This is a genomic window from Paramagnetospirillum sp. (genome assembly GCF_058402745.1).
Map to the genome: position 1 here is coordinate 394499 of NZ_JBZVFI010000018.1, position 54214 is coordinate 448712.

The window sequence follows — 54214 nt, forward strand, 5'->3', positions numbered from 1 at the left end:
GAAGAGAACAGGGCTTTGTCGCGGCCGCGAACACGGGGTAGAGTGCTGGGACCTCAATATCTTGTGGTTCCCGATGCCCAGCCCCGACAGATTGATCCCTTCATGAGCACCTCCTGGGTATCCGGCTTCAAGGCCTATGCCGAGCCCCGGGTGGTGATGGTGCTGCTGCTGGGGTTTTCCAGCGGGCTACCCTTGCTGCTGACCTTCTCGACCCTGTCGGCCTGGCTGAAGGGCGAGGGCATCTCGCGCACCGCCATCGGCATCTTCGCCCTGGTGGGCACGCCCTACGCGCTGAAATTCCTGTGGTCGCCGCTCATCGACCGGCTGCCGCTACCGGTTCTCACCGACTGGCTGGGGCGGCGGCGGTCGTGGGGGCTGGTGATCCAGAGCCTGCTGATCGTCTTCATCCTGGGCCTGGGCGCCACCGATCCGGTGAAGCAGCTTTGGCTCACCGCCACCCTGTCGGTGGTGGTGGCGTTTCTCTCGGCCAGTCAGGACATCGTCATCGACGCCTATCGCGTCGAAATCCTGGAGGATCGCCAGCAGGGTCCGGGGGCGGGCGCGGTGCAGGCCGGCTATCGCCTGGCCATGCTGGCCGCCGGGGCGGGCGCCCTGCTGGTGGCCGAGCATTTCGGCTGGTTCGCCGCCTACGCCACCATGGCGGTGCTGCTGGGCGTGGGGATGGCGGTATTCCTGCTTGGACCGGAGCCCGAGGTGAAGACCTCGGCGGCGACGCTGGAGCGCGAGCGGCGCGCCGCGGAATACCTGGCGGCGCGGCCCCAGTTGCGGGGCACGCCCGCCAAGGTGGCGGCCTGGCTCTACGGCGCGGTGATCTGCCCCTTCGCCGATTTCATGGCGCGGCCCGCCTGGTGGGCGGTGCTGCTGTTCATCATCGGCTACAAGATGGGCGAGGCCATGGCGGGGGCCATGGCCAACACGCTCTATATCGAGATGGGCTTCGCCCTGTCCGAGATCGCCTATGTCAGCAAGGTGTTCGGCTTCGGCGCCACGGTGGCCGGCACGGTGATCGGCGGGGCGCTGATCGCCCGCCTCGGCGTGATGCGGGCGTTGCTGATCTTCGGGGTGCTGCAGTCGCTGGGCAATCTGTTCTACGTGGTGCAGGCCATGGCCGGCCACAATGTCTGGGTGCTGGCCCTTTGCGTCGCCGCCGAGAACCTCACCGCCGGGATGGCCGGCTCGGCCATGGTCGCCTACCTCTCGGGCCTGTGCAATCTGGCCTATACGGCGACCCAATACGCCCTGCTGTCGTCGCTCACCGCCGTGGGCCGCACCCTGTTCGCCTCGGCCAGCGGCAAGCTGGCCGACATGTACGGCTGGGTGGATTTCTTCCTGCTGACCACCGTGGTGACCCTGCCCGCCTTGCTGATTCTGCCCTGGTTGATGAAGCAGCAGGGCCGGGTTGCGTCCAAGCCCGGTTGAAAGTGGACGCCCAAGGCCTCATTGTCAGGTTTTAGGAACGGTTCCAAGAGTCGGGGGCGGAATGCGCGTCGGCGTTCCCAGGGAGATCAAGAGTCACGAATACCGGGTGGGGCTGACGCCCGGCTCGGTGCGTGAGCTCGTCCACCACGGTCACAAGGTGATGGTGGAGACCCAGGCGGGCGCCGGCATCGGCTGCGCCGACGCCGCCTATCGCGCCGCCGGGGCCGAGATCGCCGCCACGCCCGCCGAGGTGTTCGGCTTCGCCGATCTGGTGGTCAAGGTCAAGGAGCCGCAGGCGGTGGAATTTCCCCTGCTGCGGCCGGGGCAGATTCTCTTCACCTATCTCCATCTCGCCCCCGATCCGGTCCAGACCCGGGCGCTGGTGGAATCCGGCGTCTCGGCCATCGCCTACGAGACGGTGACCGACGCCAACGGCCGCCTGCCCCTGCTGGCGCCCATGTCCGAGGTGGCGGGACGCATGTCCATCCAGGTGGGCGCCCATTGCCTGGAAAAGGAACAGGGCGGCTCGGGCGTGCTGCTGGGCGGGGTGCCCGGGGTGGCCCCGGCCAAGGTGGTGGTGCTGGGCGGCGGCGTGGTCGGCTCCAACGCCACCCGCATGGCGGTGGGCCTGGGCGCCCGCGTGGTGGTTCTCGACCGCTCGCTCTCCCGTCTGGCCCAGATCGACGAATTGCTGCTCAACACGGTGGAGACCGCCTACGCCACCATGGACAACATCGAGCACCACGTGCTGGAGGCCGATCTGCTGATCGGCGCCGTGCTGGTGCCGGGCGCCGCCGCGCCGCGCCTGGTCGGCCGCGAACTGGTGGCCGCCATGCGTCCCGGCTCGGTGGTGGTGGACGTGGCCATCGACCAGGGCGGCTGCATCGCCACCGCGCGGCCCACCACCCATGCCGCCCCCACCTTCGTCGAGGAAGGTGTGGTACATTACTGCGTCACCAACATGCCGGGGGCGGTGGCGCGCACCTCGGCCTTCGCGTTGAACAACGCAACGCTGCCGTTCGTCCTGGCCCTGGCCGACAAGGGCCTGGTCCAGGCGCTTTCCACCGATCCGCATTTCCGCGCGGGTCTCAACGTTCACCAGGGCAGCGTCACCCACGCCGCCGTGGCCCGGGACCTCGGTTACGTCCATGTGGCGCCCGAGACAGCCCTTTCCTCTCCTTAAGGGAAACAAAGCACAAATGGACCTCAAGAAGATCCCCATCGGCAAGAACCCGCCCCGCGACGTCAACGTCATCATCGAGATTCCGCTGCGCGGCGATCCGGTGAAGTACGAGATCTGCAAGGAATCGGGAGCCATGTACGTGGACCGCTTCCTCAACACCGCCATGTATTATCCGGTGAATTACGGCTTCGTGCCCCACACCCTGTCGGCCGACGGCGATCCGGTGGACGTCATGGTGGTGGGCCGCATTCCGGTGGCGGTGGGTTCGGTGATGCGCTCGCGTCCCATCGGCGTGCTGCTGATGGAAGACGAGGCCGGCATGGACGAGAAGATCCTGGCCGTGCCCCATTCCAAGCTGCATCCCTTCTATGACGGCGTGAACACCTACGAGGACCTGCCCAAGATCCTGGTGCAGCAGATCGAGCACTTCTTCGTCCACTACAAGGACCTGGAAGTGGGCAAGTGGGTTCAGCTGAAGGGATGGGGCGGACCGGAACGGGCCGGCCAGATCATCCAGGAATCCATCGACCGCGCCGTCGCCGACAAGGCGAAGAAGAAGAAGTAGGCCGGCTTTCCAGGCCATGACTGACGCGCCGCCGTCCCCGCCATCGGGGGCGGCGGCGGCATTTCGCTCAGCCGTGATCGGCCATGTCGTCGGCGCACTGGCTGGGGAAGACCATCTCGGTGGCCATGGCCGGATCGAGATGGGCGTGGACCTCCACGTCGGCGATGGTCCGGGCGATGAACCGCCCCAATTCCATCAGGTAATCCGGACCGTTGACGGTCAAGGGAGCATAGTTGGCCTGGCGGCTGAGTCCCAGATCGACGACGAGCATGACGGCCTCCTCATTGCCCACCATGGCAGGATAGAGCGGCGTGCGTTTAATCTGAAACATACCCGGCTTCCCTGAGGTAGTTCCAGCATTCGTCTGGGGTGTAGAGATCGCAGATATTGCCGACGGCCTTCCAGAGGTCGTCGATGGTGCGCGCGCCGATCCGTCGGAGATGAGCCTTGAGTTTGGCAAAGGCCATCTCGATTGGGTTTAGGTCTGGGCTGTATGGGGGTAGGAACAGGAACCAGGCGCCTCTCTCCTTGAGGATGGCCTTGGCCTTCTCGCTTTTATGGCTGGAGAGGTTGTCGAGGATGACGACGTCGCCCGGCTGGAGCGTCGGGGCCAGTTGGGTCTCGACGTAGACCTCGAAGGTTTGTCGGTTCATGGGGCCGTTTATGATCCAGGGTGCCGTCAGACCGTCACAGCGCAAGGCGGCGATGAAGGTTTGGGTTCCCCAGTGGCCGAATGGCGCGCGGGCCTTGAACCGTTGCCCTCGCGGTGCCCGTCCCCGCAACCGGGTCATCTTGGTGGTGGTGGCGGTCTCGTCGATGAACGCCAGCCGGTGAGGCTCCTGGCACATCCGGGGCTGGCGGTGGCTCAGCCAGGTCCGGCGCTCCGCCACCACATCATCGCGACCGGCTTCGGTGGCCAGCAGCGTTTTTTTTGACGCTGAAGCCTTGCCCGATCAGAAACCGCGAGAGTGACGCCGGGTGGGCCGTGACGCCGCATTCGGCCTTCAGCTTGGCCGCCAGTTCCGGCATCGTGATGTCGCCTTGCGCCTCCACCCAGCCGGTCAGAAGAGCGGCAAAGGCCGCCAGCTTACCACCGCCCGGCGGACGGCCTTGCCGCAAGGGCTCCAACGAACCCGTCGCCGCCATCCGTTGTGCAAGACGGACGCTGGTCGCGGCGCTCACTCCAAAATGCCGAGCCGCCGCTCGCCGCGATTCGCCGTGTTCGATCTTACCGTAAACACGGACCCGAAGATCTGATGATAGCCATTTGCCCATGATCCACCTCCAATGAGGTTGAATCACTTTTTCGCCTACAAGGGAATCCCCTGCGATTCAGATTTCAGGTCCGATGCTCTAGACCGTCCTTGAAAGTACAGGGTGCGGGAATCCTGAAGGCGAGCCCTGCGCCTGCAGTATAGTTTTCAAATTGCCGACAATTTTATGAATTTTTATTTGGCGGCACGCCCTATGCCGTGGCCGTCGCCTTGCGGCCGATGCGGTCGTAGGCCTGCCCCACCCGCATCAGGCAGATGGAGCGGTCGGCCTGCTCGCCGTTGATGGTGGCCAGCACCAGCTTGGCGATGGCGGCATAGGTGGCGACCTCGGGATCGGCGGCGAAGACCATGGGGAAGGCGGAGATCACCGCGCGGGCCTCGTCCAGCTCGGCTCCGAACAGGGTGCGGCCCATCACCTTGTAGCAGTCCAGCAGGCGCTCGGCCGAGCCGAGCACCGCGTCCATGTGCAGGCGGCGGCGCAGCGCCTCGCGCAGCTGCACCGCCAGCTCATGGGGGCGGCGCGCCAGTTCGGCGGGAATGAAGGGACGCTTGGCCAGCATGGCGCTCTTGTCGCGGGCCGAGCCGACACAGACGGCATGGAACTGGGCGAGGCGGAAGCTGGTGTCGCCGCAGCGGGTGAACATCATCATCACCAGCACGTCGGTGAGATAATTGGTGAAGGACTTGTCGGCGGCCTTCAGGCGCTCGGCCAGGAAGCCGCTGGTGGTGTCCTCGTGCGCCGCCAGGCCGATCAGCTCGTCCCGGCTCTGGGCGAACAGGCGGGTGTTGAAGTTCAGCAGCGTGCGCAGGAACTGGAAATCGGCGGCATCGGGCAGGTTGAGGCCGGCCTGGGCGGCGCCGTTGCGGAACTCGCCGATCAGGTCCAGGGCCTCGATCTCGGCGGGCTCCAGCTTGTAGGGGGGCGGAACCTTGACCTTGACCCGCTTGGTGGTGGTGACCTTGCCGAGCGCGAATTCGACGCCGAGAAGGTTGTAGGTGCGCGGCCGGGTGACCGGCATCTCCACCATCTTGAAGCCTTCGTTGCCTTCGTTGCCGGTCCGCGCGATGGCCGCCTGCTTGGCCTCGGCCGCCTTGAGGTGGGTGGCCAGCTTGGTGAGCGACTCGTCGACGACCTTCAGCACCAGTTCGCGCACCTCCTCCCAGAAGGCGGCCTGGCGGTCGGGCCGGGTCAGCACGTCGTGATCGACGCGGGCCAGCACCCGCTTTTCCAGCCCGTCGCGGCAGCGGCGCAGGATGGGGCCGGTCAGGAAGGCCCGCGCGATGCTGGCGAAGCCCGGCACGAACAGGAAGAACGGCTGGTCCAGGCACCAGGCCACCGAGGGAATGGCCGGCAGCGGCACCCGCATCAGGGCCAGTCGCTTTTCCAGCGCGTCGCCCAGCTGGGCGGCGACGAAGGCTTCGGCGTGGGTGAAGGCGTAATCGTCGGCGCCCTGGGGCAGGGGTGGCGGCATCTCCATGGGCAGGTCGGCGGCCCGGCGCAGCGGCGGGGCGGCGGGGGCGGCGGCCGGGGCCTGCCGTGGGGGAATGCCGTGGATCTTCTGCCAGGCCAGCGCGATCTCGGGCCGCTTGGTGATCACCACCTGGATCACCTCGGCGGCCAGTTCCTTCTGCTCGGCGAAGGTCAGGCCGGGAAGACCGGCGGCGAAGGCGTCCTGAATCACCGTCAGGAACTGGGCGTCGCCCTGGCGGCGCAGCAGGGTCCGCAGCATCTCCGCCATGAAACGCAGCAGCTCGGGGGATCCCTCCACCTTGCGCAGCCGCGACAGGATGTCATCCAGCAGCAGTTTCTGGTCGGCGGGGAGGGATTGCGTCATCAGGGCGTCCAGTTCTTCTCGATGGCGACCGCCGACACCGAGTTCTTGGGCGAGCCGTCGATGATCTTGTCGCTGTAGACCAGATAGACCAGCACGTTGCGCTTCCGATCGTGGAAGCGCACCACCTGCAGGGTCTTGAACAGCAGCGAGGTGTCCTTCTTGAACACCACCTCGCCGTCCTTCAGCGTCCCCTCGATGCGGATCGGCCCCACCTGACGGCAGGCGATGGCGGCGTCGGAGGTGTCCTCGGCCAGGCCGACGCCCCCCTTGATGCCGCCGGTCTTGGCCCGGGACAGATAGCAGGTGACGCCCGCCACCCTGGGATCGTCGAACGCCTCGACCACGATCTTGTCATTGGGACCCAGCGCCTTGAACACCGTCGAGACGCTGCCGATCTCCTCGGCGGCGGCGGGGGCGGTGGACAGCAGGGCGGCAAGGAAGGCAAGGCTGCGGATGGGAGAGGTCATGGTATCGGCCGATAAGCTCCAGGTGGCGGACGGATTACCTTAGCGTCAAGCATAGGCGCGGAATCATGAGGAAACTGTGAACGTGTTTACACAAGAGACATATTTCCCCGCCTGACCAAGCTCAAGGACCGTGCCCGGCGGGGACGGGCACAGTGCGCTGCCCCCGCCGTATCAGGATGCCGCCATGCCGTTCCCCGCCTTCTTCGCCGACGCCCCCGCCATCACCTTGCATGATCCCCTGGCGACCTTTCTGGGCGCTCCCGCCGACGGGATGATCACCTACCGCTACGAGGACGCGGTGCGTCTGGCCGGTCACTCCTGCCCCACCGTTGCCGGGGCCTGGCTGATGACCATCCGGGCGCTGCGTGCCCTGTGGCCCGACGGCATGCCCGAGCGCGGTGCCGTCCAGGTGCTGATGGACGATGCCCAGGACGAAGGCGTCACCGGGGTGATGGCCGCGGTCGCCGGCCTGGTGACCGGTGCCGCCGGCCCCGGCGGATTCAAGGGGATCGCCGGCCGCTTCGGCCGTAACGACCTGCAGCTCTTTTCCGCCAATATCGGCGCCGAGCTGACGCTGCGCCGTCTGGACGACGGCCAGACGGCGGTGGCCTATTACCATCCCGAGCTGGTGCCCGCCGACCCCGAGATGCGCGACCGCCTGCAGCGCGTGTTGGCCGGCAGCCGGGATAGCGAGGATCACGCCCGTTTCGCCGCGCTGTGGCAGGACCGGGTCAAGCGCATCCTGGTGGATTACGCCGATCTGCCCGGCCTGGTCAGGATCGAGATGCGCTGAACCCGCAAATCTGCTAAGACCGGCACGGTTTCCGGCTAGCTGAAGGTTTGCCATGTCCGTTCTGGTGCCCCAGTCCTGGGGCGAGATCATCGACAAGATCACCATTCTCGAGATCAAGGCCGAGCGTCTGACCGACGCCGCCAAGATCGCCAACGTCACCAAGGAGCTGGACGAGCTGGTATTGGTGCGCGAGCGGGAATTCCCCAAGCATGCCGCTCTCGCCGCCCTGTCGGCCGAGCTGAAGGCCATCAACGAGAAGCTGTGGGTGATCGAGGACGACATCCGCGATTGCGAGCGCGCCAAGGATTTCGGCCCCAAATTCGTCGAACTGGCCCGTGCCGTCTACTTCACCAACGACGAGCGGGCGGCGGCCAAGCGCAAGGTCAACGACCTGCTGGGCTCGGCGCTGATCGAGGAAAAGTCCTACGCTCCCTATTGAGGAGGCGTCGCCGTGAAGCTCGGCCGCCTGATCTCCGACGCGCTCCGCCGCCTGGCGCCCCGGCCGTCCCGGCCGGGCACGGCCTCGGGCGTGCTGCTGCTGTCGGCGGGTGGCCTGGGCGACACGGTGCTGTTCTCCCTGGTGCTGCCCCGCTTCATGGCGCTGGCGCGGCCGGGGGAGGCGGTGACCGTGCTGCTGCGCGCCGACGGGGCGAAGATGGCCTTCCTCTTTCCCCCGGATGTCCGGGTGGTGAAGGTGGATTTCGGCCGTCTGGGCAAGGATGCGGCCTATCGCGGCGAAGTCTTCGACGACCTTTACGCCGCTCACTACCGCCTGGTGGTCTCCACCGACTACAAGCGCCATCCCGACCTGGACGAGGCCCTGGCCTTCGCCTGCGAGGCGCCGGAAAGCGCCGCCATGCGCGCCCGGCCCTGGGCCAAGTACCAGGCCCGTCTCGACGCCCATGAAAGACGCTGGGGCCGCATGGTCGATTCGGGGGCGGCGCTGCAGGACAAGATGGTTCGCTGGTCCCGTTTCGCTTCCGAACTGACCGGCGCCATGCAACCGCCGCCCCGGGTGGAGCTGCCGTCCGAGCGCATGCCGGCCCGCGTCGAGCTGCCCGGCCCCACGGTGATCGTCCAGCCGTTCTCGGCGGTGCGGGAGAAGCAGAGCCCGCCCGATCTCTATGCCCGCATCGCCGCCGCGCTGCCCATGGGCTGGAGCATGCGCATCGCCGGCCATCCCGGCGATCTGGAGAAGAATCCCGATTACCGCCCGCTGCTGGAGCGTCCCAACGTCTCGTTCGAGCCCGCCCCGTTTGACCAGCTGGCGGGCATCCTGCGCGGCGCCCGGCTGGTGGTCTCGGTGGATACCGCCTGCATGCATCTGGCCGCCGCGCTGGGGGTTCCCACCCTGTGCCTGGCCTCGGCCGGCTTCGTCGGCGAGATCGTGCCCTATGCCGACGAGGTCATGCCCGACAACCTCCGCGTTATATACCAGCCCATGGAATGCGCCGGTTGCCTGGGCGATTGCCGTCTTTCTCCAGTGAATTCCATGTTCCCCTGCGTCGCGGCTCTCGACTCCGACGCGATTTTGGCGGACATTGCCAGGATGGTGGAGGGAGGTTCATGAAGATCGCCGCCCTGCTTGACCCGGTCCTGAGGCTCCTGCTCCGGTGGAAGAAGCGCCGGAAGCGGGCCGAGGGCGTGCTGCTGGTCAGCTCGCGCGGGCCGGCCGAGATGGTGTTCCTGTCCGCCGTGCTGCCCCGCTTCATGCGCCTGGCCAAGCTGGACGAGAGCGTCACCCTGCTGTGCCGCGCCGACGCCGCCGGCATGTCCTTCCTGTTTCCCCGCACGTTGAAGCTGCGCAAGGTGGATTTCCGCCGTCTGGACGAGGTGGAATATCGCTGGAGCACCTTCACCGACCTGTTTTCCCAGCATTACCGGCTGATCGTTTCGCTGGATTACGTGCGCGAGCACGACCAGGACGAGGCGCTGATCATCACCGCCGATCCGGCCGAGACGGCGGGCATGGTGCCGCCGCCCTTCAAGCGCAACTTCCACCAGCGCCTGGAGGAGAGCGAGAAGGTCTTCGACCTGCTGTTCGATTCCGGACCCGTACGCCAGGACAAGATCGTCCGCTGGTCGCGCTTCGCCGACGAGGTGCTGGACGACCGCCAGCCGCCGGTCCTGGCCCTGCTGGAAGACAGCCAGCTGCCCAACGCCGAGGCGCTGTCGGCCCCCACCATCGTGCTGCTGCCCTTCTCGGGCGTGAAGCAGCGCATGCTGCCCGCCGAAATCTGGCGGCAGCTGGCCGATCTGGTGCCGCCCAACTGGCAGGTTCTGGTGGCCGGGCACAAGAACGATTTCGACAAGCACCCCGATTACATGGCGCTGCTGACCCAGCCCAACGTCAGGATGGAGACCTCGGGCTTCGAGCGGCTGGCTTCCACCTTGCTGGGCGCCAAGCTGGCCATCGGCGTCGATACCGCCGGCCTGCATCTGGCCGTGCTGCTGGGCGTTCCCACCCTGTGCCTGGCCAGCGCCGCCTATGTGGGGGCGGGCGTGCCCTATGACGAGCGGGTGGTGCCCGGCAACGTACAGTTCGTCTACGTGCCCATGGAATGCCAGGGCTGCCTGGGACGCTGCAAGTTCCCCCTGGAAGACGGCATGTACAAATGCGTCAACGCCATCGACACCGACCAGGTGCTGGCCTTCGTCCGTGATTCGGTGTCGCGGGGCGTGTTTTAAACCTCCAATGATTCACCACGAAGGCACGAAGGCGCGAAGAGGAAGGAACAAGGGGTTTCCCCATTTCCTTCGTTCCTTCGTGCCTTCGTGGTGAAAACCATCGTCGATGAGATCGATGCCGGTTGCCGAAAGGGAAAGCCATCTTTCATGAGCCTGCTTTCGATCCTTTTTCCGCGCGGCATGCGGCGCCGTTGGTGGATGTTCCGTCCCATCGACGCCATCGTCGCCCTGTGGCCCGGTCCGAGAACCCGCAAGGGTGCCGTGGTGGTGCGCATGGACGGCATCGGCGACATGGTGATGTTCCGTGCCGCGCTGGAGCATTACCCGGACGTCCTGGGCCTTCCGAAATCCGAGATCACCGTGCTGGGCTGCCATTCGTGGAAGGCGGTCATTGACGAGGTGTTCGCCGGCTTCCGGGTGGTGACCATCGACGAGCACGCCTTCGAGAAGAAGTGGTTCTACCGCCTGAAGATCGCGCTGTGGATTCGCCGCCAGGGCTTTCGGACCGCGCTGTGCGACATGTTCATGAGGAAGACGCTGACCGCCGACACCCTGGTGTGGGCCAGCCGGGCGACGGAGCGCATCGTCTGCGCCCCCTTCGTCACCGAGCGCACAAGGGCGGAATACGCCTGGTATCTGGCCCGGGCCACCCGGGTGATCGACACCGGCCCCTATCCCACCCACGAGGGCCTCCGGCATTTCACCTTCCTGCAGGCCCTGTCCGGCACGCGCATGAGGCCCGAGCCGCCATCCATTCCCTGGCCGGACCGTGCCCCGGCGCTGCCCGACGGCGCGCCTTACGTGGTGATGTTCATCGGCTCCAACGAGCCGGGGCGGCGCTGGCCCCTGGACAATTTCATTGCCGTAGCGAAACAGGCCCTGGATTCGGGGTTGCGGGTGGTGTTCGTCGGCGGGCCGCAGGAGGCCCATGCCAAGCCCGCCCTGGCCCAATTGGGCCATCCCGGCCTGATCGACGCCATCGGCAGCCTCAAGCTGGGGCAGACGGTGGACGTCATGAAGCACGCGGCTTGCGTGGTCGGCAATGATTCCGGCCCCGGCCATCTGGCCATCGGCGTGGGCGCGCCCACCGTGCTGCTGGCCGGTGGCGGTCATTTCGGCTGCTTCGTGCCCTATCCCGAGGAAATCCGCCCGGCCAAGGCCCGCTTCCTCAACGCGCCCATGGAGTGCTACCACTGCCTGTGGCGCTGCCCCAAGAGGGCGAGCAACCAGGACGCCTTCCCCTGCGTCGCCGAAATCACGCCGGACGCGGTGTGGGCGACGGTGCGGGAACTGGCGGGGGTGTCGGAGTCCGGTTGAAAGGGCCCGTGCGGGCAGGATGCCCGCGCCCCGAGGAGAGGCAGGCGGGCAGGATGCCCGCGCTTCGGGGAAAGGCGGCATTCTTGGAGCGCGGCCGTCCCGGCCGCATTCCGGAAAGGTGCTACTCCGCCGCCTTGGTCCCGTCGGCGGTCTTGGCGTCGGTCCTGGTCGCCGGGTCCTCCAGGGCGGCCAGCAGGGCGGCCTTGATCTGGTCGAGCTTGCGGCCGTGCTCGATCTTATGGCCGAACACGTCCTTGACGTAGAACACGTCCACCACCCGCTCGCCATAGGTGGAGATGTGGGCCGACGAGATCTGCAGCCCCACATTGGTCATGGCGTTGGTGATGTCGTAGAGCAGGCCCGGCCGGTCGCGGCCGTTGACCTCGACCACGGTGTGGGATCTGGACGGCTTGTTGTCCACCAGCACCCGGGGCGGCACCTTGAAGACGTGGGCGCGGCTGGGCAGCTTGCCCTTCCTGGCCGCCAGTTCGCGGTCGAGGCGGGTGCGCCCCGACAGCACCTGCTCGACGCAGGTGGCCAGCTTGGCCAGCTTGGCCGGGCTGTCGAAGGCGCCGCCGTCGGAATCCTGGATGCAGAAGGTGTCGAGCGCCATGCCGTTGGCCAGGGTGATGATCTTGGCATCGACGATGTTGGCCCCCGACACCGCCATGGCGCCGGCGATCTGCGAGAACAGGCCGGGGTGGTCGCCGGTATAGACGATGATCTCGGTGACGGCGCGGTGGCTGTCCACCCGGGGCTCGACGGTGAGCGGGGCGCGCACCGCCTCGGCCTCGCGCACCAGCCGGGCGTGGCGCAGGTGGATGGGGGTGTCGAAGGTGGTCCAATAGGTGGAATAGCCGCGCGCGATATGGGCCTCGATCTCCTCGGGCGGCCAGGACAGCTTGAACAGCTCGGAGCGGAGCGCGTCCTGGGCGGCCTTGACCCGGGCGGCGCGGGCGGTGCCCGACAGGCCGCCGGTCATCACTTCCATGGCGCGGGAATACAGCTCGCGCAGCAATCCGGCCTTCCAGGCGTTCCACACGGTGGGGCCCACGGCGCGGATGTCGGCGACGGTGAGACAGAGCAGCAGGCGCAGGCGCTCGGGCGACTGGACCAGGGCGACGAAGTCGGAAATGGTCTTGGGGTCGTCGATGTCGCGCTTGAAGGCGATACGGCTCATGGACAGGTGTTCGCGCACCAGCCAGGCGGCGGATTCCGTTTCCTCGTCGGTGAGCCCCAGGCGCGGGCCCAGCTTCATCACCACCTCGGCGCCCAGGGTGGAATGGTCGCCGCCCCTGCCCTTGGCGATGTCGTGGCAGAACACCGCCACGAACAGGGCGCGGCGCGACACCACCTGATGGATGACCTCGGAGGAGGTGGGCGCCTCGGCCTTCAGGTCGCCGCGCTCGAGGGCATGCAGCACGCCCAGGGCCTGCACCGTGTGCTCGTCCACGGTGTAGACGTGGTACATGTCGTACTGCATCTGGGCGACGACGCGGCCGAAATCGGGGATGAAGCGGCCCAGGACGCCGGATTCGTTCATGTGGCGGAGCGCCACTTCCGGGTTCTTGCGGCTGGTGAGCATCTCGACGAACAGCCGGTTGGCGGTGGCGTCGTTGCGCAGGCTCGCATCGATGCGCTTCAGGTTGCGGTGGACCATGTCCAGCGCGTGGGGATGGATGTCCACGTCCTGGTCCAGCGCGGTGTGGAACAGGCGGATCATGGCCGCCGGGTCCTTCTCGAACTGGTCGGGGGCGCCGACGTCGAGGCGCCCGCCCTCGAGGGAGAAGCCGGCCACGGTGGTGCGGCGGGAGAACAGGCGGCCCAGTTGCAGCCGCCGGGGCTTGCTCTTGAAGGTTTCCTCGGTGAGCGCGCAGAACAGGCGGGTGAGGTCGCCCACGTCCTTGGCGATCAGGAAGTAATGCTTCATGAAGCGCTCGACTCCGCGCGAACAGGCGCGGTCGGCGTAATGCATGCGCACGGCGATCTCGGGCTGGACGTCGAAGGTCAGCCGGTCCTCGGGCCGGTCGGTCAGGTAGTGCAGGTGGCAGCGTACCGCCCACAGGAAGGCCTGGGCCTTGGCGAAGCGCCGGGCCGCCGGGCGCGAGATGATGCCCTTCTCCGCCAGCTCGGCCACGTCCTCGACCCGATAGACGTACTTGGCGATCCAATAGAGCGTGTGCAGGTCCCTCAGGCCGCCCTTGCCCTCCTTGACGTTGGGCTCCAGCACGTAGCGGGAATCGCCCATGTTGGAATGGCGGGAATCGCGCTCGGCCAGCTTGGATTCCACGAAGGCCTCGGCGGTGCCGGTCATCACCTCGGCGGAATATCGGGCCCACAGATCGTCGAACAGCGCCCGGTCGCCCCACAGCCAGCGCATTTCCAGCAAAGCGGTGCGGATGGTCAGGTCAGCCTTGGCGTTCCTCACGCAATCCTCGGCCGAGCGGGTGGAATGGCCGACCTTGAGCCCCATGTCCCACAGCATGTAGAGGATGAACTCCACCACCTGCTCGTGATAGGGCATGCGCTTGTAGGGCAGCAGGAACAACAGGTCGATGTCGGAATGGGGCGACAGTTCGCCGCGCCCGTAGCCGCCCACCGCCACCAGGCTCATGGACTCGCCCGCCGTGCGCACGCCTTGGGGAAACTCGCGGTCGCAGGCGTAGTCGTGGACCAGGCGGACCAGCTGATCGATCAGGAAGCAGTTCTCGCGCACCGTGGCCGTGCCGTCGCCATGGGAATCGAAGCGGGCGCGCACCTCGGCACGCCCCGAGGCCAGCACCTGCTTGAAGATTTCCAGTGCCCGCATCCGCCGCTTGTTCTTGGGCAGGTCCTCGGCCATCAGCCCGTCGAGGCGCCCAAGGATTTCCTTGCGGTTGATGATGGCGCGCTGGCCTTTGATCTTGCTCATGGTCGGGTGCCGTCACCGCGGAAGGAACGAAAGAGCGATTATAGGGGCCTGACGCCGCCAGCCGCCAGCCCCTTCGGACGCGGATTGGGCATGCGGCGGCCATTGCCCGACATTTGGGCAGGGCCATGCGGGCAAGATGCCCGCGCTCCGAACGGATGCGGCGCTGTCGCGGAGCGCGGCCGTCCCGGCCGCATCCCCGGCAACCGCTAGAACTCCACCCCCGCCTGGGCCTTGATGCCGTCCTTGAAGGGGTGTTTCACCATGGTCATCTCGGTGACCAGATCGGCGGCCTCGATCACCGGGGGCAGGGCGTTGCGCCCCGTGAGCACCGCGTGCTGGCCCTCGGGCCGCGCCCGGATGGCGGCCAGCACCGTCTCCAGGTCCAGGTATTCGTAGCGCAGCGCCACGTTGATCTCGTCCAGGATCACCATCTTGTAGCCGGGATCGGCCAGCATGGCGGCGGCCAGCTCCCAGGCCCGGGCGGCGGCGGCCATGTCGCGGGCGCGGTCCTGGGTCTCCCAGGTGAAGCCCTCGCCCATGGCGCGGAAGGTGACCAGATCGCCGAAGCCCTCCATCACCCGGCGCTCGGCGGTGTCCCAGGCGCCCTTGATGAACTGGACGATGCCCACCTTCATGCCGTGGCCGACGCACCGGATGGCCATGCCGAAGGCGGCGGTGGACTTGCCCTTGCCCGCCCCGGTATGGACGATCATCACGCCGCGCGCCCCGGTCTTCCTGGCCATCAGCTTGTCGCGGGACGCCTTCTTCTTGGCCATTTTCTCGCGGTGGCGCTGCTCGTTGTCCTCGGTCATGGTCTCTCCGGCGGAAAAAGGGGCGTCCGCCATAGATGGCGGCCGGTCGGCCGGGGTCAAGACTGAAACAAATCCTTCACGTTTTTCTCGCCCGGTCCGGCGGTATAAGCCCAGCGGGTCCCGGGATGGGACGTGGAAGTCGAGACGCATGGTAGAACAACCGGCCCAACCCAAAATGACCGCCCGCCAGCTTGGCGTCCATTACGGCGGCAAGCCCGCCCTGAAGGGCGTCGATCTGGATATCGCCGAGGGCGAGGTCACCGCCCTGATCGGCCCGTCGGGCTGCGGCAAGTCCACCTTCCTGCGCTGCCTCAACCGCATGAACGACACCATTCCGGCCGCCCGGGTCAGCGGAAGCGCCACCCTGGACGGCGAGGAAATCTATGGCGGGGCCGGCATGGACCCGGTGCTGCTGCGCGCCCGGGTCGGCATGGTGTTCCAGCGGCCTAATCCGTTCCCTAAATCCATCTACGACAACGTGGCCTTCGGCCCGCGCCTGCACGGCCTGGCGGCCGAGGGTGACGAGATGGACACCCTGGTCCGTTCCAGCCTCGAGCGGGCGGGCCTGTGGAAGGAGGTCAAGGACGTGCTGGACCAGATGGGCACCGGCCTGTCGGGCGGCCAGCAACAGCGCCTGTGCATCGCCCGCGCCATCGCGGTGGCGCCCGAGGTGATCCTGATGGACGAGCCGTGCTCGGCGCTCGACCCCATCGCCACGGCGCGCATCGAGGAGCTGATCGACGAACTGCGCCAGGCCTTCACCATCGTCATCGTCACCCATTCCATGCAGCAGGCGGCCCGCGTGTCGCAGACCACCGCCTTTTTCCACCTGGGAGAGATCATCGAGGTGGGCGCCACCGAGCAGATTTTCACGGCGCCCGTCAATGCGCTGACCCAGGGCTACATCACCGGCCGCTTCGGCTGAGGGAGTTCATCGAGATGACCACCATCGGCGAACCGCATATCGTCAAATCCTACGATTCCGAACTGGCCCGGCTGGACGATTCCCTGGCCCGCATGGGCGGGCTGGCCGAGGCCCAGCTGGCTTCGGCCCTGGACGCGCTCGAACGGCGCGACAGCGATCTCGCCGCCCGGGTGATGGAAAGCGATCCTCAGGTGGACGCCGTCGAGGCCTTCGTCAACGAGCAGACCGTGCGCGTGCTGGCGCTGCGCGCCCCCGTGGCCGACGATCTGCGCACCGTGGTGGCGGCCTTGAAGATCGCCGGCGAGATCGAGCGCATCGCCGATCTGGCCGCCAACGCCGCCAAGCGCTCGCTGGTGCTGAACCGCCTGCCGCCGGTGGAGCCCATGCGCTCGCTGCTGCGCCTCGGCCGCCTGGCGCTGGCCCTGGTCAAGGAGGTGATGGACGCCCATCTCGGCCACGACGCCGCCCGGGCGGTGGCGGCGCGGGATCGCGACCAGGAGATCGACGACGTCTATTCCTCGCTGTTCCGCGAGATCCTCACCTACATGATGGAGGACCCCAGGAACATCACGCCCTGCTCGCACCTGATGTTCATCGCCAAGAATTTCGAGCGTATCGGCGACCATGCCACCAACATCGCCGAACTGGCCCATTTCCGTATTCTCGGCCGGGCGGCGCTGCAGGAGCGGCCCAAGAAGGACGACTCGTCCTTCGTGGGCGCCGATCCGGAGTAAGGGGGACGTGTCATGCCGGGGCTTCGCCTCGGGATGACGGGTCAGGCGGCTTACCAGAAGTAGGTCGACAGCCAGTAGAACAGCGCGCCGATGGAGCCCGAGGCCGGGATGGTGATCACCCAGGCCACCACGATGTTGCCGGCCACGTGCCAGCGCACCGCGGACAGCTTGCGTGCCGCGCCGACACCGATGATGGCGCCGGTGATGGTGTGGGTGGTGGACACCGGAATGCCCAGCCAGGTGGCGGTGAACAGGGTGATGGCCCCGCCGGTCTCGGCGCAGAAGCCCTGGACGGGGCGCAGATCGGTGATCTTGGAGCCCATGGTCTTGACGATGCGCCAGCCGCCGAACAGGGTGCCCAGGCCCATGGCCAGCTGACAGGTGATGGCCACCCACAGCGGCACGTGGAAGGTGTCGCCCAGCATGCCCTGGCTGAACAGCAGGACGGTGATGATGCCCATGGTCTTCTGGGCGTCGTTGCCGCCGTGACCCAGGGAGTACATGGCGGCGGAAAAGAACTGCAGCACCCGGAAACGCTGGTCCACCGCGAACGGGGTGGTGCGGCGGCAGACCCACGACACCACCAGCACCAGCAGCATGGCCAGCAGCAGGCCGACCAGCGGCGACAGGATGATCGCCGATCCGGTCTTGATGAAGCCCGACGCCACCAGGGCGGCAAGGCCGCCCTTGGCGATGCCGGCGCCGGCGATGCCGCCGATCAGGGCGTGGGAACTGGACGACGGAATGCCCAGCAGCCAGGTGATGACGTTCCAGCTGATGGCGCCCACCAGGGCGCCGAAGATCACATGGGTGTCGATCAGGCCGGGCTGGACGATGCCGGTGCCGATGGTCTTGGCCACGCTGGTGGTGAAGAACAGCAGGGCGATGGTGTTGAAGAACGCCGCCCAGGCGACCGCGTAAGTGGGCGACAGCACCCGGGTGGAGACCACCGTGGCGATGGAATTGGCCGCATCGTGCAGGCCGTTCAGGAAGTCGAACACCAGGGCGGTGATGACCAGGGCGACGATGATGGGAAAGGCGACGGATTCCATCGGGCGGGGCCTAGACCTGTTCGATCACCACCGTCTCGATGACGTTGGCCACGTCGTCGAAGCGGTCGGAGACCTTTTCCAGCCGCTGATAGATCTCCTTGCGGGTGATCAGCTTGACCGGGTCCTTCTCGGTGGCGAACAGGGCGCGCAACCCTTCGTGCTGGCGCTTGTCGGCGGCGCTTTCCTGGCGGCCGATGGCGTCGCACAGCTCGTTGATGGCCGCCGCGTTGCGGGTGACTTCACGCATCAGCGGAATGGCCTTGGTCAGCAGGTGGGCGCATTCGGTGATGCCGGTGGCCAGGGCCCGCATGTCGGGGGTGAATTCCGTGACGCCGTAGAGGTCGACGCGCTGGGCCACCTCCTCGATGGTGTCCACCGCGTCGTCCATGGTGGTGATCAGGCGGTGAATCTGGTCGCGGTCGAAGGGGGTGATGAACGAGCGGTGCAGCGCCTGCAGCGTCTGGCGGGTCAGCTTGTCCGCCTCGCCCTCGAAGGCGCAGATCTGCTTGAAGTGCAGGCCGATGTCGGCGCCGTCGCCCATCATGGCCTCCAGTTCCTTGGCGGCCGCGTGGATTTTCTCCGCATGCTGGACGAACAGTCCGACGAATTCCTCCTCCTTGGGCATCAAGGCACGGAACAGGCGGAAAAACATGGGGGAACCCTTGGGCAGTTGCGACTTTGGCGCCTCAATAACACATATGACCGAAAGATGACACGTCGTATCGAGCAGGCCTCCCCCTACCGGGCGCGGCGGCGGTACAGGAAGAACACCGGAGGCCGCCCGGTGATGCATTTCTGCTCGTAGCGGGTGGCGGGCCAGTCGGCGGGCACCAGGGCGCGGTCGGCGGTGGCCAGGACACCCTCGAAGGCGGGATGGGCGTCCAGGTGGCGGGCGGCCCAGGCGACGTAGACGGGATCATCGCTGGCGACCCGCAATTCGCCGCCGTCCTCCAGCACCCGGGCCAGCACGTCCAGGGTCTCGGGGCCGATGAAGCGCCTCTCGGCGTGGCGGGTCTTGGGCCAGGGATCGGGGAACAGCACGAAGACGCGGCCCAGCGAGGCGTCGGGCAAGGCGGGCAGCAGCAGGCGGACGTCCTCGGGAAAGATGCGGACGTTGCCCAGGCCGCGGGCCTGGACGTGGCCAAGCAGGCTGGCGATTCCGTTCTTGAACACCTCGCAGCCGATGATGCCCACGTCCGGATTGGCCTGGGCCTGGTCGGCCACGTGCTCGCCGCCGCCGAATCCCACCTCCAGCCACACCGAACGCATGGCGCCGGGGAACAGCAAGGCGGGCTCGATGCGCTCACCGGGCTCGGGGATCGCCAGGCTGAGGCGCGGCAGCAATTCGTCGATCAGACCAAGGGCGTTGCGGCGCAAGGCCTTGCCCTGGCGCCGGCCAAAAAAACGCGGCCGCTCGGCGGCCGCGTTCTCTCTTTCGGTTTCCCGGCTCATGGAAGGCCTTAGAAGGCCTTCTTGAGGCTTTCCACCAGGTCGGTCTTCTCCCAGGAGAAGCCGCCGTCGGCGTCCGGGCTGCGGCCGAAATGGCCGTAGGCCGCGGTGCGGGCATAGATGGGCTTGTTGAGGCCCAGATGGGTGCGGATGCCGCGGGGCGAAAGATCCACCAGCTGCTGCAGCACCACGGCCAGCTTGTCCTCGTCCACCTTGCAGGTGCCCGAGGTGTCCACGTAGACCGACAGCGGCTTGGAGACGCCGATGGCGTAGGACAGCTGGATCACGCACTTGTCGGCCAGGCCGGAGGCGACCACGTTCTTGGCCAGATAGCGGGCGGCATAGGCGGCCGAGCGGTCCACCTTGGTCGGGTCCTTGCCCGAGAAGGCGCCGCCGCCGTGGGGAGCGGCACCGCCATAGGTGTCGACGATGATCTTGCGGCCCGTCAGGCCGGTGTCGCCGTCGGGACCGCCGATGACGAAGCGGCCGGTGGGGTTGACGTAGAACTGGTCGTCGGCGGGCATCCAGCCCTCGGGCAGCACGTTCTTGACGTGGGGGCGGACGATTTCCTTGATGTCGGCCTGGGACAGGCCGTCCACGTGCTGGTGCGAGACCACCACCGAGGTGGCGCGCACCGGCTTGCCGTCACGGTATTCCAGGGTCACCTGGGACTTGGAATCGGGCAGCAGCTGGGGAACGGCGCCGGAATGGCGGGCCTCGGCCAGGCTCTTCAGGATCTCGTGGGAATAGTAGATGGGGGCCGGCATCAGCACCGGGGTCTCGTTGCAGGCGTAGCCGAACATGATGCCCTGGTCGCCCGCGCCCTCGTCCTTGTCGGCGCCGGCGTCGACGCCCTGGGCGATGTCGGCCGACTGGGAGTGGACGCGGTTGATGATCTCGGCGTTCTTCCAGTGGAAGCCATCCTGTTCGTAGCCGATGTCCTTGACGGCGTGGCGGGCCAGCTCGTCCATCAGGGCGGCATTGACCGAGGCCGGGCCGCGCACTTCGCCGGCCATGACGATCAGGTTGGTGGTGACCAGGGTCTCCACCGCCACGCGGGCGTAGGGATCGGCACCGAGGAACGCATCGACGACGGCATCGGAAATCCGGTCGGCGACCTTGTCGGGGTGGCCTTCGGACACGGATTCACTGGTAAACAGGAAGTTCTTCTTGGACACGGGCAAGCCCTCCTAGATCCAATCGACATTGGGACCTGGGGCATCAACACGCGGATGAACGCCATCGTGATGCACCCACTTAGCCGAAATCAGCGTGGCGGCAAGCGGTCAAAATCTCCACGGGAGCGGTCGCACCGCTCCGGGTCGTTCTTCTGACAGGCGAAGGGGCGACTCGTCAAGACGAATCGCCCCCCGCCCGAAATCCCCGATTTCAAAGGGTTATTTCTTGATCTCGCCCACCGCCGCCAGGGCCTTGGCCAGATCGTAGACCCGGCGGCGGACCTGGGGGTCGGTGATGCTGTAATAGGCGCGGACCAGTTCCAGCGTCTCGCGCTTGGTCATGGGGTCGGCCTCGAAGCCGGCCGGCTCGTCGGCCAGGCCGGAGGCGCCGCGCGCCACCGCCACCGGGCTCTGATCCTGCACGGTCTCGGCCATGTCGTCGAAGAAGAACGACACCGGCACGTCCAGCACCCGGGACAGGTCGAACAGGCGGCTCGCCCCGATGCGGTTGGCGCCACGCTCGTATTTCTGGACCTGCTGGAAGGTCAATCCGATGGATTCCCCCAACTTCTCCTGGCTCATGCCCATCAGGGTACGGCGCAGGCGGACCCGTGCGCCCACATGGATGTCGACCGGGTTGGGCTGGCCGGACGGAAGGCGGCCCCGGGATGAACCGCGGTGGGAAGGAGCGGGGTTACGATTGCTGTTGACCATGGCGGCTTCCTAATAGGTCGTTGGGACTTGCACCCACGGTACCGACAGTTGCATTGGCACCATAAGGGTACGATTGTATACAGTCAACACACGAGGCGTGCGTTGACTAGCTCTATAGCCATATGACCTATGTATGCGTTAGGAGGCGCTAATTCAACCGCCGCAGAAAAAATCCCGCGAATCCGATCAGCAGCAGAAGGATTCCGGGGATGACGTCGCCCAATCGGCTGTAAAGGGTGGGCGACAGCGCCTTGGGCAGGGGGGCGTCCAGGACACCCTTCTCGCCCAATGCCAGCACGGCGACCATGCGGCCGGCGGGGTCGATCACCGCCGAGATGCCGGTATTGGCGGCGCGGGCCTGGGGCAGACCCTCCTCGATGGAGCGCATGCGCGACGCCGCCAGATGCTGGTGCGGCCCCGACGAGATGCCGAACCAGCCATCGTTGGTGACGTTGAGGATCCAGCCCGGGCGGGGCTGATGGCGGGCGACGATGGTGTTGGGAAAGATGGCCTCGTAGCAGATCAGCGGCGCGGCGGCCGGCAGGCCGGGCAGGTCCAGGCTGACCGGTCCCGGGCCGGCGGAGAAATCGGTGCCGCCATGGGTGATCTTGGCGATGGGCAGGATGCCGCGGAGCGGCACGTACTCGCCGAAGGGCACCAGATGAACCTTGTCGTAGATGGCGGCGATGCCGGCCTCGGGGGTCACCGCCATCAGCGAATTCCAGATCTGGAACGGCTCGACGCCCATGGGGGTGATGCGCGGCGCTCCGGTCAGCAGCAGGCCGCCGGGCGGAACCGCCGCCGCCGTCATCTGGCGGTGCGGGCGGTCGAGGTCGAGGAAGTACGACACGGCGGTTTCGGGCCAGATCACCGTGGTCACCCGCTCGAAGCCGGGCCCCCGGGTCAGGGCGATGTGCTCGCGCAGGTTGGCTTCCCGCTGATCGTCCTTCCATTTGTTGGCCTGGACCACGGCGGCCTGGACGATGCGCAGCTGCACGCCGGGCACCGGTTCCTGCGGATTGAGGGACAGGCGAGCCATGCCGCCGGCCCACAACAGCGCGGGCAGGCCGAGCGAGACGGCGACGACGGCGCGGCGATGGCCGGGACCGGCAAGCAGCGCGGGGGCCAGTATCATCAGATAGGTGAGCAGGGACAGGCCCCAGATGCCGCCGAAGGCCGCGAACTGCAGGACGGGGAGGCTGACGTCCCACACCGAGCCCATGGGATTCCAGGGCAGGCCGGTCATCACCCACGAGCGCGCCCATTCCGCCAGGGTGAAGGCCACCGCCAGGGCGGGAATGCGGGCCACCCGGCGAAGGCGGCACATGTGGACGCCCAATGTGGCGAGGCCGAAGAAGGTGGCCAGCACCGCCGACAGCCCGAAGACGGCGAAGGGAATCATCCAGCCGAACTTGGCGGCGTCGGTGAGCAGGGCGATGGAGATCCAGTACAGCCCCACCGCGAACCAGCCGGTGAACCACCAGAATCCCACTCCGAAGGCGGCGCGCCTCGTGGTGGCGGCGTCCAGGCTCCAGACCAGGGGAGGAAAGGCCAGGAACAGGGCGGGCAGCACCAGGGTGGGCGGCAGCGCCAGAGCCGCCACGGCCCCCAGCCCCGCCAGGGCGAGGCGCCGCCGCCAGCCCGGCAGGGCCTGGAACCGCTGCTTCAGGCTTTCCAGGTTCATTCGGTGACCGCCGGCTCGGGACTGGCCACCCGGCGCACCCGCACCCGCTTGACCCGCCGGGGATCGGCGTCCAGGACCTCGAATTCCAGCCCGGCGGAATGGGTGATCAGTTCGCCCCGGGACGGCACGCGTCCGGCGACGAAGGACACCAGCCCGCCCAGGGTCTCCACCTCGTCCCGCTCCTCGTCGGTCAGCACGGCGCCCATGCGGTCCTCGAATTCGGCGATGGCGGTACGGCCATCGGCCTCGACGGCGCCGTCGTCCCGGATGATCAGTTCCGGTTCCTCGTCCTGGTCGTGCTCGTCCTCGATCTCGCCGACGATCTGCTCCACCAGGTCCTCGATGGTCACCAGACCATCGATGCCGCCGTATTCGTCCACCACCAGGGCCAGATGCGAGCGCTTGAGGCGCATCTCCAGAAGCAGGTCGGTGACCCGCATGCTCGGCGCCACGAACTGGACGCGCCGTGCCAGGCGGGGCAGGTTGTAGGGCTTGCCCTGGCCCATCACCTCCAGCAGATCCTTGATGTGGACCATGCCGATGACGTCGTCCAGCGAGCGGCGATAGACCGGCAGGCGGGAATGGCCGCAGCCGATGAACAGCGCGATCAGCCCCTCCAGCGTGGTCTTGGCCTCCACCGCCACGATGTCGGCACGCGGCACCATGACGTCGTAGGCGGTGACGTCCCTCAGGTGCAGGATGTTGCCGAGCAGCTGGCGCTCGTGCTCGTCGATGGGGATTTCGGCGCTGTCGCGATCCTCGATCAGCTCTTCCAGCGCGTCGCGGACGGTCTCGGCGCCCTTGGGGCGGCGGCGGCTCCGCAGCCAGCCGCGCATGGCGCCGAACAGTGAGTCGTCGCCCGCCTTCTTGTGGTTTGCCCCGCCGTCGCGGGGCGGGCTACTACCAGGGTCGTTCATGGACCTTTATTGCTCTCCATAGGGGTTGGGAATACCCAGTGCCGCCAGCAGGGTGGTTTCCAGAGTCTCCATCTCGGCGGCCTCGTCCTCGTCCATGTGATCATAGCCCAACAGATGCAGGACGCCATGGACAACGAGATGACTGAAATGATCGGCCAGCGTCTTGCCCTGCTCCCTGGCCTCCGCGGCGCAGGTCTCGTAGGCCAGGATGACGTCGCCCAGCAGCAGCGGCGCGCCGGGGACCACCGGCGCGTCCTCGTCGTCGAGCGAGGCGAAGGACAGCACGTTGGTGGGCTGGTCCTTGCCCCGCCATTCGCGGTTGAGGCCCCGTACCGTCTCGTCGTCGGCCAGCACGATGGACAGCTCGACCACGCCTTCGGGCAGGTCGACGGCGCCGAGGGCGGTGGCGGCCAGGCGGCCGCAGCGGGTCTCGGCGTCGGGCAGGACCTCGGTCCAGGCGGGGCAGGGAATGTCGACGGCGATCTCGATGGTGACGGTCATTTGTCCTTGCTCTTGGCCTTGGCTTCGCGGTCGGCTTTATCGTAGGCCCGCACGATGCGGGTCACCAGATCGTGGCGCACCACGTCCTTGTCCGTGAAGCGCACGAAGCGCACGCCCTGCATGCCGTCGAGGATGTGGATGGCGTCCAGCAGGCCCGAGCGCACGCCGGGCGGCAGGTCGGTCTGGCTGACGTCGCCGGTCACCACCATGCGCGAATGCTCGCCCATGCGGGTCAGGAACATGCGCATCTGCATGGAGGTGGTGTTCTGAGCCTCGTCCAGGATGATGAAGGAATTGGCCAGCGTCCGGCCGCGCATGAAGGCCAGCGGCGCCACCTCGATCTCGCCGGCCAGCAGCTTCTTGGCCACCTGGTCGCCGGGCAGCATGTCGTAAAGGGCGTCGTAGAGCGGGCGCAGGTAGGGGTCGACCTTGTCCTTGAGATCGCCGGGCAGGAAGCCCAGCCGCTCGCCCGCCTCGACGGCCGGGCGCGACAGGATGATGCGGTCCACCTCGCCCGCCACCATCATGGACACCGCCTTGGCCACCGCCAGATAGGTCTTGCCGGTGCCGGCGGGACCCAGGCCGAAGGTCAGCGGCGCCTCGCCCAAGGCCCGGATGTATTCGGCCTGGGTGGGGGTGCGGGCCGCGATGTGGCGCTTCCTGGTGCGGATGACCACGTCGCCGCCGGCGTTCTCGTGGCCTTCGGGAAGCTTGGCCATGCGCACGGCGCTGTCCACGTCGGCGGTTTCCAGGTGCCCCTGCCGCTTGGCCGATTGATAGAGGCTGTCCAGGATGCGCGCCGCCTCGGCGGCGGAATCCGGGGTGCCCGAAATGGTCACCGTGTTGCCGCGCACGTCGAGCCCGACGCCCAGATGACCCTCGATGCGGTCGAGATTGGCGTTATGGGGGCCGAACAGCACCTGGGCCAGGGCGTTGTCGGGAAACTCGCGAACCAGGGAGGTTTCGCCAGGGCTCATGCCGGCACCGCCTCCAGGCTGTTGGGATGCACCTTGACGATGCGCACCGGCGCCACGGTGCCGATCAGATGGGCGGCGGCCTTGACGTGCACCGGCTGCATGTAGGGCGAGCGGCCCAGCAGCTGGCCCTGGTGGCGGCCGGGGCGGTCCAGCAGGACCCGCATCTCGCGCCCGACGCAGGCCTGGTTGAAGCGGGCGGTCTGTTCCAGCAGCAGGGCCTGCAGGGCGGCGAGGCGCTCTTCCTTCACCTTTTCCGGAATCTGCCGCTCCATGGCGGCGGCGGGGGTGCCGGGGCGCGACGAGTACTTGAAGGAATAGGTCTGGACGAAGCCCACCTCGCGCACCAGCGACATGCTGTCCTCGAAATCGGCGTCGCTTTCGCCGGGGAAGCCGACGATGAAGTCCGACGAGAGCGCCAGATCGGGGCAGGCCGTCTTCAGCTTGTCCACCAGCCGCAGATAGGTGGCGCGGTCGTGGCCCCTGTTCATGGCGGCGAGAATGCGGTCCGAGCCCGACTGCACCGGCAGGTGCAGGAAGGGCATCAGCTGGGGGAGTTCCGCATGGGCGCGGATCAGCTCGTCGTCCATGTCGCGGGGGTGCGAGGTGGTGTAGCGGATGCGCTCGACGCCCGGAATCTCGGCCAGTTCGCGGATCAGCCGTCCCAGGCTCCAGCCCTGGTCGCCATGCCAGCCGTTGACGTTCTGGCCCAAGAGCGTGATCTCGCGCACGCCGCCCTGGGCCAGCTTGGCGGCCTCGGCCAGCACGGCGGAGGCGGGACGGGAATATTCGGCGCCCCTGGTATAGGGCACCACGCAGAAGGTGCAGAACTTGTCGCAGCCCTCCTGCACCGACAGGAAGGCGCTGGTGCCCTCGGCCTGGGGTTCGGGCAGGAAGTCGAACTTGGGCTCCACCGGGAATTCGGTGTCGAGCACGGCGCCGCCGGCGCGCGACGCCTGGGCCACCATTTCCGGCAGGCGATGATAGGTCTGCGGCCCCAGCACGATGTCGACGAAGGGCGCACGGCGGAGAATCTCCTCGCCCTCGGCCTGGGCGACGCAGCCGGCCACCGCCAGGATCATCTTTTCCCCGGCCTCGGCCTTGGCGGTCTTCAGCTTGCGCAGGCGGCCCAGTTCCGAGAACACCTTCTCGGCGGCCTTCTCGCGGATGTGGCAGGTGTTGAGGATCACCATGTCGGCGCCCTCGGCCTCGTCGGCGGGGCAAAAGCCGAGCGGCGCCAGGACGTCCGCCATGCGGGCGGAGTCATAGACGTTCATCTGGCAGCCGTAGGTCTTGACGAAAAGTCGCTTGGCCAATGTCTTACGCGTCCGGGAAAGTCATGGTTAAGGAGCCGGTGGCCGCGAGTCAAGAACTCGCCGCCGGCCGTCCGGCCAGCATGCGGGTCAGGCCGTCGCTGATCACCTTGTGGCAATGGGCGGCGAGCCCCTTGCGCGAGCCGAATTGGGCGACGGTGACCGGCGGGTGGAACTCCACCTCGACGGTGATGCGGCCCATGCCCAGCGCGCCGATCAGGTGGGGGGCCAGCGTCATGTCGCCGTACCAGGCGAGGAAGGGGCGCAGCGCCCGGGTGATGGGCAGCCCGTCCAGCCTCGTATAGGCCACCGATACCGGCTGCACCGCCACGGGACGCGGCATGCCGTCGGCGCCCCGCACCTCGCCCTCGGCCACCGAGAAGAACGCGCTCTTGAACGGCATCACCTGATTGCCGTCGTTGGAGGTGCCCTCGGCGAACAGGATCAGCGATTCGCCCAGGTCGAAGCGGCCGAGCAGGCCGTTGCGCTCGCGCGCCGTGGCGCCGCGGCTGCGCTCGATGAACACGGTGCGCGAGATGCGGGCCAGGAAGCCGAAGCCGGCCCAGCCGGCCACCTCGCTCTTGGCGACGAAATAGGCGTGCAGCAGGCTGCCCAGCACGATGATGTCGAGATAGCTGGCGTGGTTGGCGACGTAGAGCACCGGCGAGCCGTCCTCCAGCGGCCGGCCGCGCACCACCACCTGGTAGCCGATGATGGCCATGACACCCCGCCAGTAGAAGCGGGTATAGGCCGGTATGCGGGGCCTGGACACCAGGCGCAGCGCCAGGAAGGGCGCCAGCAGCAGCAGGGTCCACAGCACGAAGCCGAGGAAACGGAAAACCGCTACGGGGGTGGACGTCATGCTCGCCTATTCCTCGGACCAGCCGGGAATGGCGCGGTCGTAATGGGCCCGGTACTTGGCGGTGACCAGCTCCGTCTTGACCATCACGCAGACGTCGGTGGTGTTGAACTGGTGGTCGATCACCGCGCCGTCGCCGACGAAGCCGCCGAGACGCAGGTAGCCCTTGATCAGCGGCGGCAGCTCCGCCATGGCCCGGCGGGGAACCAGGGCCTCCCTGGGCAGCAGGTTCATGTCCACGTGCAGGTGGGGAAGCGCCCGGGGGCGCAGGGTCTCGGGGGCGAGATGATGATGGTACAGATAGGACAGGTGGCCGGCCAGGGTTTGGGGGTCGGTGCCGGGCAGGCTGGCGCAGCCGAACATCAGTTCCACGTCGTTCTCGAAGACGTAGACGGCGATGCCGTCCCACAGCTTCTTCATGGTGGCGCCGTTGCGGTAGCCCGCATCGACGCAGGACCGCCCCAGTTCCATGAAGCGCCCGCCATTGGCCAGGATGTTGGAAATGTCGTACTCGCCGGCGGTGTAGAAGCGCCCGAAGGCCTCGCCCGCCGCCCGGCGCATCAGGCGGTAGGTGCCGACCACCCCGGCCGCGCCTTTGCCCCGCGCCCGGTCGATGACCAGCAGATGGTCGCAGACGGAATCGAAATCGTCGAAATCGGCCAGGCGGTCGCGCATGGCGTCCGACGGCTTGGCGCCCATTTCCTGATAGAAGACGCGATAGCGCAAAGCCTGGGCGGCGGCCACCTCGGCGGCGCTTTCGGCAAGCCGGACCTCAAGCCCGTCGGCGACCTCGCGCGTCTCGGACACGGATTGCATGACCCCTCTGGTTCCGTCCTCGCGGTGCTGATTCGACCGCAAGACCTATTTCTCTTCCGGTTTATCACCGGAAGTCAACGGAACTCCATACAGTTCAAGGCGATGCCCCACCAGACGATAGCCGTATCGGGCGGCGATCTCGCGCTGAAGGGACTCGATCTCGGTGCTGGTGAACTCGATCACCTTGCCCGACTGCATGTCGATCAGGTGGTCGTGATGGTCGCCGGCCGCTTCCTCGTAACGGGCGCGGCCATCGCCGAAATCATGGCGCTCGAGGATGTCCGCCTCTTCGAACAGCCGCACGGTGCGGTAGACGGTGGCGATGGAGATATGGGGATCGATCGCCGTCGAGCGGCGATAGACCTCCTCCACGTCAGGGTGGTCGGAGGATTCGGAAAGGACACGGGCGATGATCCGACGCTGGTCGGTCATTTTCATGCCCTTGTCGATGCAGCGTTGCTCGATGCGTGAAACCATTGCCGCGATCCGGTATTGACGGGTCCAGCGACGAACGGGGCGCCGCAAGGCACCCCGTCGGGCCGGGATTCCGGGATCATGCCCGGAAGTCCCCCGCTTGTCGAGAAGGCTTACCCTCCGGGATCGGTCCCGGAGGTCAGACGGCCCGCTTGCGCTTGCGCGGCTTGGTGCCCAGGCCGATCTTCTTGGCCAGGCTGGAGCGGTGCTGCGCGTAATTGGGGGCCACCATGGGATAATCGGCGGGCAGGCCCCAGCGATCCCGGTATTCCTCGGGGCTCATGTTGTAGGCGGTCTTGAGGTGGCGCTTCAGCATCTTCAGCTTCTTGCCGTCCTCGAGACAGATGATGTAGTCGGGGGTGACCGACTTCTTGACGTTCACGGCGGGCTGAGGCCGCTCGGGTGCGGCGGGGACGCTGCCCACCGAGGCCAGGGTACGGTAGACTTCCTGAATCAGGTGGGGAAGATCGGCCACCGCCACGCTATTGTTGGCGACATGCGCGGCCACGATTTCCGTGGTCAGGCTCAGCAGGTCGCCGCTGTTCGAACGCTCCGACATAGAGAGCAGCCCTCCAATTCCATTCAGTGGGGCCTTATATAAATCCTTCGTACAAACCTGGCAATAACCATTGCGACAAATGAAAGTGACACAATTCGCATGACTGAGAAGCCGAACTACAGCCTTGACATTACCAACGAAGTCTGTCCGATGACATTCGTGAAAACCAAGTTGCTGGTAGAGCGCATGGTCTCCGGAGAGACGGTGGAGGTGCGGTTGAAAGGTGCGGAACCACTGGGAAATGTGCCGCGTTCACTTGCCGAACTGGGACACGAAATCGTCTCGCTGGCACCCGAGCCCGGCGAAGGACCGGCGGGAATCCATCGCCTTGTCGTTTGCAAGAAATAAGCCCTATGCCAGTGTGTGGATATTGAAGCGCCTCAGGCCTCGACTGAGGTTTGGTCCAGGCGGCAACTCATGGTGACCGCGTCTACTCCTCCGTAATAGCCCCTACGGAGGCCAACTCGGGTGAATCCATTAGACTCGTAGAGGGTCAGGGCGGCGTGATTGTCGGCGGCGGCTTCCAGAAACATGGTCAGCGCCCCGGCCCCGGCCGCCTGCTCCATGGCGGCCCGCAGCAGGCGCGCCCCCAGTCCGGCGCGGCGCCAGGGGGGCAGGACGGCGATGGTCAGGATTTCGGCTTCGTCGAAAATGCGCCGCCACAGCACCAGGCCGGCCGGCCCCGGCGGCCGGTCGGCGGGGGCGAGGGACTCGCCGTCCACGGCGATCAGCCCCTCGGACCCGGCCAGGGCCAGCACCTCGGCCATGGATTTGGCGCTCCACGGTTCGGCGAAGCAGATACGGTGCATGCCGGCCAGCAGATCGGCGTGCAGCAGCCCGGCGGGAACCAGGTCGATCACGGCGCCGGATGTCCCGGAAGGGTGACGTCGGCGTCGCGCAGGTACAGGGGCTCGGGCGGCAGGGCCTCGCCCCGGCTCCAGCTTTCCGCGGCCAGGGCGGCCACCAGGGCGGCGTCGGGATAGCCCGGCGCGGCGGTGGCCACGCCCTCGGGCAGATGGGCCAGGACCAGGGCGGCGGCGTCGCCGGCCACCACCACCGGGCCGGTGGCCAGCGCCGCCGCCTGGATGGGCGGCAGGGCGCGGATATCGGAAAGGGGGGTCAGGGCGGAATCGAACAGCTGCACCCACTTCTCGTCCCGCCGTGATTCGATCACCACCAGCAGGGTGCGGCCCCGCCGTTCCGCCTCGGGCACGCCGGCGGCCACCGCCGCCGGGGTGGCGACGCCCGCCAGCGGCAGGCCGGAGGCCAGGGCCAGCCCGCGCGCTGCCGCCAGCCCGATGCGCAGGCCGGTGAAGGCGCCCGGCCCCACCGTCACCGCCAGCAGGCCGAGATCGGCGAAGGACAGGCCGGCCTCTTCCATCACCTCGGCGACCATGGGCATCAGCGCCTCGCTCTGGCCACGCGCCATGGGCGACAGACGGCGGGCCAGCACGCTTCCCTGCGACCACAGGGCGGCGGAACAGGCGGAGGTGGAGCTATCCATGGCGAGAACGATCATGGGGCCGCTATACTTCATCCGTCGCCGGAAATGAAAGAAAGAAGATGAATCCGCTGGTTCCCGTTACCGCCGAAGACTACGGAGTCGAGATCTCTCTCGCCTACGCCACCTCCGACAATTTCACCGGGCGGCCGGTCTATGCGCCGGCCGCCGGCTGCTGGCTGCACGCCGAAGCCGCGCCGCTGCTGCGCAAGGCGGCGGATCTGGCCCGGCCCCTGGGGCTGACCTTACGCATCCTCGACGCCTATCGCCCCGCCGAGGCGCAATGGGCCCTGTGGAACCATACCCCCGACCCCGAGTTCCTCGCCGATCCCCGCCGGGGCTCGACCCATTCGCGCGGCGTGGCGGTGGACCTGGACCTGCTGGACGCCGCCAGCGGCCAGGCGCTGGACATGGGCACCGCCTTCGACGCCTTCACGCCGCTGTCCCACCACGCGGTCACCGGAGTGAGCGTCGAGGCCCAGCGCAACCGCCTGCTGCTGCTGGGCCTGATGAACGCCGCCGGCTGGGACTTCTATGCCAACGAGTGGTGGCACTACCAGATGCACGATGCCGTCCGCTTTCCCCTGCTGTCCGACACGGTGCTGGGGGCGGAGCGGATGATGGGGAAGTGATCGGGGCGATTGCCCCGCGCCCCGATTGGGAGGAAACCTCCCAAACCCTCTTTTGATTTCAAAATTACGGGTGGTCCGGAGGCTGCGCCTCCGGGCGGGTTCGGGCGGCAGCCCGATCTACTTCCACAGCCACTCGTCGCTGAGCGTCGTCCACGACGGGCAGCCGATCTGAATGAGGGTACGCCTGAGGTCGGCGGCCAGCAGGTCGGCGGCCCGCGCCGTTCCCTCCTCGCCACCCGCCGCCGCGCCGTAATAGAAGGCCCGGCCGCAGAACACGAAATCGGCCCCCATGGCGCCGGCGCGCGCCACGTCCTCGCCCGAGCGGATGCCGCCGTCCATCACCACCACCGCGTCCCGGCCCAGCGCGGCGCGGATGGCGGCCAGCGAATCGATGGCGGCCGGGGCGGCATCCAGCTGGCGGCCGCCATGGTTGGAGACCCAGATGCCGTCGGCGCCGGTATCCAGGGCGGTGCGGGCGTCGGCGGCGGTCATGATGCCCTTGATCAGCAGCCTGCCCTGCCACATGTCCCGAAGGGCGCGGACATCGTCCCAGGTCAGGTCGTCCTTGATCTGCGACTGGATGAAGCCGGCCAGGGTCTTGCCGTCCACCTCGCCCACATAGCGGGTCAGGTTGGGGAAGCCGGGCGAGCCGTTCTTCAGCGTTTCCAGCGCCCAGAACGGTGCCAGGGCCAACTGGGCGACAAAGCGCGGCCCCGGCTTGAACGGCAGGATGAAGCGATTGCGCGCGTCGCGGCGGCGGTCGCCGGCCACCGGCACGTCCACGGTGACCACCAGTTCGCGGATGCCCGCCGCCCAGGCCCGGGCCAGCAGGTCGCGGTTGATCCGCTCCTCGCGCGAGACGTAGAGCTGGAACCAGGCGTTGCCGTCCGCCGCCTCGGCGATGTCCTCCAGCAAGGTGGTGGCGACGGTGGAGGCCACCACGGGAAAGCCCAGCCGGGCGGCCTGGCGCGCCACCATCAGATCGGCCCCGGGCCACAGCAGGTTGCCCATGCCCACCGGCGCGGCGCCGAAGGGCTGGGCGTAGTCGCGGCCGAACAGGCTGGCCCTGGTCTCGGGCTTGATTCCGGTGCAGGCCCGGGGGGCGAGGATCACCGCCTCGAGCCGCTCGCGGTTGCGGCGAAGGCCCCCTTCCTCGCCCGAGCCGCCGTCCAGGAAGCCGAAGGCGAAACCGGGCAGCCGCCACCACGCCCGCTTCGCCAGATCGCCGATGGATGCCGCGTGCAAGATGCCCATGGGTCCCTCAGATGCAGTAATCATCGACCGGCGGGCTGGGCAGCCGCACCGACAGTTCGCCGCCCAACGCCTCGGCCAGGGTGCGGAGATCGGCCAGGATGTCGAGCACCACCGTCTCGGCGCCGCCGCCCAGCAGCACGCCGCATTCCGGTCCGGCGCCCCGCAGCTCCAGCCCCGAGCGGCCGATCTGGTCGATGACGTCCTGGGGCCGGGCGCCGGGCGCCGCCACCGGGTAGGTGATCATGTAGGGGGTGTCCAGGGTGTCGAGCAGGATGGCGGCATCCATGGCGTAGCCGGGTCCGCGCGGGTCGTCGGGGGGCGGGTCGACGAAGACGAAGTCGGGCCGGGGCTCCAGCACGAAGCGGTGGCGCAGGAACGAGAACCAGTCATGGCTCCAGAACCGCACCCAGCCGGTTTCGCGGTTGGCCTTGGCGCCGTCGATGACTACCGCGTCGATGTCGTTGACATCGGCTTCGAAGTCCAGGCCGCCCAGGGCCTGAATCACCCGTCCGGCCAGCACCCACGAACCGGGATGGGTTCCGCCGGTTCCGACGGCGTCGAACCAGGCCCGTCCGATGAATTGGTCCCGGCGGGCCAGCACCGCCGCCCGGGCGGCGGGGACCGACAGCCGTCCGCCGCCGGCATGGGTGTCGGCATAGGAGAAGCGCGGGGTCTCTCCCCCGTCCTCGCCGCTCTGCTCCATCACCCGACGGGCGGTGCGGGTCAGCGCCGCCGCCAGGATGAACTGGTTCCAGATGATGTCCGTGCCGCCCGAATCCATCCCCCTATCCAAGCCGTCTTTCGCCGCGCCGTAAAGTGGAGATCGGGGAAAGGGGCTACACGTCGTCCTCGTCGTCTTCGCCGCCGCAGCGGTCGGCCCAGTACTTGCCCTCGATGGTCCAGGGCTCGTTGGCCGAGACCGCGTCCGCCGCCCTTCGCTCGGCCTCGGACAGCTGGGCGAGGAAGGACAGGCCGGTGGCCTTCTCCAGGGCCGAGATGGAGGTGGAATAGGCCGCCAGATCGTATTTGGATTGCGGCGTGCCGGCGCATTTGCGGTAGATGCCGCGCTCCTCCTCGTCGGCCTGATGGAAGAGGAAGGCGCGGGCCTCGACCTTGCCCTTCCTCTCGATCACCAGGATCTTGAACAGGGCATGGGGAATGGCCACCGGCACGGTGCCCTCCTTGCCGATGGTGTCGATCTCGCGCTCGGGTTCGAACACCGGCCCGGCGATGGTCCACACCCGCCCGAACTTGTTGGCGGCGGCGATGGCGTAGTTCTCCAGCGCCAGCCAGTCGCCCTGGTTCATGTCGGCCAGCTGGGGCAGGGCGTTGACGAAGGTGTGGGTGTTGCAGCCCTCCTGCCAGGAAATGCGGTTGGCGTGGTTTCGCGCCGCCAGATGGCCCCGGTTCCACAGCGTGGCGAAGCCCCGGTAAGAGCTGTCGATGCCCGGCTTCAGGCCCTGGTCCTTCCACAGGTAGGCGGTCTCCTCCAGCTCGTACCACTTCACGGGCCGTCGGGCGCCCTGGGGGTGGATGGCGGTGCCGTCGGGACCCATCAGGCCGCGCATCTCGTAGGACACCCATTTGGGAATGCCGGTGTAGGGGGAGCCGGCCTGGTGCTCGGCGGCGGTCTCGAACGAGGCGGTGAAGGCGCCGTAGGAGAACATCAGGCTGCGCGGCCGGGTGCCGAAGCGGTCATGGTCCCAGCCGGACGGCACCGCCGATTCGTAGGGCAGCTCCTTGATTCCGCCCTGCCCCTTGCAGGCCAAGGGCTCGGCCAGAGCCGGAAAGGTCGCGGCCAGAAAGAAGATGGCAGCGGAAAGACGAAATAGAGCGACTCGACCAAGCATGGCGAACCTCATGCACAGGTTAAATACAGTCCGAGGTTGCCGCCAGTCGCGAGGAAATGCAATTCAAACAAGTTGTATACCATCGCCGTAAGCCACCAGTTTGTGGCTTACGGCGAATGTTTATCTCTTTTTAGTAATCAGGCGACGCGGCGCCCGGTCAGAGCCTCGAGATGGGCAAGCACGGCCGAAGCAGTTTCCGGATGGGCCAGGGCGGCGTCGATGATCGCCGCCACATAGCCGGCCTTGTTGCCGCAGTCATAGCGGGTGCCCCGGAAGCGGGCGCCGTGCAGCGGAACACGGTCCAGGGTCCGCGCGATGGCGTCGGTCAGCTGGATCTCGCCGCCGGCGCCGCGCTCGCGGCGCTCCAGGGCGTCGAACACGCTGGCATCGAGCACATAGCGGCCGATCACCGAGAGCGTCGAGGGCGCTTCCGATGGCTTGGGCTTCTCCACCATGCCCCGCGCCCGGGCCAGACGGCCCTTCTCCTCGATGACGTCCAGGATGCCGTAACGGTCAACCTGGTCGGCGGGCACGTTCTCCACGGCGATCACATGGCCCCGGGTCTCGGTCCACACGTCCACCAGCTGCTTCAGGCAGCCGGGCTGGCCCAGAATCAGATCATCGGGCAGCAGCACGGCGAAGGGCTCGTCGCCCACCACGGGTCGCGCGCAGAGAACGGCATGGCCAAGGCCCAGCGGAGCCGGCTGGCGGACGGTGGTGATGCTCACGCCCTTGGGGCAGGTGGAGCGGGCGATTTCCAGCAGCTCGGCCTTGCCCTTGGCCTCCAGCGACCGCTCCAGCTCGGCGTTGCGGTCGAAATGGTCGGCCAGCATCTCCTTGCCCCTGGCGGTGACCAGGATGATCTCGGTGATGCCCGCCTCGGCGGCTTCCTCGACGGCGTACTGGATCAGCGGCTTGTCCACCACCGGCAGCAATTCCTTGGGAAGCACCTTGGTGGCGGGCAGAACGCGGGTGCCCATGCCGGCGACGGGCAGAACGGCTTTGCGGATCATTTTGGGTCTCTCACGACGGAGAAGTTGCGATGGGGGGATCATCGCTGGCCATTCGGGCGGAGTTTTGTCCCGATTGCGGCTAAATCAGGGCGCGTCCACCAGCGCCAGCAGCCGCCTCAGGCTCTCGCCGCCCAGGCCCAGGGCGTCCAGCTGGGCGATGGTGTTGGCGAGGTATTCGCGGCAGGGTCCGGCCTGGCCGTGGCCCTGGCGGATCAGGGCGGCCTGCTCCCTTGGGCCGGCGCCCTCCAGATATTGCGGATGGCCGCGCCGGGCGACGAAGGCCCAGGCCTCGACCCGCCGTCCGTCATCCAGGAGGGCGGGCAGGAAGCGGGGCCGGTAGACGCCGGTGGGCATCTCGCGGCGGTAGATGTGGGCCATCACGGCCGGCACCTTGGGCGCCGCCACCCGGAAGGCGCGGCCCCGGCACGATCCGCCCCGGTCCAGGCCCATGACCAGGCCGGGGCGCTCGGGGGTGCCGCGCCACTGATAGGACAGGATGCACATGGCGCGGTGATGACCCCACAGCGTCGCGACGCGGGCTTCGTCGTGGTCGAAATCGGGATTCCACATCAGCGAGCCATAGGCGAACACCCACAGGTCGCTGCCTTGCCTCCAGCCCTCGGTCGGGTTAGAGGTGGTGTCCGGTCCTGGAGTGTTGATGCCGATGTCCATCCGTCCCCGTCTTGCCGGTCTGGCCGCCCTTGTCCTGGTTCTGGCCGGGGCGGGCGCCTACACCGCCTATTGGTTCCACGTGGCGGGGCAGTTGCGCAAGGGGGTCGAGGACTTCGCCGCCCAGCGCCGCGCCGACGGCTGGCGCCTGGATTTCGCGCCGCCGGTTCTGTTCGGTTTTCCCGGCCGCGTCGGGCTGGACCTCGGCGCCCTCGCGCTGGCCACACCCACCGGGATCGAATGGCGCAGCGACCGCGTGCGGCTGGTGGTGCCCGGTCTCGATCCCCTCGGCCCCAGCCTGGAGCTGGGCTCCACCCATCATCTGGCCACGGGCGACGGCTGGCGGGGTATCGTCACCGCCACCGGGGCCAGCGTGCGCCTGCGGGTGGACGGGGACGGCGACCTGCACGCCTTCGCCTTCGAGGCGGGGCGGCCGCTGCTGGAGCAGCCGGGCGCCGGGCCGCTGTCGGCCGACAGCCTGGCCATCCGCTATGAATGGCTGAACCCGCCCGACCCCGGCCACGAGAAGCCTTCGGCCGGCTTCGCCCTGGACGCCCGCGCCGTCCAGATGCCCCTGCCCGCCGAGTTGCCGCTCAACCGGTGCCTGGATTCCGTGCGGGTGGAAGGCCGCATCATGGGCACCATTCCCGAAACCGCGCCGCTGTCCGCCCTGGCCGCCTGGAGCAATGCCGGCGGCACCATGGAGCTGGACAAGGTGGCGGTGGAATGGGCGCCGCTGTCGCTCGAGGCCGACGGCACCTTCGCCTTCGATCCCCGGCTGCAGCCCCTGATCGCCACCACGGCGCGGGTGAGGGGCTGGAACGAGATCATGAAGCAGCTGGTGGAGGCCCGGCTGATGGAGCCCGGCATGGCCTCGGCCGCCGAGATGCTGCTGGCCATCCTGGCCCGTCCCGATGCCCAGGGCCGCCCGACGCTGACCCTGGCGCTGACCGTCCAGGACGGGGCCCTTTACGCCGGGCAGGTCAAGCTGCTGACCCTGCCGCCCCTTCCCCTCACCCCTCCCGGTTCCGGAGCCCCGCCATCATGAGCAACCTGCCCGTCGCCTCGTTCCAGCCGCCCTCGCGCATTCTGATGGGACCCGGCCCCTCGGACGTCCACGCCAGGGTGCTGGCTGCCCAGGCCCGCCCCACCATCGGCCATCTGGACCCGGCCTTCGTCGGCATGATGGACGAGCTGAAGGGCCTGCTGCAGGCCGCTTTCCGCACCAGTAACGAAATGACCTTCGCCGTGTCCGGCCCCGGCTCGGCCGGCATGGAGGCCTGCTTCGTCAACCTGATCGAGCCCGGCGACACCGTATTGGTCTGCGTCAACGGCGTGTTCGGCGGCCGCATGAAGGAGAACGTCGAGCGCTGCGGCGCGCGGGCCGTGGTGGTCGAGGATGCCTGGGGCACGCCCGTCGATGCCGCCAAGGTCGAGGCGGCCCTGAAGGCCAATCCCGGCGCCAAGGCCCTGGCCTTCGTCCATGCCGAGACCTCCACCGGCGTGGAATCCGACGCGGCCCAGCTGTGCGCCCTGGCCCACGCCCATGGCGCCCTGGCCATGGTCGATACCGTCACCTCGCTGGGCGGCATTCCGGTGCTGGTGGACCAATGGGGCGCCGACGCCGTCTATTCCGGCAGCCAGAAATGCCTGTCGGCCCCGCCCGGCCTGTCGCCGGTCACCTTCTCGCCCCGCGCCGTCGAGGTATTGAAGGCCCGCAAGACCAAGGTGCGGAGCTGGTTCCTCGACCTCACCCTGCTCACCGCCTATTGGGGCGGCGGGGCCAAAAGGACGTATCACCACACCGCCCCGGTCAACGCGCTCTACGGCCTGCACGAATCCCTGGTCATGCTGCACGAGGAGGGGCTGGAAGCCTCCTGGGCGCGCCACCGCGCCATGCACGAGGCGCTCAAGGTCGGTCTCGAGGCCATGGGCCTCGGCCTGCTGGTGGCGGAGAAATCCCGCCTGCCCCAGCTCAACGCCGTCACCGTGCCCGACGGCGTGGACGAGGCGGCAATCCGCGCCCAACTTCTGAGCCGTTTCGGACTGGAGATCGGCGCCGGTCTCGGCGCCCTGGCCGGCAAGGTCTGGCGTATCGGCCTGATGGGTCAAAGCGCCACGCCCAGGCACGTCATGACCTGCCTCACGGCGCTGGAAGGCGTGCTGGGCGGCAAGGTTCCGCAAGGCGCCGGCCCGGCGGCGGCGTCCAAGGCGCTGTTCGGGTAGAGATCGCTTGCGCGAGCGGGCTTGCCCGCACCCATCGGAGGCAAAGCCTCCGAACCACCATATTTTTCATCAATGAAATGATGGAGGGTCCGGGAGGCTTCAGCCTCCCGGTTGGGGCCGGGGCGAAAGCCCCGCTATTCCTCCGGCGCCCGTTCCTTGCCCAGGTCGCGGTACAGCCCCTGGGCTTCCGGCGCCGGACCGCGCCTCATGCCCGGGGCCAGCACCTCGACGGTGCGGATGTAGGGACCGGCGGGAAAGGCCACCCGGTCGCCGGGCTTGACCGCGTGGGCGGGCTTGGTCACGGCATGGCCGTTGATCCGCACCCCGCCGCTCTCAACCACGTTCGCAGCCAGCGCGCGCGACTTGAAAAAGCGGCAGAAGAACAGCCACTTGTCCAGCCGCTGGGCGGGGGCGTCCATTCAGGTACCCTTTCCGTATCGGCGAGATTCTCCTTCGTCACCCCCGGGCTTGACCCGGGGGTCCACGGCGCGGGGCCTGGTCCGGCGGAGATCATGCGGAACGGCGTGGATGGCCGGGACAAGCCCGGCCATGACGGGAGAGAGAAAAAGGGCTTGGCCTATCCGCACTTGGAATAGCCGCACGCCGTGCAGGTGTCGCAGCCTTCCGAGCGCAGCAGGGCGGGCTGGTTGCACTTGGGGCAGTGGCGCAGCCGGGACTCGCCCAGGTTGACCACCTTCTTCTCCTCGCGGGCCTCGACGGGTTCGCGCGCCGCCTTGGGGTCGGGCAGGAAGCCGATGGCGATCATGTGCCGCTCGATCACCTCGCCGATGGCGGCCAGCAGCGAGGGGACGTAGCGCCCGCCCACCCATTGGCCGCCGCGCGGATCGAACACCGCCTTCAGCTCCTCGACCACGAAGGCCACGTCGCCGCCCCTGCGGAACACCGCCGAGATCATGCGGGTCAGCGCCACCGTCCAGGCGAAGTGCTCCATGTTCTTGGAATTGATGAACACCTCGAACGGGCGCCGCCGCCCGTCCTGGATGATGTCGTTCAGCGTGATGTACATGGCGTGGTCGGAATCGGGCCAGCGCACCTTGTAGGTGGAGCCGGGCAGCGCCTCGGGCCGGTCCAGCGGCTGGGTCAGATGGACGATGCCGCCCGCCTCGAAGGGGTCGGAATGCTTGACCCGGGTCTTTTCCAGGGGCAGTTCCGGCTCGTCGGCGTTTTCCGGCCGGGCCTCCTTCTTGACCTCCAGCACCGATCCGGTGACGTCGTTGGGCCGGTAGGTGGTGCAGCCCTTGCAGCCCAGGTCGTAGGCTTGGGCGTAGACGTCCTTGAACGCGTCGAAGGAGATGTCCTCCGGCACGTTGATGGTCTTGGAGATGGAGGAATCCACGTATTTCTGGATGGCCGCCTGCATCACCACGTGGTCGCCGGGGGTGAGCGACAGGGCGTCGACGAAATAGGACGGCAGCGGCGCGTTCTCGCCGCGCAGGCGGCGGAACAGGCGATAGGCGTAATCGCTGACCTCCTCCTCCTTACGGGTGCCGTCCTTCTGCAGCACGCCCCTGGTGTAGGTGAAGGCGAACACCGGTTCCAGCCCCGACGACACGTTGTCGGCGAACAGCGAGATGGTCCCGGTGGGCGCGATGGAGGTCAGCAGGGCGTTGCGGATGCCATGGGCGCGGATGGCCTCGATGACGTCGGCATCCAGCGACCGGATGGTCTCGCCCGCCAGATACTTCTCGGCGTCATAGAGGGGGAAGGCCCCCTTCTCCCTGGCCAGCTCGGTGGAGGCGAGATAGGCCGAGCGGCGGATGGCCGCCATCCAGGTCTCGGTCAGCCGGATGGCCTGGGCGCCGCCGTAACGCGCCCCGCACAGGATCAGGGCGTCGGCCAGTCCGGTGATGCCAAGGCCGATGCGGCGCTTGGCCAGGGCCTCGTGGCGGTGCTGCTCGAGGGGGAAGTTGGACACGTCGATGACGTTGTCCATCATGCGCACCGCGACGCGCACCAGGGAATCCAGCCTGTCGAGGTCGAGATGCGCCCCGTCCTCGAACGGCTTGTCCACCAGCCGGGCCAGGTTGAGCGAGCCCAGCAGGCAGACGCCATAGGCGGGCAGCGGCTGCTCGCCGCAGGGATTGGTGGCGTGGATGTCCTCGCAGTAATGGAGGTTGTTCAGCCGGTTGATGCGGTCGATGAAGATCACGCCCGGCTCGGCGTAGGAATAGGTGGCGCGCATGATCTTGTTCCACAGCTCGCGCGCCGGCAGGCTCTTGTAGGTGACGCCCTTGAAGGTCAGCTCCCACGAGCTGTCCTCCTTCACCGCCTGCATGAAGGCGTCGGTGACCAGCACCGACAGGTTGAACATGCGCAGGCGGCCCGCCTCGCGCTTGGCGTCGATGAACGCCTCGATGTCGGGATGGTCGCAGCGCATGGTGGCCATCATGGCGCCACGGCGCGAGCCCGCGCTCATGATGGTGCGGCACATGGCGTCCCACACGTCCATGAAGGACAAGGGACCGGAGGCGTCGGCCCCCACCCCCTTGACCGGGGCGCCCTTGGGCCGCAGCGTCGAGAAGTCGTAGCCGATGCCGCCGCCCTGCTGCATGGTCAGGGCGGCTTCCTTCAGGTGCTCGAAGATGCCGGCCATGTCGTCGGGAATGTCGCCCATGACGAAGCAGTTGAACAGCGTCACCTTGCGGTCGGCTCCGGCGCCCGAGATGATGCGGCCGGCGGGCAGGACCTTGAAATCCTCCATGGCCTCGAAGAAGCGCCGCTCCCACAGGGCGGACTCGGCCTCGGCGGCGGCCAGCGCGCGCGCCACCCGGCGCCAGGTGTCCTCGATGGTGCCGTCCAGCGCCACCCCTTCGGCGGACTTCAACCGATACTTCATGTCCCAGATCTGCTGGGAAATGGGTGCCACCTGCGTCATCGACCCGCTCTTCCTCCTCCCGGCCCTCTTGAACAGGGCGTTCCACCCCAAGTCTAGGACTCGCGGGGGTGGAGAATCAATGGATGTGTTCTTTTTTTGTTTCAACAGAGTTATGTGGGGCCAGCGCCTTGAAGTTCAAGGGCGATTCCACTTATCCCCGCAATTCGGCGGGGCGGGCTGGGGATCAATTCGATCCCCAGCGCGATCCACAGGCTTATCCACAGCGGGCGGGACGGTCCCACCCGCCGGGCATAGGCGTCTACAGGCCGGGCTGACGCTGGCGCGCCTCGGCCACCAGCCTATCCGTTGCGGTTTCGATACGGTTCTCCAGCTCGGCCATGAAGGCCTTGCGGTCCATGCCGGGGAGGATGGCGGGCAGGGCCTCCAGCGTCAGGGTGCCGGGCTTCTTGGCGAAGCCGCGCCGACGCCAGAAAAGCCCTGAATTCAAGGCGATGGGCACCACCGGCACCTTCAGCGCGCCGTAGAGCATGGCCACGCCGGTATGATAGGGCAGCTTGGCGCCCGGCGCGGCGCGGGTGCCTTCGGGGAAGATGATCACCGGGCGGCCCAGGGCGGCGGCTTCCTCGGCGCCCTTGACCATGGCCTTCAGCGCCTTGGTGCCGGCCGAGCGGTCGATGGCGATCACCCCGGCCTTGCCCAGGTACCAGCCGAAGAAAGGTATCCACAAGAGCTCGCGCTTGAGGATGTAGGCGGGGTCGCCCAGCAGCAGGTGGAAGACGAAGGTCTCGAAGGCCGACTGGTGCTTGGAGGCGACGATGAACGGACCCGTGGGCAGGTTCTCGGCCCCGCGCAGCTCCCACGACAGTCCGGCCAGGACGCGCAGCGCGCCCAGCATGCCGCCCAGCCAGAACCGCACCGCCGGCAGCATGGCCTTGCGCGGCAGGGCCAGCAGCGGCAGATAGAGGACGGACAGCGCCAGGGTCCAGACCCAGGTGAAGACGATGAACAGGGCGGAGCGAACGAAGGTCACGGCTTCCTCTCGGGCTTCTGGGGAATGATCAGCGGCCGGGCCACCGCCGCCAGGTATTTGGTGTATTCCACCGCCAGCAGGTGGGCGGTGCCGGGCCAGCGCCACCACTGCTCCCGCTTGAAGGCGTCGGGAAATACCGGGTGGGCGACGATGACGGCTTCGGGCATGGCGCGGCGGAATTCCAACCGGGCGCGGCGCATGTGATAGGCGGCCGTCACCAGACGCAGCGAGGCGAAGCCCTCGGCCCGCATCCAGGCGGCGGTCTCGACCGCGTTGCCCACCGTGTCGTCGGCGGCATGACCCAGCACGATGCAGCACTGGGCCAGGGCCGGCGCCACATGGGCCTTGCGCAGCAGATCGGGCAGGTCGACGCCCCGGTGGACGCCCGACACGAACAGCTTGCCGCCTTTTCCCGCCTCCAGCAGGTCCAGCCCCGCTTCCAGCCGGTCGGCGCCGCCGGTCAGCACCACCAGGGCGTCGGTGACGGTCGTGCCGTCCTCGACCCGGATGGCCAGATCGGCGGCGAACCAGAGAAGACCGCCCCCCCAGGCGCCCAGCAGGGTGCCCGCCGCCACCATGGCGGCGATGGCGAGACGGCGAAGGGTCGCCCGGCTCATGGCAGCTTGGCCAGGGTGCCGTGGACGGTGAGACGCGCCGTCAGCATGGCGAGAAGCGCCGCCAGCAGCGGCAGCAGGCCGATGGCCACGTAGCCGGCCACCGGCAGGGTGAGGCTGGGCAGGAAGCCGCCCTCGAGACGCCGCGCCGCCCAGCCGATGGCGGTGAGCGCCGGCACGGCGAGGCCCAGCCCCATCAGCCCGCCGGCGATGCCCAGCGCGAAGGCGCGGTCGGCGAATTGCCGCGCGATGTAATCGTCATGGGCGCCGATCAGGTGCAGGACCTCGATGATGCCGTGATGCACCGCCATGCCGGTGCGGGTGGCGTAGACCACCGTGGCCGAGGTCACCATGCCGATCAGCACGACGACGATCACCGCCACCCATTGCATGGTGCGCGACAGGTTGATGAGGCGCGACAGCCACACCCGGTGGTCGTCCAGCGAGGCGCCGGGCACGGCGCGCGACAGGCGCAGCGCCACCTCGGCGAGGTCCAGGCGGGATTCCGGGTCGATGGTGACGTCGATCAGGCGGGGCAGCGGCATGTCCTGCACCATCTCGGTGCTGCCCAGCCAGGGCTCGAGCAGGGCCAGGGTGCGCTTCTTGTCGAAGGCCTTGACCGCCAGCACGCCCGGCACCTTGCGCATCACGTCGATGGCGGCATGGACCCGTTCCTCGGTCACCGCGTCGCCGTGCTCGCCGCCGGCCGGCAGCACCTGCACGGTGAGCGTGCCCGACACGTCGCGGTCCCAGCGCTCGATCACCGCGCCGATGACGAAGGCGCCCGCCACCGCCATGGACGACAGGAACACCATCAGCGCCACCAGCCAGGGGAGGAAACGCGAGGTGGCGTCCCCGGCCAGCGGCAGATCGGAATGGCGGCGCCTGAACAGCATCACTCCGCCTCCAGGTCGTCCGCCGGCGGAGCCTGCTGCAGGGTGGTGACCATGCCGTGCTCGATGTGCAGGCGGGGCAGGTGGGCGAAACGCCGCACCAGCAATTCGTTGTGGGTGGCCACCACGATGGTGGTGCCCAGCTTGTTCAGCTCCTCGAACAGGTACATCAGCCGCATGGCGATGTGGTCGTCCACGTTGCCGGTGGGCTCGTCGGCCAGCAGCAGGTCGGGCCGCCCGATCACCGCCCGGGCGATGGCGACGCGCTGCTTCTGCCCGCCCGACAGCGTCGAGGGCTTGGCCCCCAGGTGGTCGGCCAGGCCCACCCAGGACAACAGCTCGGGCACGTGGCGCCGGATCTCGGATTCCTTGACGCCCCTGACCCGCAGCGGCAGCGCCACGTTGTCCAGCGCGGTCATGTGGTCGAGCAGGCGGAAATCCTGGAACACCACTCCGATGCGGCGCCTGAGCGCCGGCAGCTCGTAGCGCTTGGTCGCCGCGATGTCGCGGTCGAACAGCACCACCCGGCCACGCGTCGGACGCAGCCCCAGATACATCAGGCGCAGCAACGACGACTTGCCGGCGCCCGACGGCCCGGTCAGGAAGTGAAAGGACCCGGCCGGCAGCTTGAAGGTGACGTCCTGCAAGACTTCGGGGCCAAGCCCGTAGCGCAGCCCGACACTGTCGAACCGGATGATGTTTTCCCCACGAGGGCGATGCCGCACGGTGCTTCTCCCGAACCGGCCGAAGATGACACGGCTTGGCCCCAGGGGCAACCCGTGGCCTGCGGTCGGACGGTGGGGATGCCCGGTGCCCGCCGTGTTCCTTGGGGACGTGGACCCCTCCCCTTTCCCTCTGGCCGCCCGGTGCCCATATGCCCCTGATCAGGCACATGGAAGGGGAGGGCTGTCATGGCCGTCACCGATACCGTTTCACCCCAGGACACCCCCGTCCGGCGGGAAAAGGTCCGTTCCGTCACCTCCGCCCAGGTGCTGGGCTGGGTCGCCGCCGGCTGGCGCGACACGCGGGCGGCCTGGCGCCTCAGCCTGCTTTACGGCGGCGCCTTCGTGGTGGCCGGGCTGGCTTTGACCGGCGGTCTGGCCCTGGCCGGAATGGAATACCTGATCACCCCCCTGGTGGAAGGCTTCATGCTGGTGGCGCCGCTGCTGGCGCTGGGCCTTTACGAGATTTCGCGGCGCCTGGAGCGGGGCGAGCCCCTGGAATGGCGGCCCATCCTCACCTGCTGGCGGCCCAACCGCTTCCACATGATGACCGCCGGGCTGATCTACATGCTCTATCTGATGATCTGGGCGCGCCTCGCGGTGATCATCTTCGCCGTCTGCCTGCCCAACCAGCCCACCGACTGGCGGAGCCTGATGGCGGTGCTGCCCACCCTGGACGGCATCGCCTTCATCGTCACCAGCACCATCTTCGGCGGCGTGCTGGCCACAATCGCCTTCGTCACCAACGTGGTGACCCTGCCCGCCATGCTGGAGCGGCGCACCGACTTCTTCGCCGGCGCCGCGCTGTCGGTGATGGCGGTGGTCCGCAATCCCGGCCCCATGCTGCTGTGGGCGGCCCTGCTGGCCGGCATCACCGGTCTGGGCCTGGTGCTGGGTCTGGTGGGTCTGGTCATCGCCCTGCCGGTGGCGGGACACGCCAGCTGGCACGCCTACCGCGACCTGGTGGTGCCCGACCCATGAAAAAACCCGCCCCTTTCGGGGCGGGTCCGTTCGTTCGCTTGGACGCTACGACTACTCGTCGCGGCGGACACCCAGGAACTGCAGCAGGAACATGAACAGGTTGATGAAGTCCATGTAGAGCTGCAGGGCACCGAACACCGCCTTCTTCTGGGCCACCTCGGAGTGGTCGCCCTCCCAGTACATCTGCTTGATGTTCTGGGTGTCGTAGGCGGTCAGGCCGGCGAAGATCAGCACGCCGGCGGCGCTCATGACGAAGTGCAGCATGGGGCTGGCCAGGAAGATGTTCACGAGGCCGGCGATCAAGAGGCCCCACACGCCCATGATCAGGAAGCTGCCCATGCCGGACAGGTCCTTCTTGGTGGTGTAGCCGTAGAGGCTGAGGCCCGCGAAGGCCGCCGCGGTGATGAAGAACACCCGGGCCACCGACGCGCCGGTGAACACCAGGAACACCGAGGCCAGCGAGGCGCCCATCAGGCCGGCATAGACCCAGAACAGGGTCGAGGCGGTCGAGGCGCGCATGCTCTCGATCTTGGCGCTCATGAAGAACACCAGGCCCAGGGGGGCCAGCATGAACACCCACTTGAGCGGCGACTTGACGACCACCGCCGTCAGCGGATCGAAGCTGGCGATCACCCAGGCGACGATGCCGGTGAGAGCCAGGGCCGAGGCCATGTAGTTGTACACACTCAGCATGTACTGCCGCAGACCCACGTCGATCTGAGCAGCCTCCGCCTGGGCGGCACTCATGTATCTGCGGTCTGTTCCGAAAGCCATGGTCGTTCCTTTGAACACTCAGTTGAACCTGAACACCAATATGAGGCACTTCGAGAAAGAATCAAGTTACACGGAATTCATTCATTCCTCAGTAACGGCGCCGCCTTGGCTCCCAGGGCCCTCCAGGTGCCGACGAAGCCGGCCAGCAGCGAGGCGGCCATGCAGGCGGCCAGGGTAGCCGCCGTCGCCCCGGGCAGGAACACCCAGTCGGTCTTCATGACGTGAATCAGGATGGCGCGCGCCGCCAGCGAACCCACCAGGGCGGCGGCCAGGCCGGTGACCAGGCCGATCAGGGCGAACTCGGCCAGATGGGCCCGCCACAGCTGACCGCGCGTCGCTCCCACCACTTTCAGCACCACCGCCTCCCATACCCGGCGGCGGTGTCCCGCCATCACCGCCCCGGCCAGCACCAGGGCGCCCGCCGCCAGCGTCACCAGTCCGGCGAGGCGCACCGCCAGATCGGCTTCGGCGATGATGGCCTTGACCGCTTCCAGCGCCTCCTTGACCCGGATGGACGAGACGTTGGGCAGGCGGTCGGTGACGGCCTTCTCCACCACCGCATCCATGGAGGGCTGGGTGCGCAGCGTGGCGATGTAGGTGTGCGGCGCGCCGTCCAGCACGCCGGGCGACAACAGGAAGGCGAAGTTCATGGACAGGTTCGACCAGTCGATCTGGCGAAGGGACGCCACCTCCACCTCGATCTCGCGGCCCAGCACGTTGAGGCCCAGCCGGTCGCCCACCTTGAGGCCGAAGCCCTTGGCCACGGCGGCGTCCACCGAGGCCAGCGGCGGCCCCTGGTAGTCCTCGGGCCACCACTTGCCCGCCACCAGCCGCGTGCCCTCGGGGAACGCGGAGGCCGAGGACAGGCCGCGGTCGCCCCTGGCCGCCCATTCCGCCTCGGGGGCGATCCTCGCCTGTCCCACCGGCACGCCGCCGATGGAGGTGATGCGGCCCCTGACCATGGAGGCCTTGGAAAGCGAGGCGGCCGGATCGGTGTCCCGCACCACCTTCTCCAACTCCTCCACCTGATCGGGCTGCACGTCGATGAAGTAGAAGGACGGCGCCTGCTCGGGGAGTCTCTCGCCGAACTGGGCGGCGAGATTGCCTTCCACCAGGGCGATGGTCACCAGCACGGACAGCCCCAGGCCCAGCGACAGCACCATGCCCACCACCGCCGAGCCGGGGCGGTGCAGGTTGGCCAGGGCCATCCGCCAGGTGGGCCCCGCCGCCTTGCCGTGACGGGCCGCCAGAACCGAGGCCGTCCGCGCCAGAGCCCAGGCGAGCGCGCGGAACAGCACCAGGGTGGCGGCCGCCGCGCCCACGAACCATGCGGCCAGGGGGCGGTTGGCGGCGGAAGCCACGGCCAGCGCCGCCAGTCCGCCGCCCGACAGCACCAGGGCGGCCCACATCGTCTTGCCCACCGGCCCGGCTTCGGGCGCCACCAGCCGGCGGAACAGCAATGCTGCGGGCACCGCCTTGGCGCGGGCCAGGGGCCACAGGGTGAAGACCAGGGCCGACAGCGCCCCGAATCCGGCGGCGATCATCAGCGGGCGGGGATAAAGCCCGGTCTTGAGCGCCAGGGGAATGCGCTCGGCCCCCAGCCCGGCCACCAGCGGCACCAGGGCGGCGCCCGCCGCCAGTCCGAGCAGGATGCCGAGCCCGGCCAGCAATCCCACCAGCAGGAAATAGGTGGCGAAGATCAGGTCCGAGGGCGCGCCCAGGCATTTCAGGGTGGCGATGGTGCCGATGCGGCCGTCGAGATAGGCCTTCACCGCGTTGGCCACGCCGATGCCGCCCACCAAAAGGGCGGTCAGTCCCACCAGGGACAGGAACGAGGCCATGGTGTCGAGAAAGCGCCCCACGCCGGGCGAGGCCTCGGCCACGTCGCGCACCTGCCAGGGAGAATCGGGAAAGCGCCGGGCCAGATCGGCCTTGGCCGCCGCCGGGTCGCCGCCCTCGGGCAGGAGCAGGCGGAGCGTATGGCGCACCAGCGAGCCGGGGCGGATCAGCCCGGTGGCTTCCACCGCGCCGTTGGCCACCATCAGCCGGGGGCCGAAGGACAGGGCCGTCGCCACCCGGTCGGGTTCCTTGGCGATGATCGCGTTGATGCGGAAGGTGGCGTCGCCGACGCTGACCACGTCGCCCACCTTCAGTCCCAGGCGGTCCAGCAGGTTGGCCTCGGCCGCCGCGCCCCACTGGCCGTTGTCGAAAGCAAATACGGGATTGTCATCCCGACGACCAGCGGGAGGAGGGATCTCCGCCTGTGCCATCGGTGCCGATCCTGAACCATTGTTCCGAACGGAGAACCCTCGCTCCGCTCGGGATGACAGGCCTGAAAGCTCCAGCGCTCCCACCAGGGGATAGGCCCCGTCGACGCCCTTCAGTTCCACCAGGGACCGCCGCGCGTTGCCGTCCACCTGGACCATGGCCCGCATCTCGATGCCTTCGGTGATCCGGCCCAGGCCGGACAGCGCCGCCAGCATGCCGGCGTCGAAGGGCTGGTGGGTCTGGCGGATGTCGAGGTCGCCGCCCAGCAGGGCGCGGGCATCCTCGGCCAGGGCGGCGTCGAAGGCGGCGCGCAACGACCCCGCCCCGGCGATGGCCGCCACGCCCAGGGCGAGACAGGCCACCAGCACCCGGAACCCCTTGAGCCCACCCCGCAATTCCCGCCGGGCGAACCTGGTCGCCAGACGGATCATTTTACACTGCCCCTCAAGCGCCGGGCGCGCGCCTCCGCGCGCTTGGCTCCTCCGCTTCCCTCCTCCGCTTCGCTCCGTCGTCGCTCCGGGGCGCTCAACGCGCCCGCGCTCGGCTTTGCCTCGCTCATGACCGTATCTTCCCGTCCTCGACCCGGACCACCCGGCCGCAGCGCGCCGCCAGGGTGTCATCATGGGTGACCAGCACCAGGGCGGTGCCGAAGCGGGCATTCAGGTCGAACAGCAGATCCATCACGGCACGCCCGGTGGCGCCGTCCAGGTTGCCGGTGGGCTCGTCGGCCAGCAGCAGGCCGGGCCGGGTGACGAAGGCGCGGGCCAGGGCGACGCGCTGCTGCTCGCCCCCCGAAAGCTGGCCGGGATAGTGGGACAGGCGCCGGCCCAGCCCGACCCGGCCCAGCTCTTCCTCCGCCGCCCCGAAGGGATCGGCATGCCCGGCCAGTTCCAGGGGCACCGCCACGTTTTCCAGCGCCGTCATGGTGGGAATCAGGTGAAAGCTCTGGAAGACGATGCCGATGCGGTCGCGGCGGAAGCGCGCCAGCCCGTCCTCGTCGAGGCCCGAGAAATCGGTGCCGCCCACGCTCACCCGGCCCGAGGTGGGGCGTTCCAGCCCGGCCATGACCATCAGCAGGGTGGACTTGCCCGAACCCGACGGCCCGACCACGCCGACCGTCTCGCCCGAGGCCACGTCCAGGTCGATGCCATCGAGGACATTGACCTCGCCCGCCAGGCTCGCCAAGTTGAGATGGACGGCCTCCAGGGAAACCAAGGGAAGGCCGGCGACGGGACGCTGATGCATGCGAGGGCGACTTTCTTGAACGAACGGGGTGTCTTGGACAGGATAGGCCGGGAACGGCGCGCGGTCTTGCGATATGGGGCCGTCCTGGCGCTTGTCAATGTGGCTGGAGGAACAGGCATGGCCCGGGCGGCGCCCGCGATCCGCATCCTGGCGCTCGGCGATTCGCTCACCGCCGGCTTCGGCCTGGCGCCGGAGGAGGCGTTCCCCGCCCGGCTGGAACGGGCATTGAGGGCCGAAGGCCGCGAGGTCAGCCTGATCAACGCCGGCGTGTCGGGCGACACCACGGCGGGCGGCAAGGCCCGCCTCGACTGGGCGCTGGCCGCCAGGCCCACCCTCGCCATTCTCGAACTGGGGGCCAATGACGGGCTGCGCGGCATCGATCCCAAGCTGACCCACGCCAATCTCGACGCCATCCTGAAGCGGTTCCGGGCGGCGGGCGTTCCGGTGCTGCTGACCGGCATGCTGGCGCCGCCCAATTACGGCAAGGACTTCGAGGCCGAGTTCAAGGCGGTGTACACCCGCCTGGCCGCCGAGCACGACGTGATATTCTATCCCTTCTTCCTGGACGGCGTGGCCGGGGACCCCCGTCTCAACCTGCCCGACGGCCTGCACCCCAACGCCAGGGGTGTGGAGGTGATCGTCGAACGCATCCTGCCCTCGGTGCGCAAGCTGCTGGAAAGGGGAAAGCCGTGACCGCCGCCCCCGCCCCCCTTCTCGCGCCCTTCCGTGTCGCCCATGCCAGGGGCAACCATTGGGGAACCACCGCCAAGGCCTGCCTCGACCTGCTGGGGCCGCTGCCGCCCGGCGCCAATTTCGGCTTTCTCTACGCCACCGAGCCCTTCGCTCCCAATCTGTCCTCGCTGCTGACCTTCCTGCGCGAGACCACCCGCATCGAGCATTGGGTGGGCGGCGTGGCCCCCGGCCTGTGCGTGGGCGGCGAGGAAATCCGCGACGAAGGCGCCGTGGCCGCCATGGTCGGCCGCCTGCCCCCCGACCAGTTCCGGGTGTTCATCGGCGACGCCGGCGACTGGAGCAAACGCCATTTTCCCTGCGTCGGGCTGGTCCATGGCGACCCCCGCGACCCCGAGGTGCCCCAGGCCATCGTCGATCTGGCCGCCGAGGCCGGATTCCTGGCCGGCGGCCTGATGAGCGCGGCGGGGCCGGCGGCCCAACTGGCCGGCATCGCCACCGATGGCGGGCTGGCCGGAGTGCTGCTCGGCTCGGGCATCGAGGTGCTGACCGGCATGACCCAGGGCTGTTCTCCGCTCGGCGCCATCCACACCGTCACCGAGTCCTGGCAGGGGGTGGTGATGGCGCTGGACGGCCGCCCGGCGCTCGACGTGCTGAAGGAGGAGGTGGGCGAGTTGCTGGCCCGCGACCTGCGGCGCATCGCCGGCTACATCCATGTGGGCCTGCCGGTGGAGGGCGACGACGGCCACGATTATCAGGTCCGCACCCTGATCGGCATCGATCCCAACCAGGGCTGGATCGCCATCGGCGACCACGCCGACGAGGGCAGCCGGCTGATGTTCGTGCGCCGCGACGCCAACGCCGCCCGCATGGACCTGAAGCGCATGCTGGAGGGATTGAAGGAGCGCCTGGACGGCCGCTCCATCCGGGCGGGGCTCTACGTCTCGTGCACGGGGCGGGGCGAGCACATGTTCGGCCATCCGGGCGCCGAGCCGGAATTGCTGCACGACGTGCTGGGCGACTTTCCCCTGATCGGCTTCTTCGCCAACGGCGAGATCAGCCGCGATCACCTCTACGGCTTCACCGGCGTGCTGGTCCTGCTGCCGGAGCCCCGGCCGTGATCCGTCTGTTCGTGGGGATCGGCTTCGACCAGGACCTCGCCGCCCGCATCGCCACCCTGCAACGCGGATTGCCCGGCGCCCGCTGGGTGGAACCCGCCAACCTGCACCTGACGCTGCGTTTCATCGGCGAGGTGGAGGAAGATCTGGCCGAGGAGATTCACCACAACCTCGCCGCCCTGGCCGAGCCGCCCTTCGCCCTGACGCTCACCGGGCTGGGCCTGTTCGGCGACCGCCACCAGGCCCACACCATGTGGCTGGGTGTCGAGCGCTCCGATGCCCTGTCGCGCCTCGCCGCCCGCGTGGATGCCGCCGTGGTGCAGGCGGGCGCCAAGCCCGAGCCGCGCAGGTTCAATCCCCACGTCACCCTGGCGCGGCTCAAGGACACCCCGCCGGGACGTCTGCAGGATTTCATCGATGCCACCGGCCATTTCCGCGAGGAGCACGTGGCGGTGGAGCGTTTCACCCTGTTCCGCAGCACCCTGGGCCGCCAGGGGGCGCAATACGACGCGCTGGAGCATTACGCACTGGGGTAGGCTCCACATCTTGGGCCGGTATCGCCGGATGTAAACATTCCCTTGTTAGTCCCCAGCCTTCACAGTATTTTCAAGGCCATGAACTTTCCGTCGCTTCGCCTTGCCCTGTGTCTCGCCGCCGCCCTCGGCCTGGCGGCCTGTTCGCGCGGCACCGACCTGCCGCCCGCCTCCAGCGCCGCCCAAGGCGACCAGCCGGCCAATTTCCAGCTGGTCACCGACATTCCCATTCCGTCGGGCGCCACCATGGACAACGAACGCTCGCTGATCCTGTCGGACCGCGACCGCTGGACCGGCCGGGTGGTGATGCGGCTGTTCAACGACGCCAACGAGGTCACCGCCTTCTATCAGCAGCAGATGCCCAATTTCGGCTGGCAGCCCATGATGAGCGTCATCACCGAGACCAGCGTGCTGACCTATGTGCGCGGCGACCGCGCCGCCACCGTCCAGGTGGAGCGGCGCACCGTCTACGGCTCGGTGGTCTCGGTCACCGTGGCGCCCCGGCAGTCGGAAGGGGGCGCAGGCGGCTACGATTCCACCCCCGTGCCGCGCCCGGCGCCGGCGGCAGGCATCCGTTCGGAACCCCTGGCTCCGCCGTCCTCCTCGTCCCGACGCTGACCGGAACGCAAAAAGCCCCCTCTCGGGGGCTTGCCGCGTGGTCGGACACCGTCCTTCTAAAGCAGGCGGCCCCGCACCTCGGCGATCAGCGAATTGAGCGAGTCCAGGGCCACGCCGTCGCGGGCCATCAGGCGGTGTACGATGGGGTCGGCCATGACCTCGTCCAGCGTCGGCTCGATGCCGCCGGCACAATAGGCCAGGGCTCGGGCGGAGCGGCCGCCGATCGCGGCGCCCAGGCGGCGCACGACGCGGATTTCGGCCGGTTGCGGGGTGGATCTGTACGCGCTTGACAGCATGGCAGCCCCCTTTTTCCGGTTGTAGCTCAGGAATGGACTATACAGGACCAGACAAGGAATTGACAGAGTCGCTTTAGTATCAATTATTCTGGTTTTCTACGTATTTTTGCGTTGCCACAAGTATTGTGCAATGCAGTAACTGCCTGTGATAGGCCATGTTTTCGCGTTTGCATATGGGATTCAATCGCCCATGCGTCAAGGGGCGTCAAAGCGTGTCATCGGACTTTCATTCTCTCCCCGCCCCATCGGGTAATCCCATGCGGGGCATCACCGCCATGCTGGCCGCCACCTCGGTGTTCGCCGGCATGGATGCCGTGGTGAAGCTGCTGATGGCCGACTATTCGGTGATCCAGGTCCTGTTCTTTCGGGCGGCATTCGGCCTGGTGCCGCTGGCGCCGCTGTTGTGGCGGGGCGGCATCAGGGTGGTGGCGACGAGGCGGCCCTGGGCGCATGCGCTGCGCTCGACCATCGGCCTGCTGGCGGTGGGGTGCTTCTTCATGGCCTTCCACCGCCTGCCCCTGGTCCAGGTCACCGCCATCGGCTTCGCCGCGCCGCTGCTGATCACCGCGCTGTCGGTGCCCTTGCTGAAGGAGAGGGTGTCGCCCGGCCGCTGGGCGGCGGTGGCGGCCGGATTCGGCGGCATCCTGATCGTGGCGGGGCCGGACGTGTGGGCCGGCGACCTGCTGGGGGCGGGGGCCGCCTTCGCCATGGCCGGCACCGTGCTCTACGCCCTGGTGATGGTGCTGATGCGCGACATGGGGCGCACCGAGGCGGCGGTGACCACGGTGTTCTGGTTCTCGGTGCTGACCCTGATCCTGACCGGCGCCGCCCTGTCCCTGGTCTGGCGAGCGCCCGATCCGGGGGCCTGGGCGCTGTTCGCCGCCGCCGGCATCCTGGGCGGCACCGGCCAATTGCTGATCAGTCAGGCGGTGCGCCTCGCCCCGGCCTCCACGGTGGCGCCCTTCGACTATTTCCACATCGTGGTGTCGTCCAGCC

Annotated in this window: 57 protein-coding genes (1 of these 57 only partly in view); 20 read left to right on the forward strand and 37 right to left on the reverse strand. The window is 68.1% G+C overall.

Annotated features, from left to right (window positions below):
• The first annotated feature begins 102 nt into the window (after positions 1-102).
• From ACV4UZ_RS17765 to ppa, 3 genes are all read left to right on the forward strand, one after another.
• Positions 103-1440 (forward strand): AmpG family muropeptide MFS transporter, encoded by a 1338-nt coding sequence (locus tag ACV4UZ_RS17765; RefSeq protein ID WP_491602119.1) that lies wholly within the window; start codon positions 103-105, stop codon positions 1438-1440.
• Between the two features lie 61 nt (positions 1441-1501).
• Positions 1502-2623 (forward strand): alanine dehydrogenase, encoded by a 1122-nt coding sequence (gene ald, locus ACV4UZ_RS17770; protein WP_491602120.1) that lies wholly within the window; start codon positions 1502-1504, stop codon positions 2621-2623.
• A 16-nt stretch (positions 2624-2639) separates the two neighbouring features.
• A complete protein-coding gene (gene ppa / locus ACV4UZ_RS17775; protein WP_491602121.1) occupies positions 2640-3188 on the forward strand; it encodes an inorganic diphosphatase in 549 nt (182 codons plus the stop codon).
• A 67-nt stretch (positions 3189-3255) separates the two neighbouring features.
• Here the strand turns inward: ppa and ACV4UZ_RS17780 are convergent, their stop codons facing one another.
• The 4 genes from ACV4UZ_RS17780 to ACV4UZ_RS17795 form a co-directional block, all read right to left on the reverse strand.
• A complete protein-coding gene (locus ACV4UZ_RS17780) occupies positions 3256-3519 on the reverse strand; it encodes a hypothetical protein (RefSeq protein ID WP_491602122.1) in 264 nt (87 codons plus the stop codon).
• Positions 3506-4463 (reverse strand): IS630 family transposase gene (locus ACV4UZ_RS17785; RefSeq protein ID WP_491599710.1). Its coding sequence is split into 2 segments (ribosomal slippage): positions 3506-4133 and positions 4132-4463, totalling 960 coding nucleotides; the frame shifts between segments, so codons are not numbered across the junction. The genes ACV4UZ_RS17780 and ACV4UZ_RS17785 overlap by 14 nt, the downstream gene beginning before the upstream one ends.
• A gap of 190 nt (positions 4464-4653) precedes the next feature.
• Positions 4654-6297, reverse strand: coding sequence for a hypothetical protein (locus ACV4UZ_RS17790; RefSeq protein ID WP_491602123.1), 1644 nt, complete (start codon positions 6295-6297; stop codon positions 4654-4656).
• Positions 6297-6764 (reverse strand): CreA family protein, encoded by a 468-nt coding sequence (locus tag ACV4UZ_RS17795; protein ID WP_491602124.1) that lies wholly within the window; start codon positions 6762-6764, stop codon positions 6297-6299. Before ACV4UZ_RS17795 ends, ACV4UZ_RS17790 begins: the two co-directional genes overlap by 1 nt.
• Positions 6765-6948: 184 nt before the next feature.
• Between ACV4UZ_RS17795 and ACV4UZ_RS17800 the strand changes: the two genes are divergently transcribed.
• The 5 genes from ACV4UZ_RS17800 (at position 6949) to ACV4UZ_RS17820 (ending at position 11562) form a co-directional block, all read left to right on the forward strand.
• Positions 6949-7557, forward strand: coding sequence for a hypothetical protein (locus tag ACV4UZ_RS17800; RefSeq protein WP_491602125.1), 609 nt, complete (start codon positions 6949-6951; stop codon positions 7555-7557).
• 52 nt (positions 7558-7609) lie between these two features.
• Positions 7610-7996: a DUF6165 family protein gene (locus ACV4UZ_RS17805; protein ID WP_491602126.1), complete on the forward strand. Its 387-nt coding sequence runs from the start codon at positions 7610-7612 to the stop codon at positions 7994-7996.
• A gap of 12 nt (positions 7997-8008) precedes the next feature.
• Complete coding sequence (locus ACV4UZ_RS17810) at positions 8009-9127, forward strand: glycosyltransferase family 9 protein (RefSeq protein ID WP_491602127.1); 1119 nt, start codon at positions 8009-8011, stop codon at positions 9125-9127.
• Positions 9124-10245, forward strand: a complete 1122-nt coding sequence (locus ACV4UZ_RS17815; protein ID WP_491602128.1) for a glycosyltransferase family 9 protein — start codon at positions 9124-9126, stop codon at positions 10243-10245. Before ACV4UZ_RS17810 ends, ACV4UZ_RS17815 begins: the two co-directional genes overlap by 4 nt.
• A 147-nt stretch (positions 10246-10392) precedes the next feature.
• Positions 10393-11562: a glycosyltransferase family 9 protein gene (locus ACV4UZ_RS17820; RefSeq protein WP_491602129.1), complete on the forward strand. Its 1170-nt coding sequence runs from the start codon at positions 10393-10395 to the stop codon at positions 11560-11562.
• A gap of 121 nt (positions 11563-11683) precedes the next feature.
• Here ACV4UZ_RS17820 and ACV4UZ_RS17825 read toward each other — a convergent pair whose 3' ends face one another.
• Positions 11684-14473 (reverse strand): [protein-PII] uridylyltransferase, encoded by a 2790-nt coding sequence (locus tag ACV4UZ_RS17825; RefSeq protein ID WP_491602130.1) that lies wholly within the window; start codon positions 14471-14473, stop codon positions 11684-11686.
• A 206-nt stretch (positions 14474-14679) separates the two neighbouring features.
• A complete protein-coding gene (gene cobO / locus ACV4UZ_RS17830; RefSeq protein WP_491602131.1) occupies positions 14680-15285 on the reverse strand; it encodes a cob(I)yrinic acid a,c-diamide adenosyltransferase in 606 nt (201 codons plus the stop codon).
• 148 nt (positions 15286-15433) lie between these two features.
• Here cobO and pstB point away from each other — a divergent pair, with 148 nt between their 5' ends.
• Complete coding sequence (pstB, locus tag ACV4UZ_RS17835; RefSeq protein WP_491602132.1) at positions 15434-16210, forward strand: phosphate ABC transporter ATP-binding protein PstB; 777 nt, start codon at positions 15434-15436, stop codon at positions 16208-16210.
• A gap of 14 nt (positions 16211-16224) precedes the next feature.
• Positions 16225-16944, forward strand: coding sequence for a phosphate signaling complex protein PhoU (phoU, locus tag ACV4UZ_RS17840; RefSeq protein ID WP_491602133.1), 720 nt, complete (start codon positions 16225-16227; stop codon positions 16942-16944).
• A 50-nt stretch (positions 16945-16994) separates the two neighbouring features.
• Here phoU and ACV4UZ_RS17845 read toward each other — a convergent pair whose 3' ends face one another.
• The 14 genes from ACV4UZ_RS17845 to ACV4UZ_RS17910 all read right to left on the reverse strand — a co-directional run bounded on the left by ACV4UZ_RS17845 (position 16995) and on the right by ACV4UZ_RS17910 (position 29434).
• On the reverse strand, positions 16995-17996 hold the full coding sequence (locus tag ACV4UZ_RS17845) for an inorganic phosphate transporter (protein WP_491602134.1): 1002 nt from the start codon (positions 17994-17996) through the stop codon (positions 16995-16997).
• A 10-nt stretch (positions 17997-18006) separates the two neighbouring features.
• Positions 18007-18648 carry a DUF47 domain-containing protein gene (locus tag ACV4UZ_RS17850; RefSeq protein WP_491602135.1) on the reverse strand — a complete coding sequence of 214 codons (642 nt, stop codon included), beginning with the start codon at positions 18646-18648 and terminating at the stop codon, positions 18007-18009.
• A gap of 86 nt (positions 18649-18734) precedes the next feature.
• On the reverse strand, positions 18735-19448 hold the full coding sequence (gene trmB, locus ACV4UZ_RS17855; RefSeq protein WP_491602136.1) for a tRNA (guanosine(46)-N7)-methyltransferase TrmB: 714 nt from the start codon (positions 19446-19448) through the stop codon (positions 18735-18737).
• A gap of 8 nt (positions 19449-19456) precedes the next feature.
• Complete coding sequence (metK, locus tag ACV4UZ_RS17860) at positions 19457-20623, reverse strand: methionine adenosyltransferase (RefSeq protein WP_491602137.1); 1167 nt, start codon at positions 20621-20623, stop codon at positions 19457-19459.
• A 219-nt stretch (positions 20624-20842) separates the two neighbouring features.
• Positions 20843-21337: a helix-turn-helix domain-containing protein gene (locus tag ACV4UZ_RS17865; protein ID WP_491602138.1), complete on the reverse strand. Its 495-nt coding sequence runs from the start codon at positions 21335-21337 to the stop codon at positions 20843-20845.
• Positions 21338-21485: 148 nt separating this feature from the next.
• Positions 21486-23021 carry an apolipoprotein N-acyltransferase gene (lnt, locus tag ACV4UZ_RS17870; RefSeq protein WP_491602139.1) on the reverse strand — a complete coding sequence of 512 codons (1536 nt, stop codon included), beginning with the start codon at positions 23019-23021 and terminating at the stop codon, positions 21486-21488.
• Positions 23018-23938, reverse strand: coding sequence for a hemolysin family protein (locus ACV4UZ_RS17875; protein WP_491602140.1), 921 nt, complete (start codon positions 23936-23938; stop codon positions 23018-23020). The genes lnt and ACV4UZ_RS17875 overlap by 4 nt, the downstream gene beginning before the upstream one ends.
• 6 nt (positions 23939-23944) lie before the next feature.
• Complete coding sequence (gene ybeY / locus ACV4UZ_RS17880; RefSeq protein ID WP_491602141.1) at positions 23945-24439, reverse strand: rRNA maturation RNase YbeY; 495 nt, start codon at positions 24437-24439, stop codon at positions 23945-23947.
• Positions 24436-25416, reverse strand: a complete 981-nt coding sequence (locus tag ACV4UZ_RS17885; RefSeq protein ID WP_491602142.1) for a PhoH family protein — start codon at positions 25414-25416, stop codon at positions 24436-24438. Before ACV4UZ_RS17885 ends, ybeY begins: the two co-directional genes overlap by 4 nt.
• Positions 25413-26729, reverse strand: a complete 1317-nt coding sequence (gene miaB / locus ACV4UZ_RS17890) for a tRNA (N6-isopentenyl adenosine(37)-C2)-methylthiotransferase MiaB (protein WP_491602143.1) — start codon at positions 26727-26729, stop codon at positions 25413-25415. The genes ACV4UZ_RS17885 and miaB overlap by 4 nt, the downstream gene beginning before the upstream one ends.
• Positions 26730-26778: 49 nt before the next feature.
• Positions 26779-27588: a lysophospholipid acyltransferase family protein gene (locus ACV4UZ_RS17895; RefSeq protein WP_491602144.1), complete on the reverse strand. Its 810-nt coding sequence runs from the start codon at positions 27586-27588 to the stop codon at positions 26779-26781.
• A gap of 6 nt (positions 27589-27594) precedes the next feature.
• A complete protein-coding gene (locus ACV4UZ_RS17900; RefSeq protein WP_491602145.1) occupies positions 27595-28401 on the reverse strand; it encodes a GNAT family N-acetyltransferase in 807 nt (268 codons plus the stop codon).
• Between the two features lie 45 nt (positions 28402-28446).
• The gene (locus tag ACV4UZ_RS17905; RefSeq protein WP_491602146.1) at positions 28447-28878 is read right to left on the reverse strand and encodes a Fur family transcriptional regulator; all 432 of its coding nucleotides are present in this window, start codon (positions 28876-28878) and stop codon (positions 28447-28449) included.
• Positions 28879-29014: 136 nt separating this feature from the next.
• The gene (locus ACV4UZ_RS17910) at positions 29015-29434 is read right to left on the reverse strand and encodes a Ros/MucR family transcriptional regulator (RefSeq protein ID WP_491602147.1); all 420 of its coding nucleotides are present in this window, start codon (positions 29432-29434) and stop codon (positions 29015-29017) included.
• 99 nt (positions 29435-29533) lie between these two features.
• Between ACV4UZ_RS17910 and ACV4UZ_RS17915 the strand changes: the two genes are divergently transcribed.
• Positions 29534-29782, forward strand: a complete 249-nt coding sequence (locus ACV4UZ_RS17915; protein WP_491602148.1) for a sulfurtransferase TusA family protein — start codon at positions 29534-29536, stop codon at positions 29780-29782.
• A gap of 32 nt (positions 29783-29814) precedes the next feature.
• On the opposite strand, the gene ACV4UZ_RS17920 is transcribed toward ACV4UZ_RS17915, so the two are convergent.
• Both ACV4UZ_RS17920 and tsaB read right to left on the reverse strand, forming a co-directional pair.
• Positions 29815-30294, reverse strand: a complete 480-nt coding sequence (locus ACV4UZ_RS17920) for a GNAT family N-acetyltransferase (RefSeq protein WP_491602149.1) — start codon at positions 30292-30294, stop codon at positions 29815-29817.
• Positions 30291-30953 (reverse strand): tRNA (adenosine(37)-N6)-threonylcarbamoyltransferase complex dimerization subunit type 1 TsaB, encoded by a 663-nt coding sequence (gene tsaB / locus ACV4UZ_RS17925; protein ID WP_491602150.1) that lies wholly within the window; start codon positions 30951-30953, stop codon positions 30291-30293. The genes ACV4UZ_RS17920 and tsaB overlap by 4 nt, the downstream gene beginning before the upstream one ends.
• 44 nt (positions 30954-30997) lie before the next feature.
• On the opposite strand from tsaB, the gene ddpX reads away from it, so the two are divergent.
• Positions 30998-31567 (forward strand): D-alanyl-D-alanine dipeptidase, encoded by a 570-nt coding sequence (gene ddpX, locus ACV4UZ_RS17930; RefSeq protein WP_491602151.1) that lies wholly within the window; start codon positions 30998-31000, stop codon positions 31565-31567.
• A gap of 117 nt (positions 31568-31684) precedes the next feature.
• Here ddpX and ACV4UZ_RS17935 read toward each other — a convergent pair whose 3' ends face one another.
• The 5 genes from ACV4UZ_RS17935 to ACV4UZ_RS17955 all read right to left on the reverse strand — a co-directional run bounded on the left by ACV4UZ_RS17935 (position 31685) and on the right by ACV4UZ_RS17955 (position 36350).
• Positions 31685-32821: an alpha-hydroxy acid oxidase gene (locus tag ACV4UZ_RS17935; protein WP_491602152.1), complete on the reverse strand. Its 1137-nt coding sequence runs from the start codon at positions 32819-32821 to the stop codon at positions 31685-31687.
• 7 nt (positions 32822-32828) lie between these two features.
• Positions 32829-33602 (reverse strand): hypothetical protein, encoded by a 774-nt coding sequence (locus tag ACV4UZ_RS17940; protein ID WP_491602153.1) that lies wholly within the window; start codon positions 33600-33602, stop codon positions 32829-32831.
• A 55-nt stretch (positions 33603-33657) separates the two neighbouring features.
• Positions 33658-34671 (reverse strand): DNA/RNA non-specific endonuclease, encoded by a 1014-nt coding sequence (locus ACV4UZ_RS17945; protein WP_491602154.1) that lies wholly within the window; start codon positions 34669-34671, stop codon positions 33658-33660.
• Positions 34672-34808: 137 nt separating this feature from the next.
• The gene (gene galU / locus ACV4UZ_RS17950) at positions 34809-35684 is read right to left on the reverse strand and encodes a UTP--glucose-1-phosphate uridylyltransferase GalU (RefSeq protein ID WP_491602155.1); all 876 of its coding nucleotides are present in this window, start codon (positions 35682-35684) and stop codon (positions 34809-34811) included.
• Between the two features lie 84 nt (positions 35685-35768).
• A complete protein-coding gene (locus ACV4UZ_RS17955) occupies positions 35769-36350 on the reverse strand; it encodes a gamma-glutamylcyclotransferase (protein ID WP_491602439.1) in 582 nt (193 codons plus the stop codon).
• On the opposite strand from ACV4UZ_RS17955, the gene ACV4UZ_RS17960 reads away from it, so the two are divergent.
• Positions 36349-37401 carry a DUF2125 domain-containing protein gene (locus ACV4UZ_RS17960; RefSeq protein ID WP_491602156.1) on the forward strand — a complete coding sequence of 351 codons (1053 nt, stop codon included), beginning with the start codon at positions 36349-36351 and terminating at the stop codon, positions 37399-37401. The genes ACV4UZ_RS17955 and ACV4UZ_RS17960 overlap by 2 nt on opposite strands.
• Positions 37398-38579, forward strand: a complete 1182-nt coding sequence (locus ACV4UZ_RS17965) for a pyridoxal-phosphate-dependent aminotransferase family protein (protein ID WP_491602157.1) — start codon at positions 37398-37400, stop codon at positions 38577-38579. Before ACV4UZ_RS17960 ends, ACV4UZ_RS17965 begins: the two co-directional genes overlap by 4 nt.
• Positions 38580-38713: 134 nt before the next feature.
• On the opposite strand, the gene ACV4UZ_RS17970 is transcribed toward ACV4UZ_RS17965, so the two are convergent.
• The 6 genes from ACV4UZ_RS17970 to ftsE form a co-directional block, all read right to left on the reverse strand.
• Complete coding sequence (locus tag ACV4UZ_RS17970) at positions 38714-38998, reverse strand: RNA-binding S4 domain-containing protein (RefSeq protein ID WP_491602158.1); 285 nt, start codon at positions 38996-38998, stop codon at positions 38714-38716.
• A 158-nt stretch (positions 38999-39156) separates the two neighbouring features.
• The gene (locus ACV4UZ_RS17975) at positions 39157-41475 is read right to left on the reverse strand and encodes an adenosylcobalamin-dependent ribonucleoside-diphosphate reductase (RefSeq protein WP_491602159.1); all 2319 of its coding nucleotides are present in this window, start codon (positions 41473-41475) and stop codon (positions 39157-39159) included.
• A 259-nt stretch (positions 41476-41734) separates the two neighbouring features.
• Positions 41735-42466, reverse strand: a complete 732-nt coding sequence (locus tag ACV4UZ_RS17980; protein WP_491602160.1) for a lysophospholipid acyltransferase family protein — start codon at positions 42464-42466, stop codon at positions 41735-41737.
• Positions 42463-43083, reverse strand: a complete 621-nt coding sequence (locus ACV4UZ_RS17985; RefSeq protein ID WP_491602161.1) for a YdcF family protein — start codon at positions 43081-43083, stop codon at positions 42463-42465. The genes ACV4UZ_RS17980 and ACV4UZ_RS17985 overlap by 4 nt, the downstream gene beginning before the upstream one ends.
• Entirely contained in the window at positions 43080-43976 is an 897-nt protein-coding gene (locus ACV4UZ_RS17990; protein ID WP_491602162.1) for a cell division protein FtsX, read from the reverse strand. The genes ACV4UZ_RS17985 and ACV4UZ_RS17990 overlap by 4 nt, the downstream gene beginning before the upstream one ends.
• The gene (gene ftsE / locus ACV4UZ_RS17995; protein ID WP_491602163.1) at positions 43976-44698 is read right to left on the reverse strand and encodes a cell division ATP-binding protein FtsE; all 723 of its coding nucleotides are present in this window, start codon (positions 44696-44698) and stop codon (positions 43976-43978) included. Before ftsE ends, ACV4UZ_RS17990 begins: the two co-directional genes overlap by 1 nt.
• Before the next feature lie 186 nt (positions 44699-44884).
• On the opposite strand from ftsE, the gene ACV4UZ_RS18000 reads away from it, so the two are divergent.
• Positions 44885-45676, forward strand: coding sequence for a DUF2189 domain-containing protein (locus ACV4UZ_RS18000; RefSeq protein WP_491602164.1), 792 nt, complete (start codon positions 44885-44887; stop codon positions 45674-45676).
• 51 nt (positions 45677-45727) lie between these two features.
• On the opposite strand, the gene ACV4UZ_RS18005 is transcribed toward ACV4UZ_RS18000, so the two are convergent.
• From ACV4UZ_RS18005 to ACV4UZ_RS18015, 3 genes are all read right to left on the reverse strand, one after another.
• On the reverse strand, positions 45728-46423 hold the full coding sequence (locus ACV4UZ_RS18005; RefSeq protein WP_491602165.1) for a Bax inhibitor-1/YccA family protein: 696 nt from the start codon (positions 46421-46423) through the stop codon (positions 45728-45730).
• Positions 46424-46527: 104 nt separating this feature from the next.
• The gene (locus tag ACV4UZ_RS18010) at positions 46528-49149 is read right to left on the reverse strand and encodes an ABC transporter permease (RefSeq protein WP_491602166.1); all 2622 of its coding nucleotides are present in this window, start codon (positions 49147-49149) and stop codon (positions 46528-46530) included.
• A gap of 124 nt (positions 49150-49273) precedes the next feature.
• A complete protein-coding gene (locus ACV4UZ_RS18015) occupies positions 49274-49963 on the reverse strand; it encodes an ABC transporter ATP-binding protein (RefSeq protein ID WP_491602167.1) in 690 nt (229 codons plus the stop codon).
• A 117-nt stretch (positions 49964-50080) separates the two neighbouring features.
• On the opposite strand from ACV4UZ_RS18015, the gene ACV4UZ_RS18020 reads away from it, so the two are divergent.
• From ACV4UZ_RS18020 to ACV4UZ_RS18035, 4 genes are all read left to right on the forward strand, one after another.
• Positions 50081-50656, forward strand: a complete 576-nt coding sequence (locus tag ACV4UZ_RS18020; RefSeq protein ID WP_491602168.1) for an arylesterase — start codon at positions 50081-50083, stop codon at positions 50654-50656.
• Positions 50653-51774 (forward strand): FIST signal transduction protein, encoded by a 1122-nt coding sequence (locus ACV4UZ_RS18025; protein WP_491602169.1) that lies wholly within the window; start codon positions 50653-50655, stop codon positions 51772-51774. Before ACV4UZ_RS18020 ends, ACV4UZ_RS18025 begins: the two co-directional genes overlap by 4 nt.
• Positions 51771-52307 carry an RNA 2',3'-cyclic phosphodiesterase gene (thpR, locus tag ACV4UZ_RS18030; protein ID WP_491602170.1) on the forward strand — a complete coding sequence of 179 codons (537 nt, stop codon included), beginning with the start codon at positions 51771-51773 and terminating at the stop codon, positions 52305-52307. Before ACV4UZ_RS18025 ends, thpR begins: the two co-directional genes overlap by 4 nt.
• Positions 52308-52385: 78 nt before the next feature.
• Positions 52386-52922, forward strand: a complete 537-nt coding sequence (locus ACV4UZ_RS18035; RefSeq protein WP_491602171.1) for a hypothetical protein — start codon at positions 52386-52388, stop codon at positions 52920-52922.
• A gap of 56 nt (positions 52923-52978) precedes the next feature.
• Here ACV4UZ_RS18035 and ACV4UZ_RS18040 read toward each other — a convergent pair whose 3' ends face one another.
• Complete coding sequence (locus ACV4UZ_RS18040; RefSeq protein WP_491602172.1) at positions 52979-53218, reverse strand: hypothetical protein; 240 nt, start codon at positions 53216-53218, stop codon at positions 52979-52981.
• A 257-nt stretch (positions 53219-53475) separates the two neighbouring features.
• Here ACV4UZ_RS18040 and ACV4UZ_RS18045 point away from each other — a divergent pair, with 257 nt between their 5' ends.
• Positions 53476-54214 carry the 5' portion of a DMT family transporter gene (locus tag ACV4UZ_RS18045; RefSeq protein ID WP_491602173.1) on the forward strand. 116 nt of this gene lie beyond the right edge of the window, so the window shows 739 of its 855 coding nt (coding positions 1-739); the start codon lies at positions 53476-53478; the stop codon falls past the right edge of the window.

Bases quoted from the DNA above. Each gene is read 5' to 3' on its own strand.
- ACV4UZ_RS17765 (WP_491602119.1), top strand. From the start codon at position 103: ATGAGCACCTCCTGGGTATCCGGCTTCAAGGCCTATGCCGAGCCCCGG.
- ald (WP_491602120.1), top strand. From the start codon at position 1,502: ATGCGCGTCGGCGTTCCCAGGGAGATCAAGAGTCACGAATACCGGGTG.
- ppa (WP_491602121.1), top strand. From the start codon at position 2,640: ATGGACCTCAAGAAGATCCCCATCGGCAAGAACCCGCCCCGCGACGTC.
- ACV4UZ_RS17780 (WP_491602122.1), bottom strand. From the start codon at position 3,519: ATGTTTCAGATTAAACGCACGCCGCTCTATCCTGCCATGGTGGGCAAT.
- ACV4UZ_RS17790 (WP_491602123.1), bottom strand. From the start codon at position 6,297: ATGACGCAATCCCTCCCCGCCGACCAGAAACTGCTGCTGGATGACATC.
- ACV4UZ_RS17795 (WP_491602124.1), bottom strand. From the start codon at position 6,764: ATGACCTCTCCCATCCGCAGCCTTGCCTTCCTTGCCGCCCTGCTGTCC.
- ACV4UZ_RS17800 (WP_491602125.1), top strand. From the start codon at position 6,949: ATGCCGTTCCCCGCCTTCTTCGCCGACGCCCCCGCCATCACCTTGCAT.
- ACV4UZ_RS17805 (WP_491602126.1), top strand. From the start codon at position 7,610: ATGTCCGTTCTGGTGCCCCAGTCCTGGGGCGAGATCATCGACAAGATC.
- ACV4UZ_RS17815 (WP_491602128.1), top strand. From the start codon at position 9,124: ATGAAGATCGCCGCCCTGCTTGACCCGGTCCTGAGGCTCCTGCTCCGG.
- ACV4UZ_RS17820 (WP_491602129.1), top strand. From the start codon at position 10,393: ATGAGCCTGCTTTCGATCCTTTTTCCGCGCGGCATGCGGCGCCGTTGG.
- ACV4UZ_RS17825 (WP_491602130.1), bottom strand. From the start codon at position 14,473: ATGAGCAAGATCAAAGGCCAGCGCGCCATCATCAACCGCAAGGAAATC.
- cobO (WP_491602131.1), bottom strand. From the start codon at position 15,285: ATGACCGAGGACAACGAGCAGCGCCACCGCGAGAAAATGGCCAAGAAG.
- pstB (WP_491602132.1), top strand. From the start codon at position 15,434: ATGGTAGAACAACCGGCCCAACCCAAAATGACCGCCCGCCAGCTTGGC.
- phoU (WP_491602133.1), top strand. From the start codon at position 16,225: ATGACCACCATCGGCGAACCGCATATCGTCAAATCCTACGATTCCGAA.
- ACV4UZ_RS17845 (WP_491602134.1), bottom strand. From the start codon at position 17,996: ATGGAATCCGTCGCCTTTCCCATCATCGTCGCCCTGGTCATCACCGCC.
- ACV4UZ_RS17850 (WP_491602135.1), bottom strand. From the start codon at position 18,648: ATGTTTTTCCGCCTGTTCCGTGCCTTGATGCCCAAGGAGGAGGAATTC.
- trmB (WP_491602136.1), bottom strand. From the start codon at position 19,448: ATGAGCCGGGAAACCGAAAGAGAGAACGCGGCCGCCGAGCGGCCGCGT.
- ACV4UZ_RS17865 (WP_491602138.1), bottom strand. From the start codon at position 21,337: ATGGTCAACAGCAATCGTAACCCCGCTCCTTCCCACCGCGGTTCATCC.
- lnt (WP_491602139.1), bottom strand. From the start codon at position 23,021: ATGAACCTGGAAAGCCTGAAGCAGCGGTTCCAGGCCCTGCCGGGCTGG.
- ACV4UZ_RS17875 (WP_491602140.1), bottom strand. From the start codon at position 23,938: ATGAACGACCCTGGTAGTAGCCCGCCCCGCGACGGCGGGGCAAACCAC.
- ybeY (WP_491602141.1), bottom strand. From the start codon at position 24,439: ATGACCGTCACCATCGAGATCGCCGTCGACATTCCCTGCCCCGCCTGG.
- ACV4UZ_RS17885 (WP_491602142.1), bottom strand. From the start codon at position 25,416: ATGAGCCCTGGCGAAACCTCCCTGGTTCGCGAGTTTCCCGACAACGCC.
- ACV4UZ_RS17895 (WP_491602144.1), bottom strand. From the start codon at position 27,588: ATGACGTCCACCCCCGTAGCGGTTTTCCGTTTCCTCGGCTTCGTGCTG.
- ACV4UZ_RS17900 (WP_491602145.1), bottom strand. From the start codon at position 28,401: ATGCAATCCGTGTCCGAGACGCGCGAGGTCGCCGACGGGCTTGAGGTC.
- ACV4UZ_RS17905 (WP_491602146.1), bottom strand. From the start codon at position 28,878: ATGGTTTCACGCATCGAGCAACGCTGCATCGACAAGGGCATGAAAATG.
- ACV4UZ_RS17910 (WP_491602147.1), bottom strand. From the start codon at position 29,434: ATGTCGGAGCGTTCGAACAGCGGCGACCTGCTGAGCCTGACCACGGAA.
- ACV4UZ_RS17915 (WP_491602148.1), top strand. From the start codon at position 29,534: ATGACTGAGAAGCCGAACTACAGCCTTGACATTACCAACGAAGTCTGT.
- tsaB (WP_491602150.1), bottom strand. From the start codon at position 30,953: ATGATCGTTCTCGCCATGGATAGCTCCACCTCCGCCTGTTCCGCCGCC.
- ddpX (WP_491602151.1), top strand. From the start codon at position 30,998: ATGAATCCGCTGGTTCCCGTTACCGCCGAAGACTACGGAGTCGAGATC.
- ACV4UZ_RS17935 (WP_491602152.1), bottom strand. From the start codon at position 32,821: ATGGGCATCTTGCACGCGGCATCCATCGGCGATCTGGCGAAGCGGGCG.
- ACV4UZ_RS17940 (WP_491602153.1), bottom strand. From the start codon at position 33,602: ATGGATTCGGGCGGCACGGACATCATCTGGAACCAGTTCATCCTGGCG.
- ACV4UZ_RS17945 (WP_491602154.1), bottom strand. From the start codon at position 34,671: ATGCTTGGTCGAGTCGCTCTATTTCGTCTTTCCGCTGCCATCTTCTTT.
- galU (WP_491602155.1), bottom strand. From the start codon at position 35,684: ATGATCCGCAAAGCCGTTCTGCCCGTCGCCGGCATGGGCACCCGCGTT.
- ACV4UZ_RS17960 (WP_491602156.1), top strand. From the start codon at position 36,349: ATGTCCATCCGTCCCCGTCTTGCCGGTCTGGCCGCCCTTGTCCTGGTT.
- ACV4UZ_RS17965 (WP_491602157.1), top strand. From the start codon at position 37,398: ATGAGCAACCTGCCCGTCGCCTCGTTCCAGCCGCCCTCGCGCATTCTG.
- ACV4UZ_RS17970 (WP_491602158.1), bottom strand. From the start codon at position 38,998: ATGGACGCCCCCGCCCAGCGGCTGGACAAGTGGCTGTTCTTCTGCCGC.
- ACV4UZ_RS17975 (WP_491602159.1), bottom strand. From the start codon at position 41,475: ATGACGCAGGTGGCACCCATTTCCCAGCAGATCTGGGACATGAAGTAT.
- ACV4UZ_RS17985 (WP_491602161.1), bottom strand. From the start codon at position 43,083: ATGAGCCGGGCGACCCTTCGCCGTCTCGCCATCGCCGCCATGGTGGCG.
- ACV4UZ_RS17990 (WP_491602162.1), bottom strand. From the start codon at position 43,976: ATGCTGTTCAGGCGCCGCCATTCCGATCTGCCGCTGGCCGGGGACGCC.
- ACV4UZ_RS18000 (WP_491602164.1), top strand. From the start codon at position 44,885: ATGGCCGTCACCGATACCGTTTCACCCCAGGACACCCCCGTCCGGCGG.
- ACV4UZ_RS18005 (WP_491602165.1), bottom strand. From the start codon at position 46,423: ATGAGTGCCGCCCAGGCGGAGGCTGCTCAGATCGACGTGGGTCTGCGG.
- ACV4UZ_RS18010 (WP_491602166.1), bottom strand. From the start codon at position 49,149: ATGATCCGTCTGGCGACCAGGTTCGCCCGGCGGGAATTGCGGGGTGGG.
- ACV4UZ_RS18015 (WP_491602167.1), bottom strand. From the start codon at position 49,963: ATGCATCAGCGTCCCGTCGCCGGCCTTCCCTTGGTTTCCCTGGAGGCC.
- ACV4UZ_RS18020 (WP_491602168.1), top strand. From the start codon at position 50,081: ATGGCCCGGGCGGCGCCCGCGATCCGCATCCTGGCGCTCGGCGATTCG.
- ACV4UZ_RS18035 (WP_491602171.1), top strand. From the start codon at position 52,386: ATGAACTTTCCGTCGCTTCGCCTTGCCCTGTGTCTCGCCGCCGCCCTC.
- ACV4UZ_RS18040 (WP_491602172.1), bottom strand. From the start codon at position 53,218: ATGCTGTCAAGCGCGTACAGATCCACCCCGCAACCGGCCGAAATCCGC.